The following is a 57,671-nucleotide window of genomic DNA, read 5'->3' as shown; positions in this document are numbered from 1 at the left end:
TCAAGGTCAACACATATCCCGCTGTATTTTGTTTTGCTTTTGTACCGTCAGCTATTTTCTTAAACTCAAAGGTATTTCCGCTTTTTACATCAATTTTAATTGGCTGTGTAAATCCTGCCCCACAGTTTCCTCCTCCGCTTAGAGTATAAGCTCCTGTCCAATTATTTGGGATTAATCTCCAATGGCTTCCTACAAAACATTGCGCATCAATTCCTTCGTCGAAAGGCTTAATTTTAAATTTCTTATCGTAATCAATGCTTACGACCTGCCAATCTCCTTTCATTTTCAGGAATTCTGATCTCTGGTTTTGAGCTGTTTTTGCATTATTAACTGTGGAACAAGACACCGCAAAAAGTGAAGTTCCCAACATTCCTGCAAGTAGTAACTTTTTCATATTGTTGTTTATTATTATAGATATATTAAAGTTACAAAAAAGTGTGCCAAAATTAAAAAATAGAAATAAAAAAGTCCGAAAAATTCGGACTTTCTATGCTTTCGCCTTAAATACAGACAGATATATTATTTTTTAACAGGCTTTTTTACGGATTTTGCACGTTTTGCAGAAGATACAGATTTTCCATTATAGAAATTTGTGTAGGCATACTCTGCTGCTCTTTTCACATCAATCACCCCTCCGGCCTGAGAAAAATCATTAAACTGATTTTCTGTATTCGGATTACTTGATTTTACTAAGGCTTCAATAATCTGATAAGGCTTCAAATTCGGCATATAAGCCAGTAAAACAGCCGCTGCTCCAGCTACTACCGGAGACGCCATAGAAGTGCCCTGTAAATATTCATACTCGTTATGAGGAACTGTAGAATAAATCTCTTCACCCGGGGCAAATACGTTTACCATATTCTTATTGAAGTTTGAAAAGCTGGCTCTTAATTCATTATTTTTATTGGTACTTGCTCCTACAACGAGTACGTTGTTCACAAATGGTTTTTCGTCCGTAATATTTTTAAAGTTTGTAGGATAAGCAAGATGCTCTGCAACGTCTTCGTTTTCATTTCCGGCCGCTTTTACTAAAAGTACTCCTTTATCTTCAGCATATTTAAATGCATCCCAAACAACGTCTTTACCAGGGGAAACCGGTTTACCAAAACTCATGTTTAAAACTTTAGCACCATTATCTACAGCATATCTGATAGCGTTTGCAACATCTTTATCTCTTTCATCTCCGTTCGGAACCGTTCTTACAGACATAATCTTAGCTACTTTAGAAGCTACACCATACTGAACTTCTTTTCCTTGCGGAAGCCCCGCAATAATACCGGCAACATGGGTTCCGTGTCTTGCATCAGGACCTTCATAGTGGTTATTTCCATAATCTTTCTGAGAATAATCATCATAATTGTCACCTACAATTTCAGCTCTCGGATCAAAATTCAAATCATATTGTTGAGCTTTAGGAGTATATTCTTCTAAAGCTTCTTTCATTTCTTTTGTAATTTGTTTTTCAAAATCTGCACTTGATTTTCCCTGAAATTCAGGATTTTGAGAAAGCTGATTTAAAACCTGTAGAGCAAAAGCATCCTTTTGATCTGTCACTGACTTTATTGCACTGACATTTTCAGGTGTTAATGACTTACCTCCCAATAATCTGATCATATTAGGAATAGATTCTTTTATCATTGTAAAAGTTTGCAAACCCTGTCTTCCTTCAATACTTTTTTTAGTAAACATTTCTTTAGACTTCATATACATTGCAAACTCTTCAGGCATTTTAGCTTGATTAGCTTTATTTTTTGTAGAATCGTCACCTTCAAAAACAGGCTTATATTTTTTCACAACACGAGTTACCTCCATGTTATCTACATCAATATCGCCGTTTTTCCCGCCAATGAAATTCCATCCATGAATATCATCGACATATCCGTTTCCATCATCATCTTTCCCATTATCTGGAACTTCATTTGGATTTGACCAAATGTTTTTAATCAAACCCGGGTGATCTACCTGAACACCGCTATCTAAAACACCTACAACAACCGTAGTTGGTTTAAGACCTTTGGATTCCAAATATTTATAGGCATTTACAGTGTTTACACCATATACTTTAGAAGTTGCAAAATCTTTGTGATACCACGTCATCAAATCTTTATCTTCTTTCGGGTCAACGGTTTTTCCTTTAGCATCCTGCGCAAAAGCCAGGTTTAAGCCTGTCAAAAAAACGGCAGCTAACAATACCTTTTTCATATGAGTATAATTATTTAATATTTTTAATATAAGTCAAAGATTCCGGTCCCTTGTTACAAATTAGATCCAAAACCGATAAATCTTTTAAAAATCCCAATTTATCTGTGAAAGTCTGATAGTAATCTTCCATTTGAAATTCTGAAGGTAACTTTGCGGAAAATTTTTCACGAAAGTTTATTTCGACAGGATCTTTGATGTATTCTATATTCAAAGAGTGTGCCTTTTCTGTTTTTAATATCTGCTGAATAATTTCTAATCCTTTAAGGTTAAAATCTAAAAGATTTTTTTCTTTCAAATCAAATATTTTTCTGAGTTTATCTTCATAATATTCAAAATACGGAGAACTTTGATAAGCTGTCTTGATTGATTTCCAATGAAGATTTCTCCAATCCTCCCTGTACGAAATTTCAATATCTTTCATTTCTCTTTTCCCATTATGATTGATTGGGATGATTAATGAAAGTTTTCCGTTTGCTCCATAAATATTAGCTCTGTTTCTGTATGTCTGCTTTGGAAAATTTTCAAATTGTTCGAAAAGCACTTCATTTTCAGTATCTAAAAACACTGAAAACCAAGAAATCGGTGGTAAATAAAACACCGGCAATAATACATTTTGCATAATTATTTTTAATTATTTGGATAAATAATTCTTCCCGTAATTTTATCTTCATCTACAAATCCTATGTATCGCGAATCCAAACTTGCATTACGATTGTCTCCCAAAAAGAATACTTTATTAATAGGAATAATTACAGGGCCAAAATTATCTGCGGTCCAATTTTTATTATAAATTCTAAAAATATCATTATCCACATTTGGATTTATGAATCTTTCGTAAAAAAAATTTTTATTTAATTCGTTTTTGCTTAGTTGAGTAATAAAATAATCTTTATCAATTTGAAAAAAATCATTTTCAGAAAAACCCTCCATCATTAAATAATTAACAAAAGCCCTGTCTATTTTATAAGAATGTTTCAGATTAAATTTAGAATCCACTAAAATATTATTAACAAATAGATCACCGTTTCTCATATAAATTTTATCCCCAGCCACTCCTACAAGGCGTTGTACAAAAACACCTTTACCAAATTCATTATCCTGATTATAAGTTAGTAATTTATTCTTGTCATAAGGTAAAATATTGGTAAGGACAACAAATGATTTTCTTTTAATTGTAGGTTCACCTCCGGCCTGTGGTACAAAAGCATATTGCAAAACCCCTGAGAGTTTTGCAATAATAAAAAGAGTTACAATAAAGCTTCCGGTAAGAAGAACTTTATTAAATATTTTATTTTTAAACACTATTCTTCAGTTTTTTTCTTTCTGAAAAGTTTTGCAAAATAATCCCATCCAAAGAATAAGATAAGAATCATTACAGCAATCCACCAATACGAAGCTTTATTGGCTTCACCCGTATTTGTTGCTTTAAACATTCTTTCCCAACGGATTTTTTTAGGAGCCTGATATGTTGAGCTCGCATCTGAGAAAACACCTTGTACGCTCATCCATGTAAACATTGGTTTTCCAACGATGTTCTCTTCAGGAACAAAACCAAAGAATCTTGCATCCAAAGAAGCGTCTCTGTTATCTCCCACCATCATATAGTAATCCTGTTTGATAGTATATTGATTTGTTTCTTTTCCGTTAATGAAAATTTTTCCGTTTTTATTTTCTAATTTATTGTTTTCGTATTTAGAAATAATCCATTGATATTCCGGTAATGTTTCCTGATTAATAGTAACAACATCCCCTTTTTTAGGTATTGTAAGCGGACCGTACCAATCCTGGTTCCAAGGTTTGTTGATTGGGAAAATAGATTGAGTAGTATCAATGCTTTTGGTATAAGCCGTTTTATCAGCATTTAATTTATAAGAAATTGTTGCAGAACCTTTTGGAAAGATATTTTCTTCCATACTGATAACACTAGGCAAAGCTTTAATTTCTTTAGCAGTCTTATCAGTAAGTCCTTGAAATATATAAACAAATCCCTTATCTTGTTGTTCTTCTCTAACAGGTAAGAAACCGTAAGTATCATATAAACTAGGTATATCAATTTGCTCACCGCTCAGTACCGTATATCCATGCTGAACCTCCTGATCTCCCAAAACAGTTTCTGGTTTTCCGTTTACGAAAAGTCTTCCTGCTCTCATTTCGAAAGTATCACCGGCAACTGCAACACATCTTTTTACGTAAGGATCTTTTCTGTCAATTGCTGTATGCACAGAATCCTGTGGATAGTTAAAAACTACAACATCATTCTTCTGTGGTTTATTGAATTGGAGAATTCTTTCGTAAGGAAGTTTTACTCCATCAACATAAGATTTTGGATCATCTTTAGGATTTCCCTTTTCACCTGAATCGAAAATCGTTCCCTGTAAGAAAGGAATTGCAAGAGGACGCATCGGCAATCTGTAACCATAGCTCCATTTATTTACAAAAAGGAAATCACCTACTAATAATGTTCTTTCCATTGAACCTGTAGGAATCCCGAAAGGCTGCGTTACAAAAACATGGATAATCGTTGCAAAAACTACTGCGAATGTGATAGAGCCTGCAAAAGTATCTTTCTTTTTTGTACTTTTTTCTTCGTCTGTTAAGAATAATTCATCAGCATTTTCATCTTCTAACTCTACATCTTTAGAATAATTTACCGTTGCCATATAAATAAACGGAAGAATTACCGTAAGAAGCTGATTCTGGAAAAGGGTTTTTCCGAATTTTTTCATTAAATAAATATGAAAAACAGACATCATGATAGGACCTACGATTGGTAAATACGATAAAATTGCCCACCATTTCGGATGTTTTGTTTCTTTTAAAATAATGAAATAGTTGTAAAAAGGGATAAATGCAAATAATGGGCTATACCCCATTTTTTTGAATAGCTTCCAAGTTGATATCCCCATCAATACAGATAAAATGAGAACGTATACTGTATAAGTTAAAAAATAATTCATAAATTTTTGTGCCTAATCTATAATTATGAGTAATTGGTAATGAGCAATGAGTAATTTTTACCTCCCATTATTTCTTACTATTAGTTTGCAATTTAAGAGATTTGTTACAAATTAAAGTCCCAAAACATCTTTCATAGCGAAATTTCCTTTTTTTCCTTTAATCCATTCTGCAGCGACTACTGCTCCCAGCGCAAAACCATTTCTATTAAAAGCAGTGTGCTTAATTTCAATTTCGTCAACCTCGCTTCTGTAGAAAACACTATGAGTACCAGGAACTTCATCTTCACGGATTGCAAAAATACCCAACTGATTCCCTTGTGTCTCTTCCAGCTTCCATGCTTCAAATTTTGGATTATGTTTAAAGATACCCTCTGCAATGGAAATTGCCGTCCCACTTGGGGCATCAAGCTTATGAATGTGGTGAATTTCTTCTAACTGACAAGAATATTCATCGACATTTTTCATTAAGTCTGCCAATTTTTCGTTTAAAGCAAAAAATAAATTCACTCCTAAACTAAAATTTGAACCATATAAAAATGCTGTTCCGTTATCAACTGCAATTTGTTCTATTTCAGGCTTCTTTTCAAGCCACCCTGTTGTCCCACAGATTACAGGAATTTTATTTTCCAGGCAGACTTTGATATTTTCAAATGCTACTTCCGGTAAAGAAAATTCAATCGCCACATCTGGATTATTAAGATTTTCAGCAGTAGGAGTCTCTTTCAGACGGGCCACTACTTCATGACCCCTTTTTGTGGCAATTTCATCAATGATTTTACCCATTTTCCCATATCCTACTAATGCTATTTTCATAAAATTTTATATTGATTAAAATCTATAACTTAAACTTAACCCTGTTTTCGGAGGAGCAATCCCAAAATCATCCTGAATAACAGCAGGACTGAATGATAAGTCCGGATCATGACGACCTTCGTAAAGATGGGCATCTACTACAGCATCCATAATATTTAAAATATAAATAAGGCCTGTGATGGCAATGGCATAATCTCTCTGCCTTTTAGCCCTGTCTTGTGCATTTCCTAGTGCAACTTTATCCAGCCACGGATGACTGTCAACAAATTCATCGGGAGTTCCGTTCAGTTTTGCAATATAGTATCCTCTGTATTTTTTATATTGATTGTCATTCCAGATAGCAATTCCGGCTCCCACACCTACAGCTCCCCAAACGATTGGGATTTTCCAGTATTTTTTGTTGTAATACTGCCCTAATCCCGGCAAAACTGCAGAATACAAACCTGCTTTTGTAGGATTAAGTTTTGTGATTTGAGCTTTTTTCAAGGTTTTTGCATTTACCTTTTCAATATCCTGAACTATAGAAGCCTCAGATTTTGCAGGTTTTGCCGCAGAAATACTGTCCTTCGGGTAGTGTTCTACCCGAATAGTATCATTTGGATTAACTTGTGAATATGCCAATGCAAAAAGACACAAGAAAAAAGTGAAAAGTAATTTTTTCATTTATTTAATATGAGATAAAATATATTCCAGCTCATCTTCATTTTTGAAGTCCAGAACAATTTTCCCTTTTTTACCGTTTGCAGAAGCTTTAATCTCAACTTTTACATCAAGAATATCGGCGATTGTCTTCTGTGCTCTTTTATAATTATTTGAAAGCTCCGCATTTACTTTTTTTGCAGTCGGTGACTTTGGATTTTTTAGTGCAGTAGCAGCCTGTTCAGACTGACGGACATTCAATTTTTCTTTAATAATTAAATCAAATAAAATCTGCTGATGCTCCTCACTTTCAAGGCTGATAATTGCCCTGCCATGTCCTGCAGAAATTTCGCCACTACGAATAGCATTCTGAATATCAGGGCTTAACCTCAACAACCTGATTGAGTTGGTAATTGTGCTTCTATCCTTTCCGACTCTTTGGCTAAGATTTTCCTGAGTAAGACCTACTTCATCCATCAACCTCTGATATGTTAATGCAATTTCGATCGCATCCAGATCTTCTCTTTGGATATTCTCAACAAGGGCCATTTCAAGAAGCTCCTGATCATTCACCAAACGGATATAAGCCGGAATAGAAGTTAAACCAGCAATTTTAGATGCTCTGAAACGTCTTTCTCCAGATATAATTTCGAACCTTTCACCATCTTTTCGTAAAGTAATAGGCTGAATTACCCCTAAGCTCCCGATAGATTTGGCAAGTTCGTTTAACGCTTTCTCGTCAAAATAAGTTCTTGGCTGAGTGGGATTCGGGTAAATATCTTCAAGTGCGACTTCTACGATATTTCCTACAAACTTGTCTGCACCTTCATCTGTTGCAGAATTGATTGTCGCTTTGGATTCGGCACTTAAAATAGCACCCAAACCACGTCCCATTGCTCTTTTCTTGTCCTTCATATTATGCTTTAAGCTTATGGCTTTACACTCTTTTTAATTTTTTACTAACTTTTCATTTTTCAACAGAACTTCTTCTGCCAGTTGGATATACTGAATGGCTCCTTTGCTTTCAGCATCATAATTTAAGATACTTTCCCCAAAACTCGGAGCTTCACTTAACCTTACGTTTCTGCTGATAATCGTTTCGAAAACCATTTCAGGAAAGTGAGCGTGCACTTCTTCAACTACCTGGTTAGATAATCTCAATCTGCTGTCATACATGGTAAGAAGCAGCCCTTCAATGTCCAAATCTTTATTGTGAATTTTCTGAACGTTTTTAATCGTGTTCAAAAGTTTTCCTAATCCTTCTAAGGCAAAATACTCACATTGAATAGGAATAATTACCGAATCAGCTGCTGTTAAAGCATTTACTGTAATCAATCCTAAGCTAGGCGCGCAGTCAATAATAATATAATCGTAGTCAGCTCTTACGCTTTGTAATGCTTTTTTTAGCATATACTCACGCTCTTCTTTGTCTACTAATTCTATTTCCGCTGCTACCAAGTCGATGTGAGAAGGAACAATATCCAAATTGGGCGTAGTTGTCTGTTTGATGCAGCTTCTCGTATCTGCACTGTGTTCTAGCAAATTATAAGTGGAATACTGAACATAATCAACCCCCAATCCGGACGTTGCATTTGCCTGTGGATCAGCATCGATGATTAATATTTTCTTCTCCAATACTCCTAACGCAGCTGCAAGGTTTACAGCCGTAGTAGTTTTACCTACCCCGCCTTTTTGATTAGCGATTCCTATGATTTTTGCCATTATTAGAACTTTAAGCCTCAAAAATACACATTTTTCCTTGCTCTCAATGAATCGATAAAACCAAAATTGAGTTAAAATATTGTTAATAAGCAATTTAGCAATAAAAAAAATTATCCACAAAAAAAATTCTTTGTGGATAACTATTCAATATTTATTTTTATCACTTATTCAAACTTCATTGATATAGGGAATTTGAAATAACTTCTGACAGATTCGCCTTGTTTATTTTTTCCTGGTTTCCATTTTCCTTTGTTGGAAATAGATTTGATTGTTCTAATCGCTTCGCTGTTAAAATCAGCATCCGACCCATTGGCTTTAATTCCCGAAATACTACCGTCAATTTCAACGATAAAAGTAACGGTAGTTTTCATCACATCTCCATTTGATTCAATTCCTGAACCATCAAAATTGCTCATTACTTTATTTCTGAATGAATTGATACCCCCTTCAAAAACCGCTTCTACAGCCAAATCACCGGCATCAACAATTTTGTTTTTATCAACCTTTGGAGTTTCCGGTAAAGTTGGAGGTGAATAATTAATTGCAGGGCCCGGAGCCGGAGCTATCGGTACATACTTATTCGGAGGCGCTACTTCACCTTCCGGATTATTCTTAACTCCTGCAATTGCACCTTCAATCTTCTCTACAACTTTTTCATTTGTTACATGAGCTTTAGGTTCCGGCAATCTTTCATCAACCGTTTTTACGTCAGGAGCTGTAGCAGGTTTTACAGGATTATCTTTTGGGGGTGCTACCAATTGCTCAGGAACTACAGGATCTCGCAATACAATCTCCACTCCTTCGGGTATTTTTGTTGGCACTTCAGATTCAAAAGCCGAAACCACAAACGGGCTTATAGAAATCGCGGCTAGCAAGCTCACACCTATAAAAAGCGCTTTTGTTAAAATTTTGTCAGATTCATTTCTAAGAACATACGCCCCATATTCTTTGTTTCTGTGTTCGAAAAGGATTTCATTAAAACGAAATTCCTGGTTTGATTGTAATTGTTTCATCACTATACATATTTAAATTGTTACAATTATCAATTTTCATCATTTTATTGATAACTGCTTTTATAAATTCAAAATTATTGCCAAAAAAACGATAAAACCTCAATTATTAGCAAGTACATTCCTGAATTTATAAATCCAACAGCAGCTAAAAACGGTCATATTAAAAAAAAAATACCTCGATTTATAAATTCATAGGTCTTTTGGGGTAATATCAGGGGTTTGGCAACATTTAATTATTCATGATTTACTACAATAACCTTCTTATTAATTAATAAAATACAACATAAAACGTAAAAACAGTAAAAACCCCATTATAAAATCGGAAAATTACTGAGAATTAATTTCTAAACCTGCCAGATATTTGTATCATAGAAAATCGGGGATGCTGAAAACCGAAAAGAGTAAGCAAGAAAAAATTTAAAACTTATAATTATGCCAACTTTAACTCAAGAAGCAAAATCAAATTCACTGATGAGCATGCTTTTAAAACAAGTTTATGACACTGTAACCAACGGAGGAAACCCTGATTCTTTAGGACCAAATGACTTCATTGCATTCGATCCGGTAGGCGTTACACTTTCCGAGGACACTTTTGATTATGCATTAAACGGACTTTTCGGAGACGCACCTTCTCCAAAGCCATTATTAGACGGAACAGGAAAACCAATTCTTGATGCCAACGGAAATCCGAAAATCGACATGGAAGCTTATCAAAATGCTTTATCAAACAGCAAATTCAGAAAATACCTTCAAATGGAACAGTTTGCAGCAATGGTAGACGTAATTCCTTCTCAAATGCCACCTCTTACAAAGACAGGAAATGGACGAGAAATGTCTATCATGAGTATTATGAATGATTCTCAAAAGAGAGTTTCTAAAGTTTACGAAGATCTTTTACAATGGTCTGTCGTAGTTGATACACAATTTGACGAAAAGGTAGAAAAGAAACTGAATACTTTAAGAGATAAATTATTCAAAATCAAAAAAGTAAAAAATTCCGATTTTGACGAAAGCGCACCGATTGATGATATGAACAAACCTGAAATTTTCCATACTTTCGTGTCACCTACTTACGCAAAATACATTGAATACCAGATGAAATACTACGATATTGTAGATGCAAACAACGAAATCAGAACCTCCGCTGACAACGGAGATGCTGAAGCTATGGCTAAACTTTCCATCGACGGAAAAAACATGAAAAAACGTGAAGATGCAGCTTTAAAAGCATGGCAATCCTTAGGTTACAAAGAAGCCGTTGAAAATATCCAGAACTATTTAAGTGAAGTGGAGCAGAAAAATATGCTAGTCATCAAAAAGAGAATGGAATCTGAATTCAGAAACAGCCAGAGAACGAGAGTTTTAGATTATACAAACTACTCACCTTCTATCCCAGTGGCTGCCAATGCCTTAAAAGAATCTAAAGGATGGCCGACTGTAACCATCGTGGAAGGAGAATCAAATTATGATTATTCTAAAACAGTCCACAACTGGGGCGCTGCAGCAGGATTCAGCCTTGGAATTTTCTCAATAGGGGCAAAAGGTGGTGGAAAACATGAAAAAACTAAAATCAACACCGACTATACTAATATGAAAATCTCTTTCAAATTAGGAAAAGTAAGAGTGGAAAGAGGCTGGTTTAATCAACAATTTATTGAATCCAAATACTGGAAACTTCACGAGCAATCTCCTCAAACATTAAACGGAGATATCATCAGCGACGGAAAAGGTAAAGGTCTGATGCCATCAATTATTACAGAATTAATCATTGCAAAAGACGTAAACCTGGATTTCTCAAACAACAGCACCGCATTTACTGATGTTAAAAATTCTGTAAGCTCAGGAGCTGCGGTAGGAATAGGGCCATTTGTATTTGGAGGAACATACAGCTATGATAATCAGGATGTAAAATCAAACGCAAAATGGAACGGTAAAAAATTAACTTCTGACGGAATTTATATCATAGGTTACAAATGCCACGTCGTTCCACAATCTCCAAACCCAAATCCTGAAATCAAAAAATGGACTGACGGGAAATCATAATATCCTTCTCATAAAGAATAACCGGCAGAATTTCTTTTTCTGTCGGTTATTTCCCAAACTAATAATCAAAACTAATAGCCATGAAATACTTTATTGCCGTTTACCAAAAGCTGAAAGACACTTATATGTCTCAAAGCTCGATGGAAAATGATTTACCAATGATTTGTCCGTCCCTGAGAGTCTATGAAAACGAAGAACTTGAGCTTTTAAAACCTCAAAGCCTATTAAATGATGATCAGAAAAAAGCGCTTTCTATCATCAAAAAGCAAAATGTGGCTTATGAGCTCAACTCTGTGCCGATTTCTCCAAACTTCTGGGATTTGAACCCCAATAATTCGTTATTTGATATTTACCGGGATATTTTAGATAAGAATAATTTAAAAAACCTTGAGGAAAATTTAGATAAAGTAGTCAACAACCAAAGTACAATTCTTTATGATTCAAAAAATGCAGAAACCAAAGAATTTAAAAATTATAAAAAATACAGAACAGCTTATGAAGAAACGATAAATAATATCGCCTCTCATCTTGAATTATTTGACGGATTAGACAATGACGAAGAAAAAAATAATTGGAACGACAAACTGGTAAGCCTTAATAATCTAAAAGAATTGGCATTTTCTGAATGGAAAATAAAAGGAAGTAAAGATTTGATCGAAAAAGAACTTGGAAGGATCAATAAAACTTCAGACGCAGATTTATATCTCGCGATGGCTCAAAATGCAAAAAATATCTTTGATGCTGCTGAAAAAACAGATGTAATTAACAATTCTTCCATTCATGATATTAATTTCATTCCATACGATTTTATGGAAAATGAATCCGGGTGGAACAGCATGAGAATTGAAAAAACTGAACTCGACAAATTATTTCAGGAAGCCAAAACCGCGAATGAAAATTTACCCGCAGAGATTCTTTCCATTGATTACGATGAGAGCATTATTGAAGCCGTAGAACTCGACTATTCATTTGTACATTTAAAAAGAAACTGGTTTAATAAGAACTTCATGATGTCTGATTGGTTTGAATGGAATGAAACTAAAAAAATATCTGACGGACAAACGATTTCAAACGATTTTAAGTTGCCTGCATTTCCTAAAACCATGATTTTAATTAAAAATTTAAAAATAGTTTTAAATTCTTCCATCACCAACGATACGGTAAACAATCCTAATCAACTGATATATTTCGGTCCGCTAATCATGAAACAACAGCTTTTTGTAAATAAAAATAACAATCAGAAATTCCTGAAAGCAGTCACGAACGTGAGAACCATAAAATCTGATCAATTAAATACCTTAACCCGAAAAACAGCTATTGCCGAGAATACAAAAAGTTCCGTACAAAATGATTTCATCGAAAAATCAGCTGTACAACCCGAAGCCGAATCTTTAAAAGCAACCCCGAATGTTGCTTTCAACAATACAATAAATATGAACGTCTTAAACAGTGCTCGAAATTTACGACCTGTTACTACCATTATCACACCTCAGCCTCAACCCATAAAACCGGTTCAGCCCAATCCAGTCGCTCCAATAAAAATCCCGGGAATCTTTATCCCTATCACCTATCCGGTTCAGCCAACAGGAGCAAATGTGCAATTTAAAGTTTTTGACAAAATAAATAATGACCCGGTTTATAAATGCTCGATTTCCATCAAAGGAACGAACAACAGCAGAATTTTTGAAATAGAAACCAATGAAATCGGAATTATCAGCCAGGTTATTCCTATCGGGGAATACAGCATAGAATTAAGAATTGATGATTATGCCGTTTTAAACCAAAATTTCAGCGTAGCAAATACAACCCCTCTGAATCTGGAGTACAGACTTCAAAGAGAGGAAGTGAAATTTAAGTCATTTTTTTTGATCGGAATGATTTGTGAGAGGATGCCGAAAATACCTATTTACTAATTCTTTGATTTTAAACAAAAGAATCAAAATTCAAGATCTGGAAACTTTCGGGAAGCGAATTAAAAATTTATAACTAAAAAATTAACAGTGATGAAGCTTTTAAAATATTATACAAAAGCACCGGAAGTTCTCACGCTTTGTGAGATACTTTACAAATTAGGATACAACATCAACATTTCAGATTCGTTTAATCTGAAAGTGGATGCAGCTGTAAAAGATTTCCAAAGAAAAAACTCTTTAGTCGTTGACGGAATTGTCGGAATAAAAACATGGACTGTTTTGCTTCAAAAAAATACAATTCCCGTAAATTCATCTGACAAATTTTTAAAAGAAAGTGATTTGGTAAATTTTGCTAATCAATACAAATTGGAACTTGCTTCGGTAAAAGCAGTGAATGAAATTGAAAGCAGCGGAAAAGGTTTTTTAATTAATAATAAACCTAAAATTTTGTTTGAGGGACACATCTTCTGGAGTGAATTACAGGAAAGAGGAATCAATCCTAATATTTATTATAATTCCAGCCACAAAGACATTCTTTATCCAAAATGGACAAAAATTTATTATCAAGGCGGTGTAAAAGAATATGACAGATTGAATAAAGCCATGACTTTAGGCACTGACCCCAAATTTAAAGATGCAGCGCTGTCTTCTGCTTCCTGGGGAAGTTTCCAGATTATGGGATTTCATGCAAAAGGGCTTGGTTATGCTGACATTACAGATTTCGTTTCAAAAATGGAGATTAATGAAGGTGAGCATTTAAAAGCTTTTGGAAAATTTCTTGAGAAAAATGGTCTTTTAACTCATTTGAGAACTAAAAACTGGGCAGCTTTCGCCAAAGGATATAATGGAGAAAGTTACAGACTCAATAAATACGATGAGAAGCTCGCAAAAGCGTATGCAAAATACTCAAGAAACTAATCAACAATTATTTTAACGTATTATTTTCTCAAAATTTTCTTTACGTCAACATATATTATCCTAAGTTATTATAAAAAAGAGACTATCAATTTGACAGTCTCTTTTAAATTATATTTAGAATAATTCTTTTCTGATAATGTTTTGGCTTCTTTCAGGGCCTACGGAAACCAAGTAAACGTTAATTCCTAAATACTTCTCGATAAATTCGATATATTTCTGAGCGTTATCAGGAAGTTCATCATAACTTCTGGCTTTTGTGATATCTTCTTTCCAACCCGGTAAATCCTGATAAATAGGTTCGTAATTGTATAATTTTTCTGTTGATGATGTGAAATAATCGATGATTTTTCCGTCTTCAGTTTTATAATGTGTTACGATTTTAAGGTTTTCAATTCCTGTAAGAACGTCTAATTTGGTAATTACCAAGTTATTGATACCGTTAATCATACAAGCATGTTTCAAAGAAACAAGATCTAACCATCCTGTTCTTCTCGGTCTTCCTGTGGTAGCTCCAAATTCACCACCGATTTGTCTGATTTTTTCACCCAATTCGTTATCCAGTTCAGAAGGGAAAGGTCCGTTTCCTACTCTTGTACAGTATGCTTTCGCAACACCAATAAGATTTTGAAGCGAAGTTGGCGGCACCCCTGCTCCTGTACAAACACCTCCTGTAGATGGAGAAGATGAAGTTACGTATGGATACGTACCAAAATCAATATCCAACATCAACGCCTGAGCTCCTTCGAATAAAACGTTTTTACCTTCCTGGATAGCCTCGTTTAATTCTAATTCTGTATCAACGATTCTGTACTGAAGCTGTTTTCCAATCTCTAAAAATTCGTTGTAAATTTCTTCTACGTCCAATGTTGGTTTTCCGAAATATTTTTCAAAAAGAGAATTCTTAATTTTTAGGTTTTTCTCGATTTTATCTCTTAAAATTTCAGGATTCAGAAGATCAATCATTCTGATACCTACTCTTGCAATTTTATCTTCATAGCAAGGACCAATACCTTTTTTAGTCGTTCCGATTTGAGTTCCTCCGTGTTCTTCTTCACGATAAGTGTCCAAAAGAATGTGATAAGGCATGATAACATGCGCTCTTCTGCTGATAAAAATGTGGTCAGTCCTCATTCCTTTGCTTTCAATTTGGTTTACTTCCTTGATGAAAGATTTAGGGTTTACCACTACCCCATTCGCAATGATACACTTCCCTTTGCACTGAAGAACTCCCGATGGAAGAAGGTGCAAAACGAATTTTTCATCCCCTACATAAACCGTGTGACCTGCGTTGTCCCCGCCTTGGAAACGTACAACGTAATCTGATTTTGCCGATAAAACATCCGTGATTTTTCCTTTACCTTCATCTCCATACTGAAGACCTACAACTACGTAAGTTGACATATTTTACTTTTATTTTAGATTCATGCAAAATTACTTTTAAAAAATTGGGTGAGCAAATTTGTGGTGGTTTTTATTTTTAAGCAGGATGGAAATCATACTTATATACTTATAATAGTATCTTATTACTTTATCATCGTTATATTTGATTTATTTACAAAGATGAGTCAATCTCAAAAACATCATTTCTTACCGGTCTTTTATCTATATGAAGGTGATTATATATTTCCTCTTCCCAAAAATAGAATTTTTGGGAAAAAATTTTAACTTAAAAATTCAATCATCAATTACATTAAATATCAAGAATCGGTATCTTTTGTTAAAATTGAAGTGATGGCAAAAAACACATTTATTATTAGGCAATTATTTTGATAATTTTATTAATCAACAAATTAAATCGGGTAAATATTCTTTTCTGCAAGTGAAGTCATAAGAACAGCTGTACGAATGTTTGAACATGAAGAATCTCACCTAGATTGGATAAAGAATATCTCTACTCCAGAACAATTTCATCACTCACCCCCATTTCCTCCAAAAACACCTCATCATGCGAAATCACCACCAAAGTTCCCTGATAATCTCTAATAGAATTCGTCAGAATTTCAACATTTTGAAGGTCTAAATTATTTGTCGGTTCATCGAGAATCATCATATCGGGAGCTTTATTGCTGATGGAAAGTCCGCACAGAAGAAGTCGCAGCCTTTCTCCGCCACTCAGGACATCACATTTTTTGTCCCAGGTTTCCTTTCCAAATAAAAATCTTGACAATAAGGTTTTTACTTCTGATTCCTGCAGTGCATTGTCATTGAATTGTTGGGCGAAATCATAGACCATTGCCTTTTTATTAATTAAAGAATATTCCTGATCAATGTAAATCGTCTGAAAATCCGACTTAGAAATTGTTCCCACACAAGGTTGTAAATCTCCTAACAAAAGCTTAATCAAAGTTGTTTTTCCTGAACCGTTCGAACCTTTAATCGAAATCCTGTCACCACTTCGAATTTCAAGATTAAGGTTTTCTTTCCAAAGATTTTCTTCATTATATTTAAAATTAATTCCCTCCGCCGAAATCAGAATTTTCCCCGAATGCAGATTCGAATCATTAAAATTCACTTTCATCTGATCCGAATTTCTCACTGACGAACGCAAATCCCGTAAATCACCGGAAATATCATTGATTTTTTCGGCATGAACAGATTTCAATTTCGATGAATTTTTCTCCGCGTTATTCCGCAGCGTATTCATCATAATTCTCGCTACACCCGATTTTTCCTGTTTTCCTTTTCCACGCGCATCGAGTTTTTGCTTTCGTTCCAATGTTTCTCTTTCCTTTTCTTTCGCCTTTTTTAGCGCCCGTTCTTTGGAATGAATATCGTTTTGCAACGCCTCATTTTCAATTTCTTTTTGTTCGGCATAAAAATCATAATTTCCGCCATACGTTGAAATTCCCTGATTGCTCAGTTCAAAAATAGTATCAACCAAATTCAGCAAAGTACGATCATGACTAACGATCACAACCGTAGAATTCGTTTTCTCAATAAAATCATACAATAGATTTCTTCCTTCCAAATCGAGATGATTCGTCGGTTCGTCCAATAAAATAATTTCAGGCTGATTGATTTGAATTCCGGCAAGAAAAGCCTTTGTTTTCTGTCCGCCACTCAGGTTTTCAAGTTTTTCGTTTAAGTCTAAATTTTCAAGCTTCCAATATTGTAAAGCACTTTGACAACGTTCTTCAATGTCCCAATCGTCATTCAAAGTTTCAAAATAGATTTCATCCACTTCCCCACTCGTAATTTTTTGAAGCGCCTCTAATTTTTCATTGATTTTCAAACATTCCGCAACCGTCAAATGGTTAAAATTTCCAAACATCTGCGGAACGTAAAAAATATCTCCCTGAACATTGACACTTCCACCTAAAGGTTCAGTTTCGTTGGCAATAATTTTCAGCAAGGTCGATTTTCCCATGCCGTTACTTCCGACCAAAGCAGATTTTGTATGAGTTTGTACTGTTAAATTAATAGAATTAAAAAGCAGATTTCCTGCAGGAAACCCAAAAGATATATTTTGTAGAAAAAGCATGATTTCTTTCTTAATTAAGGTTAAACTTCAATAACATTTTGTTATTGTTCAATTAAATCTGAAAGAAATTGTATCCTACATCCTGTTGTTTTTGGGTTTTGTGAACTGCAAAGATAATAATTTTTGAATATTTCAAAAACTTCGTTACATATGTGTCATTGCGAGGAGCGAAGCGACGAAGCAATCTCATATAGCATCTTGTGAGTATCGCATCAAAACAGATTCCTCATTCCATTCCGTTTCATTCAAAACGACAGAACTTCCGGTATTCTTTGCTGATTGAAACGCCCCAGCAAACGAAAAATGTATAAAATCACTTTAAACAAAAGCTTGCGAACATTTAGACCCTTTTACCCTAAAACTCTAAAACACTTCTTGCCATCAAACCTTAAAAAACTTTCATCAAAAATCCGTAACTTTGCCGCCTACTAAAAATTTTATGGAAAGTATTAAAGTTCACGACAAAACTTTTGTTCCTTATCTTAAGGATGCCGAAATTCAGGAAATTGTAAAAGCAACAGCACTGAAAATTTATGAAGATTACAAGGATGAAGTCCCTGTTTTCATTGGTGTTTTGAACGGAGTTATCATGTTCTTCTCAGATCTTTTAAAGCATTATCCGGGAAATTGTGAGATTGCTTTTATCCAAATGAGTTCTTATGCAGGAACTGAATCCACAGGAATTGTTTACCAGAAAATGGAACTGACGAAGGACGTAAAAGACCGTCACATCATTCTTGTAGAAGATATCGTTGACACAGGAAATACCGTTGAAAGTCTTTTCAAATATTTTAAAGAAACCCAACGTCCGAAATCTGTAAAGCTGGCTTCTTTCTTATTAAAACCTGAGGTTTATAAAAAAGATTTCAAGCTGGATTATATCGGAAAAGAAATTCCAAATAAATTTGTTCTTGGTTATGGTTTAGATTATGATGAATTAGGTAGAAATTTACCGAATTTGTACCAATTAGAAGAAGGACAAATCAACCATTAACAATTTTGCTATCGGCTTTTAGCAGTTAGCTATTAGCTTTTAACAGTACATCGAAATAAAAAGTAAATATTAACTAAAAAAAGCTAACGGCTTGCAACTTATTGTATATGCCAAAAGCAAATCAACATTATGATAAACATTGTTCTGTTCGGTCCTCCAGGAAGTGGAAAAGGAACTCAAGCCCAGAATCTAATCGAGAAATTTAATCTAAAACAAATCTCAACAGGCGATCTTTTCAGGTTTAACATGAAAAATAATACTGAACTTGGGAAATTAGCAAAATCTTACATCGATAAGGGAGAATTGGTTCCGGATCAGGTAACAATCGATATGCTGATTGACGAATTGAGAAAGCCGACTGATGCGGCAGGATTTATTTTTGACGGATATCCAAGAACTGCAGTTCAGACAGAAGCTTTGGAAAAAATCGTAAAAGATGAATTGAATGACAATATTGATATTTGCCTTTCATTAATCGTAGAAGATAAAGTATTGATTGAAAGATTGCTAAAAAGAGGTGAAACAAGCGGAAGAACCGATGACAGCAATGTGGAAATCATCGAAAACAGGATTAAAGAATATTACGCTAAAACAGCTGAAGTTGCCGAGCTTTATAAACAGCAAGGCAAATATGTAGAAGTAAACGGTGTAGGAGAAATCAACGAAATCTCCGAAAAACTTTTTGCTGAAGTAGAAAAAATAAAATAATTAATAGTTATGAGTAATGGGTCATAGGTTCATTTTAAATTCATAGCTCATAATTCATAACTCATAACATTTATTGAATGTCAAATTTTGTAGATTACGTAAAGATTCATTGTAAGAGCGGACATGGTGGTGCAGGTTCTGCGCATCTTCGCCGTGAAAAATATATTCCTAAAGGTGGCCCTGACGGCGGAGACGGTGGTCGAGGCGGTCACGTTATCATGAAAGGAAATGCCAATGAATGGACTTTACTACCTCTTCGTTATACACGTCACGTAAAAGCCGAACGTGGTGAAAACGGAGGAAAAAACCAGTTAACGGGAGCTTACGGAGCTGATGTTTATATTGAAGTTCCAATTGGGACTATTGCTAAAAATGAAGAAGGAGAAATCATCGGCGAAATCCTAGAAGATGGCCAGGAAATCATCCTGATGGAAGGAGGAATGGGAGGAAAAGGAAATGAACATTTCAAGTCTTCTACCAACCAGACTCCCAGATTTGCACAACCGGGAATGGATGGTCAGGAAGGTTATGTGGTTTTCGAGCTCAAAATTTTAGCGGATGTAGGCCTTGTCGGTTTCCCGAATGCAGGCAAATCTACTCTTTTAGCTTCGGTTTCTGCCGCCAAACCTAAAATTGCCAACTACGCATTTACTACTTTGACACCGAACTTAGGAATTGTTGATTACAGAAATTACAAATCTTTTGTAATGGCAGATATTCCGGGAATTATTGAAGGAGCTGCTGAAGGTAAAGGTTTAGGACATCGGTTTTTAAGGCATATTGAAAGAAATTCAATCTTATTATTCTTAATTCCGGCTGATTCTGAAGATCATTTCCAGGAATTTAAAATTCTGGAAAATGAATTAAAGGAATACAATCCTGAATTATTAGATAAAGATTTCATTATTTCCGTATCAAAATCTGACTTGCTGGATGATGAACTGAAAAAAGAAATAGCAGCCGAATTTCCTGAAAACAGACAGCCTATATTCTTCTCCGGTGTTACGGGAGAAAATCTTACGGAACTGAAAGATGCAATCTGGAAAAAACTTCACGGGTAAAACTATTTATGAATAAAATTTAAAGGAGAAACAATTTAGTTTCTCCTTTTTTATTGCTCTTTGGAACAATTCTTGAGAGAATCCCAATAGATTTAAAAATTATGAAATATTTACTTTCCCTCTTCACCTTTATCTTTTTATTTTCATGCAGTTCTCAGAATATAAACTCAAAATATTCTGAAATTGAATATGAAGCGACCCCTTGTTTCGGATTTTGTCCGGTTTTCAAAATAACTATTAACCCGGACAGGACAGCTGTTTTTGAAGCAGAACATTTTAATTTTAATGATAAGCCTTCAAAAGATGAATTTTCCAAACCCCGTGAAGGATCATTTAAAGGGACAATCAAGGAAGCTGATTATAATAGATTAATTACATTACTGAATGACTTAGATATAAGAAATGCAAAGGATAAATATGGTGAAAAAAACATCACAGATTTACCGACATCTTATTTAAGGGTAAAATTTGCTGACGGAAGTTCAAAAAATATAGAAGATTACGGTAAACGCGGAAGCGAAAAACTTTCTGAAATTTATAAATTTTTCGAAGATTTAAGACATAATCAACAATGGACAAAAGTAAATTAATCATTTAAAATATTTAGACTACCTTTGCAATATATAATTCCTTCATTTTGAAGGAATTTTCATTTTAATAAAAAAAACAATTCATTTGAATTTTACAGACTTAAACTTAATAGAACCTATTGCAAAAGCAATTCAGGAACAAGGATATACAAACCCCACTCCCATTCAGGAAAGATCAATTCCTGAAATTTTAGACGGAAGAGATTTTTTGGGTTGCGCACAGACAGGAACAGGAAAAACAGCAGCTTTTTCAATTCCCATTTTACAGAATCTTTCTAAAAATAAAACGCCAAACAGACATATTAAAGCTTTAATATTAACTCCTACAAGAGAATTGGCGATTCAAATTGAACAAAATATTAACGATTACGGTAAATATTTGCCATTAAAGCAATTGGTTATTTTTGGCGGAGTAAAGCAAGGAAACCAGGAAGCAGCTTTGAAAAAAGGAGTTGACATTTTGGTCGCCACTCCGGGAAGATTATTAGATTTTATCGCTCAGGGCATAATCAGCTTAAAAAATATCGAGATTTTTGTTCTTGATGAGGCAGACAGGATGCTTGATATGGGTTTTGTACATGATGTAAAAAGAGTTATCAAGCTTTTACCACAAAAAAGGCAGACTTTATTTTTCTCAGCAACTATGCCTGCGGAAATTCAGAAATTAGCTAATTCTATTTTAAACAATCCCGTAAAAGTAGAAGTTACCCCTGTTTCTTCCACAGCAGAAACTATCCAACAGTCAGTTTATTTTGTTGAAAAGGAAAATAAACTGAACCTTCTTACCCATATTCTGAAGAATGATATTTCTGATTCTGTTTTAGTATTTGCGAGAACAAAACACGGCGCTGATAAAATTGCCAGAAAGCTTCAATCTGATGGAGTTTCTACGGAAGCCATCCATGGTAATAAGTCCCAAAACGCAAGACAAAATGCTTTAACCAACTTCAAATCAGGTAGAACCAGAGTTTTGGTGGCTACCGATATTGCGGCCAGAGGAATTGATATTGATGAATTGAAATTTGTTATCAATTTTGAACTTTCCGACGTTTCAGAAACGTATGTTCACAGAATCGGAAGAACGGGAAGAGCCGGTGCGGAAGGAAATTCTATCTCATTTGTTGACGGTTTAGATTTATTAAACCTTAAAAACACTGAAAAACTTATCGGTATGAAAATTCCCGTGATAAAAAATCATCCTTTCCATACAGATGATTTGGTGGCCCAGAAAAGAGATTCTAATAACAAACCTTTTAATGCAGGAAGTGAAAGACCAAAACCATCTGGTAATAATTCTTCAAGACCTCAGAAAAACAAGAAGAAGCCCACTTCTGCAGTGGGATATAAAAAGCCAAACAATAAGAGCTTTACACGAAAAAAATAAAGAAAAAGCCTTCCAATATTTGGAAGGCTTTTTCTTTAGATTTGAACAAATAATTTCTTGGCATTCTCAGTTGTAATTCTGTCAATTTCCAAGAAATCTGTTTTATAAATATCAACTAATTTCCCAGCCACCAAATCAAGATAAGAACTTTCATTTCTTTTTCCTCTGTGCGGAACCGGTGCCAAATATGGGGAATCCGTTTCCAGAACAATTTTATCTAACGGGATTTCATTTAAAAACTGATCAATTTTTCCATTTTTAAAAGTTACTACCCCACCTATTCCCAAAATAAAATTTAAATCTATTGCATGTTTTGCCTGCTCAAGATTTCCGGAAAAACAGTGAAAAATACCGCGAAGCTTTAGATGTTTTTTTCTTTCCAGCACTTCGAAAGTTTCGTCAAAGCTTTCCCTTGTATGAATCACAATTGGCAAATCTTTTTCAATTGCCCAATCAATCTGCTGCTCAAAAGCTTTAATTTGAATATCTAAAGTCGTTTTATCCCAGTACAGATCAATCCCGATTTCACCTATCGCCGGAAAATCTCTTTGATCAAGGTATCCTTTTACAATTTTTAATTCTTTCTCCCATATTTCAGGTTTTACATAACACGGATGCAAACCCATCATTGCGAAAATCTGCTTTGGATATGCTGCTTCCAACTGAAGCATCTTTTCATGAGATTCAGAATCAATAGCGGGAAGATAAAATTCTGTAATACCTTTAGATAAAGCTCTTTGAATAGCTTCTGTTCTATCTTCGTCAAATTCTTCCGCGTATAAATGCGTATGTGTATCAATCATTTTTTTCTAAATTTTAATAGATCTTCATAAGGATTTTCCCATCCTAACAATACTCCAAATGCAGGTTCTGTTTTTATTCCCTCCTTTTTTAGTTCTATTATTTTTTGTTTAAAATCATCACCTTTTTCCCGTAATATTTTGTATTCTGCAATCATATGACGGTAGGCATTTTGCTCAAACGCAGGTTTATTTTGTCCGAAAATTTCGATTGAAAATTCGTCTAAAATACCATTTAAAATAACACATTCCTCACCATGAATATTATTTCTTGTAATTTGAAAATCAATATTTTCCGGCAAAATTTGTTTTAATTTTTTTTCAAACCCAGCCATATCCTTGACTTCACAAATAATATCCAAATCACTTTTGTCAGTATCAATCTCAATAGGAATTGTCCCTGCCAAAATTGGAAAATATTCTTTCAGTTTTTCGAAAATTTGGTATTTTATAAGAACATTATATGCTCTTTTTTGCTTTTCATTCCCCTCCTTCAAATAATCAATGGTTGTAAAATCAAGCATTTGAAAATATTTTATGTTTTACTTTTTGTTGTTGCTTTTCAATCCTTTGATTTAATTTTTCTTTAAATTCTATATACTTCGGATCTTTTTTGTCTTCCGTTCTATGCTCTAAAGCTTTATTAATATTAAAATTTTCTTTAATAAAATCTTTTGTTTCTTCCGAAAAATAAGCACTCCCGAATTTGTCAAAAATATAATTAACGGCCTGAGAATTAGGATGTATCATATCATCTTTATAAAAACGGTAATCGCGTAAATCATCCATTAAAATTTCATAAATGGGTAAATAATGGCAATTTTCAAATGGCAGAACTGCCTCGTGAACCGCAGTGATTAATTTGGCTTTGCTCAATTGATTTTCAATCATTCCATCCTTTGTATGACGAACAGGAGAAACCGTAAATAACAGTTGAACACTGTCCTGGCAGATATCTTTTAAGTTTAAAATCGTATTATAAATGGCATCCGTCAGCTCACAATGTGTTAATAATCTTTTTTGGAAAAATTTCTGTGGAATTTTATGACAATTTCCGACTAACTTCTGCTTCGGAATAAATTCATAAATAAATGAAGTGCCGTAGGTTATAATAACCCACTTAGTTTCCTGAAGAAATTGATTTCCTTCAACAATTTTAGAGTTAATTTTTTCTAAGGTTTTATGAATAAACCGTGTGTCAAAGCTCGTATGATGATCTAAGGAGATAAATTCATCATTAAATGTGATTAAATCATCCTCTTCATAAAATGCTGAATCATGAAGCCTTTTAATAGAATTATTGATAGAAAAGGGATTAAAAATCGTTCCAAAAGGGTTATTTACCGTTTGTAACTGCCCCTGTTGAAATAAATCTGACATTTCAGCAGCAAAGCATGACCCTATTGAAAATATTTTATCTTCAACATCAATCTTCTTCTGTGATTCTTTAATATCAACTTCTGTCCTGAATTTCATTTTGGGTAAAAATCAACCTAAAATCTGTTAGCTAACTTTTAACTTTCTCTTCTCAATAAATAATTTGCCAATTCAGTAAATGGCTTTTTCTTATCTTCCGGAATATTAATTTTCTTAAGATAACTCTGTCCTATTTCGTTGTGTTTTTCAATTAAACGTAAAGCTTTTTCGTCAACTTTTGTTCTTCTGAAAATCTTTTCAACATTATAAACTTTATCTATATTATCCGTTTTTTTAGAATACCAGTAATCCAGCTCTTTTCTTTCTTCTTCTGTTGCATGCTCTCTCGCCATCAGATAAAGAACTGTTTTTTTATTTTCATAGATATCTCCGGCATGTTTTTTACCAAACTGGGCCTGATCTCCGAATACATCCAGATAATCATCCATAATCTGGAAAGCGATTCCGATATGTTTTCCGAAATTAAAAATAGCCTTTGCATCCTTAAAGTTAGCTTTTGCAATCAAGGCCCCGATTTCAAATGAAGAAGCGCTTAAAACTCCTGTTTTATAGGTAATCATTCTGATATAATCATCAAAAGTTACATTTTCCTGAGTCTCAAAATTGATATCATATTGCTGTCCCTCGCATAAAAGCAAACCTGTATGAGTAAAAATTCTGATACAAGCTTTAAAAATTTCAGGCTCAAGATCTTCGAAAAATTTATAGGCTTTCAGCATTAATCCGTCACCTGAAAGAATACCGACATTAATTCCGTGTAAAGTATGGATAGTAGGTTTGTTTCTTCTCAACGGAGCTTCATCCATAATATCATCATGGATAAGGGTAAAGTTATGGAAAAATTCGATGGCTAATGCGGGTTTAATAGCCTCTTTCAAATCACCTCCAAATAAATCACAAGCCATTAAAACCATAATCGGACGAAGACGTTTCCCTCCGTGGGAGATGATATAATTCATCGGTTCGTATAACTCCGTAGGTTTATCTTTAAAAGTGTATTTAGTAATGGCATCAGCAACAATCTGTTGGTATCTGTCTAAAAATTCCATAAATTCTAATAGTTTAAGCAAAAATACGATTTTTTAAGGGGTTAATAAAAACATTTTTTGCTTAGACAATAATAAAAATAAAACACTTGGCTGCAGTTTTTCTAATCTAAAAATAAGTTATAATTTTTAAAATTATTGTTAACCACTTGTGGATCAATCTTTATTCTATCTCCCATGTAAACCTTAGTTACACCGGCGGGATTATTCAAAAACTCCTGTCTTTTACTTTTAAAATTTTCTATTGTTGTCGGGATAAAGTTTTTTGGCAATTCAGTTGAAAGGGTTTGTTTTTTAATTCCGTTTAAAATAAAGTAAAAAAATTTCTTATCATCGTATACTTCTACAATCAGGCCTGGCAGACCTTTAAATCGGTAAGGCCCCTCATTCACAGGAACCGATTTTGTAAACCATGCTTCAAATTTCCTTCCGTTCAATATACAATAAGCATTTTGGCAATCAAATTCACCAATTTTCTTATGTTCTTTTCCCAATGTCCACTCTAATTGAGATACAGGGAAACCGAATGTGACATTAATAACTTTATCATAAGTAATGATATTCTCCTTTTCTTTATTTACAAAAACTATTTGATTTACTTTGCTTTTTGGCAAAACACTATAATCAATAACCATGTTACCTTTTTGTATGTTACTTAAAATCGTTGAGTCATTCTTCATTTTTGTATAGCTGCAAAATAATGATTCCTTAGAATTTGTAAGCAATACAGTATCTTCTGTATTTATTTTATCAATGTTTGTAGAATCTGTATGATAACTATATTTATAAAAATAAGCTATTTCAGAATTAACCTTTTGGGCAATTAAAATATTATTAAATAAGGCTAAAATTAGAACTAATAAAATTTGTTTTTTCATACTTTGATATTATAAAAATTACCCATCAAAATGTGATGGGTAATGTATTTTCATTAAGGGGCACAAGTTAAATAATCAGCGGCAGCAGCATCACTCATTAAGCATTCAATTCCCCAATCGGTATCCCAAGTTATGTATGCAGGTAAGCCACACGATGTCATTACTTTGATATTACTGATTATTTTTTTTGTAGGTTTAATACAGAATTCTGTTTTTTTAAGATTTTCTGATTGTGCTTTTTTGCCAAATTCATTTTTTACAGCATCTTTAGCACTTACTATCCCAGCAACTCCAAAAGCTGCTGCTAATAAAATTTTTTTCATCTTGATTTGAAATTTAAAGTTAATAATAATTTTTTACACCAAAAGTATTTCGCGAAAACTTTACTCAAAAATGTAAAACATTTCCCTAGTTGACAATTCCAAAAAGAATAAAATACTATTCCGTTTGGAATAAAAAAATTCTTATAAAAAGATTATCTTTACCTTTCAATTTCAAAAATCATGAATAACAGTATAGGTTTCAAAATCAAAAAATTAAGAGAACAAAAAGATATCTCTCAAGAAAATTTGGCATATCAATTAGATATTTCTCAAAGCTATCTCAGCAAAATAGAAAATGGTGTAATAGAAAAACTGGATTTTCTCTTCATGCAAAAGATTGCAGATTTTTTTAAGGTAGAGCCTCAATATTTTTTGGATGATCAAATTATACAAAACAATGCAGATTCCTCTGTTGGAAACATTTATAGTACAGTCACAATACATAGCAACGTTTCTGAAAATATTTTAAAAAATTTACTTAATAATCAACAACAGATTACAAAACAACAAGAACAAATAAGTCAGCTTATGGAAATGCAAAATAAGCTCATGGAAAAGCTTTTAAGTAAATAGATAAAACTCACTTTATACATAAAAAAAAACTTTGCCCGTTGGACAAAGTTTTTTTTTATGATTTAAATTTTTTCTGCTTTTAAGAGAAAAATGTTACGACAAGATAAGTAATTCCTGCAACAATTGCTGAGATAGGAATTGTCAGTACCCAAGCCCATAGTAAGCTTACTGTAATACCCCATCTTACGGCAGAAACTCTTTTTGTCAAACCTACTCCAATGATAGAACCTGTAATCGTATGTGTTGTAGAAACAGGAATACCAAAGTGGTCTGTGATGAATAAAGTAATCGCACCTGCAGTTTCAGCACTCACCCCCTCCAATGAAGTTACTTTTGTAATTTTAGTACCCATTGTTTTGATGATTTTCCATCCACCGCTCATTGTTCCTAAACCGATTGCCAAGAACGAAACCAGAGGAACCCAAAGATAATGCTCAGCGAAATAATCGAAACGCCCAGCTGAAGGAATATTCAAATAAACAGGATCCTGTAGCATATTTACGTGATAATAAATCAATGCAGCTCCAATGATACCCATTACCTTTTGTGCATCATTCAGACCGTGTCCTAAACTGAACAACGCCGAAGAAACCAACTGCAGTCTCTTGAATGACTGATCCGCTTTGTGAGGGTTTGATCTTTTATAAAGATGAACAATAATTAAAGTGATGATAATTGAGATTACCATCCCGATTATCGGAGCCATAAAAATGAACAGGAAAATTGGGATTACTTTATCAAATTTCACAACACTCTGTGTCGTTACCTGATGAATCGCTTCCTTGAACGTTTCCCAAGTACCCAAAGCCGGCTGAGCGGCGGCTACATCATGATAATCCATCATAAAGGCATGCATCAAGGCGGCTCCTAAAAACCCTCCAATCAAGGTATGAGATGATGATGAAGGAATCCCAAACCACCATGTCAAAAGGTTCCAGGCAATGGCCGCAACCAGACCTGAAAGTATGACTTCCAGATTGATAAAATTCTCATTAACCGTTTTGGCAATTGTATTACCAATTTTAAATTCTCCAATAATATAAGCAGCGATAAAGAAAGCCGCAAAATTCCAAAGTGCCGCCCACAGTACAGCCTGGAAAGGAGTTAAAACTTTTGTAGAAACGATAGTCGCAATTGAATTGGCAGCATCATGGAAACCATTGATGTAATCAAAAATCAAAGCCAAAACAATAATAACTATCAGTAAAACCGGAAATTCCATTTTCGTTAATTATTGTTTAAGCGTATTTAATCATGATGTTCTCAATAGTATTGGCAACATCTTCTGCTTTGTCAGTTACTACTTCAAGATAATTAAGTACAGATGAAACTTTGATAATATTAATAGCGTCGTTTGTTTCAAATAATTCTACCATTGAGTTTGAAAGTAAGTCATCAGCAATGTTCTCAATAGAATTTACCTTAATACAAGCCTCTTTTACCTGCTCCATATTTTTGAAACCTTTAAGGTTTTTCATTGCATTCTGAATTTCAAGACATGCTTTGTGGATAAGTAAAGAGAAATCTGAATATGCTTTTAATTCAGGAGATTTATATAAGAAAATATATTTTGTAGAAGCGTAGATATAATCAGCAATATCGTCAAGACCAGTTGCCAAAGTGTGAATATCTTCTCTGTCAAAAGGAGTAATGAAATTTTTACCCAATTCTACAAAGATTTCATGAGTAAGCTCATCATTTTTATGTTCATAGTCGCTCATTTTCTTCAACATTGTGTCATCATTCAAATCAAAATCTTTGATTCCATGGTTGAATTCCTCAGACATTGCAACTAGATTTTCTGTTACTTTCTCGAAAAGCACGAAGAAGATTTTATCCTTTGGTTGAAAAGCGTGGAAAATATTACCAATCCCCATTTTTAAGTATTTATAATTTGAATGCAAATTTCTTAAAAAAGAGCCTTACCCGGAAGGATATAACATTAAGTTTTGTTAACATTACGTTATTCCCTGATTTTCAAATAAAAAAAACCGGCTTTACAGCCGGTTTATATAGTTTAGGATGAGTTTAGTTAGCTTCTTCAGCCCTCATATCTTTACCTCTGAATTTCATGGTGGAAATATTGCTCAAAAGATCACCTTTAAACGATTTTTCAACCTCAAAGAAAGAGAATTTCTCTAAAATTTCAATATCGCCGATTTCCGCTCTTTTTTTGCTCTTCCCAGATGTAGCTTTGTTGATAATATCCAAAACATCTAGTTTTTTCAATTGATCTTTTTTACCGAGATTAAAGAAGAATCTTACCATATCTTCATTCTTTCTTCTAGGTTTTCCGCTACGTTCTCTTCTTTCTCCACTTCTTTCGTTTCTGTCACGATCTCTGCCTCTATCGCGATCCCTGCCTCTGTCACGATCTCTTCTAGAGTAATCATCGTCACGGCTGCTTAGCTTCTGCTCAATAAGATCATGTCTGTCTTTGTAATAAAGGGCAAGATCTTTAAGCTGGAACTGAAGTAATTTGTGAACCAGTTCTTCTTTTGTAAATGCTGATAAATCAGGAATCAAAGAGTCATCAAATTCAAAGAAATCTTCGTGCACCTCAAAAAGACTTTCAAAAACACCACCTACCTGAGCTTTAATGATATCTTCTCCCGTAGGAATTGTACTTTCTACAATATCAATTTTGGTAGCTGATTTTATTTGTTTTAATTTCCGGCTTTCTTCAGGCTTAATCAACGCCATTGAAATACCGTCTTTTCCTGCCCTACCCGTTCTTCCGCTTCTGTGAACAAAAACTTCGGGATCATCAGGTAAAGAGTAATGGATAACGTGAGTCAAAGAATTTACATCCAGACCTCTTGCTGCCACGTCTGTCGCTACAAGGATATCGATGTTTTTTAATCTGAATTTCTTCATCACCGTATCTCTCTGGGCCTGAGACAAATCTCCGTGTAAAGCATCTGCCGCATATCCATTCTGCATCAAGAAATCAGCGATTTCCTGAGTCTCCATTCTTGTTCTACAGAAAATGATAGAATATTGATTAGGATTTGAGTCAATAAGACGCTTCAGCGCTTCTTTCTTCTGACGGTATCCTACCACATAATATTCATGTTTAATGTTCTTTTTAACCTCGTTAATAGAACCTACAGAAATTCTGTGTGGCTTTGTCAAATAATTTTTAGAAATTCTTTCCACTTCTTTGTTCATCGTTGCAGAGAACAAGAAAGTTTGTTTTGTTTCAGGAGTTTCGCTCAAAATTGTTTCCAATTCGTCTTTGAAACCCATTGAAAGCATTTCATCAGCTTCATCTAAAACCAGCCAATGAATAGCAGAAAAATCAAGTGCTTTTCTGTTGATAAGGTCGATTACTCTTCCCGGAGTACCTACAATGATTTGTGGTTTATCCTTCAGAGATCTCATTTGTTCCATAATACTGCTTCCACCGTAAACTGCTGTAGTTTTGATGTCTTTCATGTATTTAGAATAATTTTTTATGTCTTTTGTAATCTGAAGACATAATTCTCGTGTCGGACAAAGCACCAAAAATTGGATTTTGCGACTCGTATCGTCAATCATATCCAAAATCGGAAGCGAAAACGCTGCTGTTTTGCCTGTCCCTGTCTGCGCAAGAGCGATCAAATCGCGAATATCTGAAAGAATGAAAGGGATAGTCTGTTTTTGGATTTCTGTCGGGCTTTCGTAACCCAGTTCGCCAACTGCCTTAAGAATATCAGGACTTAAATTGGTCTCCGTAAATAAATTCATTAAATATTATAAAATTTTTGCAAAGATACAATAAATATTTGATTTTGAATAAAGTTTTAAATAACTAAACTTAAATTCAGAATCCTTTAATATTTTTTTATCTTTTTAAAAATTAATTACAAAAAAACAACGTTCACGTTAAAAACCTGTTAAACATTATTTTTTTTTATTAAATTGGATTGATTTTTTCAGTGGTATTTATGAATTTTCAAAAATAAACCTATGGAACGCAAATTTTTCTTTTTGATATTGCTTTTCAAATCGCTTCAGATACTCGCCCAAACAAAAAATTATCCATCCAATTGGACATTACAAAACTGTATCGAATATGCAAAAGAAAATAATATTTCTATAAATTCTTTAAGACTATCAAAAAATTCCGCAAACCAAGACCTTTTACAGGCAAAAGAAGCAAAATACCCTAATCTTAACGGAAATATTTCACAAGGACTATTTGCTGTAAACGGAAGCAACGGACTTCATGTAAATAGTGCACAGACACAGAGTATCGGAGCAAGCTCCTCTATGACACTGTATCATGCAGGTTATATTCAAAACAATGAAATTTCAAAAAATCTACAGGTTCAGATGGCAGATTTATCCGTTCAGGAAGCAGAAAACAACATCACGTTAAATATCACTCAAGCATACCTGAATATTTTAATGGCCCAAGAAAATATCATCTCTATGGAAGGTGTTTTAATGACTACCAAAACACAATTAAAACAAGGCGATCAGTTTTACAGAGCCGGAAATATTTCAAAATTAAATTATCTCCAGATTCAGGCGCAGGTCGCTCAGGATGAATACAATCTGGTGGCAGCACAAAATAATTTAAGAACCAATATTGTTAATCTTAAACAAATTTTACAATTACCCACCAATTACGATTTCCAGATTGAAAAACCTGACCGTATTATTGTTGATAACAATTTAAAAACTTTACAGGAGGTTCAGGATTTAGCACAACACCATCGTCCGGAAGTGAAATATGGTGAATTAAATGTAGAAAATTCCAATACCAGCTTAAAAATGGCTCAGGCCTCCATTCTGCCCACCTTGAGTGTGGTAGGAAATATTTCGACCAATTACGCTTATAATAACGGAAATTATTTTAATCAATTGGGAAACAGTTTTTATTTGCCTATTGGTTTAAGCTTAGGAATCCCTATTTATAACAACAGGATTTATAAAACGGAAGTAGAAAAATCAAAAATTGCCATTGAACAGGCAAATTTGGATTTACAAAACACGAAAATAATTCTTAATCAGCAAATTGAACAGTCATATATCAATCTTCAAAATTCACTTTCACAATACGATTCGGCTTCAAAACAAATGGATCTCAATAAACAAAGCTATGATATTGTAAATGCTCAGATGAAAATCGGAAGCATTGATTATGTACAGCTTCAGCAGCAGAGACTCTCTTATATTCAATCCATACAAAACTATCTGCAGGCAAAATATTCTGCAGTCCTCAATAAACAGATTTACGAATTCTACGCAGGCAACTCTATAAATCTAAAGTAAACTATGAAAGCAAAAAATAAAAAATGGCTGTATTGGATCGCCGGTGGCATTATTGCTTTAGGAGCGATTTGGTATTTTTTCATCAGACAGGAAGAAGTAAAAATCAAACTGGAAACGGTGAAGCCGGTAATGGGTGATATTTCAAACTCAATTACAGCAACAGGGACAGTTCAGCCTGTTGATACCGTTGCAGTCGGCACACAGGTTTCAGGGATTATTAAAAATCTGTATGTTGATTTTAACTCTACCGTAAAAAAAGGACAACTTTTAGCAACTTTGGATCCTGATTTATTACAATACCAATCAGAACAGATTAATGCCAATTTGCAAAATGCCAGAAGCAACCTGGCGTATAATGAAATTAATATCAACCGTCAAACCCAATTATATAAAGTCGGAGCTATCAGCAAAGCCGATTATGATGTTGCCCAAAACCAGTATAACGCAGCTAAAGCTCAGGTAAATTCTGTAAATGCACAGCTTTCTACGGCAAAGAAAAATTTATCTTTAACCAACATCTATTCTCCTATCGACGGAACTGTCCTTAACCGAAATGTAAGTGAAGGCCAGACTGTGGCATCAAGTTTCAGTACGCCTACCCTTTTCAGTATTGCAAAAGATTTAACGAAAATGCAGGTTCGTGCTTCTGTGGATGAAGCCGATATCGGAAATGTGAAAGTAGGTCAAAAAGCTACTTTTTCCGTTGATGCTTTTCCGGATGAAATTTTTAACGGAGAAGTTTCGGAAGTCCGCCTTCATCCGACTGTTTCCTCAAATGTTGTGAACTATACTACAATTATCAATGCAGATAATTCAAGTTTAAAATTAAAACCGGGGATGACCGCAAATATTAATATTTATACTGAAGTTTTAAACAATATTATGAAAATTCCTGTTGCTGCAACAAGTTTCAGACCGGATAGTATAGTTGTAAAAAAATATAAAATCAATTCACCTTTTTCCAATGGTAAAAAAGGAAAAGGATCGAAAAAAGAAAAATCAGCTATTGAAGGCAAAAACGAAGCAGGAGTTTGGATTATTGGAAAAGACAGCTTAATCACCCGTAAAAAAATAAAAACAGGAATGGATAATGACACGGAAATACAAGTGATTTCGGGTTTAAATAATAATGACAACATTATTACCGGTTACAAAAACCTTTCTAAAAAATCTTCCGGAGGTACAGCAAAAAGCCCATTTATGCCACAAAGAAGAGGTGGCGGAAATAGCGGAGGAAACAGAGGCGGTGGCGGCGGAGCCGGAGGTGGCGGTCCGAGATAATAAAACTTTAAAATCATATAAGAAAAACCATCAACTAATCAAATAGTCATGGCAGAAAAGATTCTTGAAATAAATGAGCTGAAAAGAGAGTTCAAAATGGGTGACGAAATCGTGCATGCTTTGAAAGGTGTTACATTTACTGTAGAAAAAGGTGAGTTTGTAACAATAATGGGAAGCAGCGGCTCAGGAAAATCTACTTTGCTGAATATTGTAGGATGTCTTGATAAACCAACAAGCGGAGATTACATTTTGGATGGAGTGAATATTAAAAATCTTGACAGAGATGAACTGGCAATTTTGAGAAATCAAAAAATAGGGTTTGTTTTTCAATCTTACAATCTCTTACCTAGAACAACTGCCAAAGAAAACGTGGAACTTCCGCTTCTATACAATTCGAAAATTTCTTCGGAAGAAAGAAATGAACGTTCCTTAAAAGCATTAGCTGCCGTAAAATTAGAAAGCAGAGTAGATCATCTACCGAATCAAATGTCGGGAGGTCAACAGCAAAGAGTTGCTATTGCAAGAGCTTTAGTGAATGAACCCGTAATGATTTTAGCCGACGAAGCAACAGGAAATCTTGATACAAGAACCTCATACGAAATCATGGCCTTGATGCAGGAATTAAACAAGCAGGGAAGCACCATTGTTTTCGTAACCCATGAACCGGATATTGCCACTTTCAGTAGCAGAACGGTAACTTTAAGGGACGGAAAAGTTATTAAAGACGTTCAAAATGAAGATATAAAATCAGCAAAGGAAGCTTTGGAAAACCTTCCCGTAAATGACGATTATAAATAAGTTCCAGAATAAAAACGGAAACGAATGAATCTTTCAAACCTATTCAGAATTGCCTGGAAAGCACTTTTACGAAATAAGCTTCGTGCATTTCTTACCATGCTCGGAATCATTATCGGCGTTGCCTCCGTTATTGCCATGACCGCTATCGGAGAAGGTTCCAAAAAAAGTATCAGCGATCAACTCTCTTCAATGGGTTCGAATATGATTACGATTCGTCCCTCAAGTAACGTGAATGTTTCCGGTGGAGCAAGAATCGGTGCCTCAGGATTACAAACTTTAAAACCCCAGGATGCAGATGCCATTGCAAAAAGCGCTCCTGATGTCTCCTATGTCTCACCGGCAGTTCAGACAAACGGACAAGCCATTAACGGCCCTAATAACTGGCCTACCCAGCTTCAGGGAGTGGGTGAAGATTATTTTAAAATCAGGGATTGGGGAATTTCTGATGGTACGGTTTTTACGAAAAAAGATGTAACTTCTTCCAATAAAGTCTGCCTGTTGGGTCAGACCGTTGTTGCTAATTTATTCCCCAATGGTGAAGATCCCGTTGGAAGCACCATTAGGTTTAATAAAGTTCCGATGAAAGTAATTGGTGTATTAGCTTCAAAAGGTTCCAATGCTTTCGGACAAGATCAGGATGATGTTATCATTGCGCCTTTTAACACGGTTCAAAGAAGATTTTTAGGGATTATTTATGCTCAGACCATTTACGCCTCGTCAACCGATGAAAATACTTCTCAACAAGCAACAGATCAGGTTTCCGAAATTTTGAGAAAACAACATAAACTTCCTGCAGATGGCAGCAATGATGATTTTTCGGTAAGAACTCAGGCAGAGCTTATTTCTACAATGAGCTCAACAAGCCAGCTTTTAACCGTACTCTTATCCGCAATTGCAGGAATTTCCCTGATTGTCGGAGGAATCGGAATTATGAACATTATGTACGTTTCCGTAACAGAAAGAACAAAAGAAATCGGGCTAAGAATGTCAATAGGGGCCAGAGGCAGAGATATCCTGTATCAGTTTCTTATTGAGGCAATTATGATAAGCATTACCGGCGGAATCATCGGGGTGATTTTAGGAATTTTGACCACAAAACTCGTTACCTATTTCCTTTCCTGGCCTACTTTTATTACAGAATCATCAATCGTTGTTTCCTTCATTGTCTGCGCCATCACAGGGGTGTTTTTCGGATATTACCCCGCTTTGAAAGCTTCAAAACTTGATCCGATTGAAGCATTGAGATATGAATAGTTTTAATTATTTTTGATCAAAATAAAAAACATGCCTGCCACTATTTCCAAAAATACTTTTGACTTCCTAAAGAAACTTGCTAAAAATAATAACCGCGAATGGTTTAATGAAAATAAAACCCTTTATACAGAATCTCAGGAAAATATAATTGGCTTTCTTGAAGACTTGATTAAAGAAATGTCCGAATTTGATGAAGATTTAGGAAAAATTGATGCTAAAAAATCATTGTTCAGAATTTATCGTGATACTAGATTTTCAAAAGATAAAATTCCTTACAAAACCAATTTCGGGGCTTCTTTAGGAATGGGAAAAGGCAGTCAGAAAGGTGGTTATTATTTACATCTGGAACCTGGAAAATCTTTCATTGCAGGAGGGGTTTACATGCCTGAATCCTCTGTTTTGAAAGAAGTAAGAAAAGAAATTTCCTTGTATGGAAAGGATTTTCTTAAAATTTTAAATAATAAGGATTTCAAAAAACATTTCCCTGAATTAGACCAAGATGACAAACTGAAAAAAATCCCTCAGGGTTTTGAAAAAGAAGATCCCATGGCAGAATATCTGAAATTAAAAAGCTTCATTGTTGTTTATTATTTAAAAGATGAAGAAATTTCAGATAAAAATGCAGCAAAAAACCTGACTGCAATCTTCAAGCTCATGAAGCCTTTTAACGATTTTCTAAACACTCCTTTTTTATAATCTTTTAACCGTAAGGCGGATTGTATATATTTTCAATTTTTACGAAAATCAGTAAGAAAAGTTACATTTTGTAAATCAATCACTTACAAATCGTCTCTTTTAACATTGGTTTAACATTTTTATGTATCTTTGTCGGTCGTCAAAAAAATCTAAGGATGTCTTTATACCAAAGAATTGCAGAAAAACTACAATATATCAGTCCGAGTTTTTATAAAAAAAGATATTTTAAGAATTTAAATAATCTTACACCAAATAATTTCTCAGAACGTAATGTAGAGCCAGAATTGGTATGGATAAAAGAATACCTGTCTAAAAATGCTGTGATTCTGGATATTGGCGCCAATGTAGGAACATTTTTATATCAACTTGAAAATAAGCTCATTAACGACAATATTTACGCTTTTGAGCCTAATAAAAAATTGTACCGCCGTCTAAAAAGACTGTTTCCTTTGATGAGAGTTTTGCCGCTTGCCCTTTCCGATGAAAATACGACAGCAGAATTCAAAGTTCCCGTTATCAATGGAAAACCGGTTGCTTCCAGAGGTACTTTGAATATATCTTACAAAGAAAAAGGGGAAGAGAAAAGCTATACTGAAAAAGTAAAAGTTTTAAAATTAGACGATTGGGCTGCAATTGAGCATTTTACAAGACTTGACTTTATAAAAATAGATGTTGAAGGTAATGAAATGAAAACGCTGAATGGCGCAAAAGAAATTATCCGGCAATTTCAGCCTACTTTAATGGTAGAAATGGAGCAAAGACATCACATCACACCAATATGGAACGAAATTTCCGAAGTTGAATCTTGGGGATATGACGCAAAATATTTAAACAGACATACTTTCGGGCTTGAAAAGCTGACGGAAGAAATTTTAATAAAAAACACAAACGACGAAAAAAATAAAACAGAATATATAAATAACATTATTTTCATACCTAAAACCTTTTAAAACAAAAATATGAGTGTAGTTGCAAGACAAGGATTTAAATATTCCATTATCGGCTATATTGGTTTTTTGTTGGGAACTGTTTCGGCGATTTTTATTTTCCCGAATGACTTCGAATTTTATGGTAAGCTACGCTACATTCTTCCAACAGCTGAAATGTTGGTTCCATTTGTAGTGTTAGGAATTTCATATTCGAATGTGAAATTTTTTCACACAGTAGACAAAGATGGTAAAAAGCAGAATATGCTTTCGCTTTCACTACTTGCTATTTTAGTTAATTTTGTTGTTTTTACATTAATATTTTTCATTATTCCTTTTTTCTATCCAAAATTTAAACAATTAGAAGCATGGAAAATTAAAGAACTGATTTTGCCGTTAATTCTAATCCTCTCATTTTGTGCAGTTTTCAATAAATACACTTCCAATTATAAAAGAATTGTAGTGTCTAATATTTTTGATAATCTTTTCCCTAAGATTGCAAATCTGGGAGCATTTTGCTTATTCTTTTATTTTGTTTCGTCTCAAAAAATTGCATTTGCTTTCTTTTTTGGAATGTTTTCGCTAATGCTTTTCGGATATATTTATTACACCAATAAGCTTGAAAAAATTCAATTGGATTTCAGTACAGATTATTTCAAAAAAGAAGGCTTTTGGAAAGAATTTTTTAATTACAGCTTCTTTGGATTTTTAGGAACTTTCGGAAATTATTTAGCGATTAACAGCTTTATGATTGGGGAATTTATGGGAATGGAAGAAAACGGGATTTATGCTGTTTTATATGCTTTAATTTCCCTTATTTCAATTCCACAATTAGGATTATTTAATATTTCTGCGCCTATTATCAGTAAAACTCTAGCTGACGGTGATATGGAAGAACTTGACAGATTCCATAAAAAAACGTCTTTAACTTTATATTTTTTAGGAGCTGTCCTTTTTTCATGTATCATGGTAGGGTTTCCTTACCTTACGCAATTCATGCCTAAAAACGGTGTCATGTTGAGAGAATATGAACCCGTGATATGGATTTGGGGCTCAGCAGTTTTGGTCGACTTGGCAACAGGATTTAACGGTAATATTATTTCGTTATCCAAATATTACAGATTCAACATTCTAGTAATGCTTTTATTGGCAGGATTAACGATCGGACTAAATTATTATTTCATCAAAAATACAGAACTTAAGTTAGTTGGAATTGCTTTATCCACGGCTATTTCTTTGACAACTTACAATGTTATTAAAATTATTTTTAATTATATTGTATTTAGAGTCTCCCCTCTTACGATTGAGATGATTTTTGTGTCGATTATTTGCACTTTAGCAATTACTGTAGCAATTGTTTTACCGAATTTCAATAACAATTTTATTAATTTAATCTACAAACCGGCAGTTGTTTTAGCATTAATTTATATCGGAAATTACTTCACAAAAATCTTCCCGATTGAAGATTATCTGAATGTAAGATTTATTAAAAGTATTTTAAAGTTTAAATAGAAATTAATTGATTGAGAACACTTTCCAGACTTCTTTGAACAGATTTTTTGTTATATTTTGTATGAAAGTCAAAGCTGATTTTTTTCAATTCATGAAATTGTTCAATAATATTTTCCTTTTCAGGAACGATAAAATCTAAATTTGAAGAATAGTTTTGAGGAAAAACAGCCAATTTTCCGTACTTAATAGCATCTCCCAAATTTCCTGTCATCTTTGTAATTCCGTAAGTTTCCTGTTGGCTGAAAAAAGCAGTGTTCTGCTGAATCGGACACCACAAGACATCTGCTTTCTGCATCCAGCTTTCAAATTCTTCAGAAGAGACCCTCTCAGAAAAATATTTAACTGTAATGTTTTCAGGTAAACCTGATGATATTTCTTCAAGCATTTTCAGCTCATTATCCAGAGCTTTTCCAAGAAAAATAAATGTAATATTTTCAGAAGTATTTAAGTCTTTAATAGTTTTGAAAATATGCCTGTAATCTCTCCTTTTTTGTGAAACACCTCCTGGAATAATAATGGTAAGTGATTTATTATCGGATGTAATAAAATCTTTGGTATAAAATATCGGCAAGAATTTATATGTATCCGAGCATAATTTTTCATCTAAAACTAAAAGATTTTTTGCCTTATCGTAAGTTTTTGAAGCATAAAAAAGCCCTTCCTTCCACCATAGTTTTAATCTGTAAATAAAATCTTCTTTAAAAATATTTTTTATTAAACTCAATTTTGAAACTTTGGTAAAATTGATATTATGAACAATAAAAGCAGTATTATATTTTTCTGCAATAGTCAGAAAAGTATTAAAATAGCGATGAACAGTTCCGACAATTATTAAGTCGTATTTTTTGAATTTAAGTTGCTCTAAAACCATTGAACTGTCCGAAAAAAAAACAGATTCACCATCATATTTTATCTGGTCTTTAATCTTTTTTGAAAAATAATAATCTACGACAAAATCTTCTAAATCCTGCATAACTTCAATAAAATTTTGTGCAATTTCAGCATGGGTATCAATTTCTATGTAGGCTATTTTTCTCAATTTATTTCTTTTAATACAAGGTTTTAAACTATTTAACTCCGCAATCAGCAATTTTATAATTCAACGATTTTACCATTTTACAAAATTACATCCTCAACCATTTTTTCTTTAAAGCATTCCAGCGTTGATTGTTGATTATTTTTCGCTCTGCTTCGGTTATTTTTAATTCCGGTTTATTTGACCTGCATTTCTCGTATGATTTGACAATCTGAAAGAAAAATGAAACCGACTTACTTTTGATTGCCTCTTTTGAAGACGCAACGTAAGCTAAGAACCTTTTTAAACCTAAAAAATAGAAATATCTTCCGTAATAATCGGAAGCTTTCACTGTATAATCTGTGCCTTTTACTTTAATTAATTTCACATGTAATTCAGGTAAAACAACTTCTTTCCAGCCTAAATTTTCAAGTAAAATCGAATCAATATTATCCCAGCCCAAAGTTTCTCTCAATCCTCCAATTGCCTGAAAACACTCTTTTCGATAAGCTTTCATTGGGCCTCTCACATGATTTTTGTTTGAATTACCTTCATAAACCCACTCTTCCCCTTTTTCTACATATAACAAACCTCCTACCAAACCATATTCCGGATTATCTTGAAAGGCATTCCCTACTGTTTGAAGATAATTCCCGGGAAGAATAATATCAGCATCAAATTTACAGATGATATCAAATTCATCCAGATTTTGAGTACGCAAACCATTTTTAAAAGCATTTACCACTTTTGAGCCCGGTTGATGCGCCGATTTATGAAGGTTAACGGTTTCGAAACGGAAATCTCTATCGGTAAAACCCTTGATAATTTCAGAGGTTTCATCTGTGGAACCGTCATTGACTACCACCACTTTAAAATCCTCAAAATTTTGATTTTCCAAAGACTCTAAAGTAAACAACAGGTTGTCTTCTTCGTTGTGAGCGGGAATAATTATTAAAAATCTCACTTTTTTATTTTCAAATTTACTTCAAATAAAAATTCAGGTTCGTTCAGGTTCTGAAATTTTTCTGTTTTAAAATCACCTTTCATGAAAACCGCACAAAGACTGTTTTGAATATGATAAAGATTTTTATGAAAATCCTCAGGCATTCCATCTAAAATCCCTTTAAAAACCTCATATCTCACTTTTTCCGGATTGTATGCATAATCATGCCATACCACCACCGAATTTTCGTGAACTAAATTTTGAAAAACTTTTTGTGTATCATTCCTTACCATTTCATAAGAGTGATCACCATCTATAAAAATAAGATCATACTTTTTCTTTAAGCCTCCAAAATCAAATGTTTTTGAATTTCCTTCCAAATGTAAGATAGAGGGATTTTTTTTAGAAATAATTCCATGCAGTTCCGCGTATTTTTTATCGATTCCTAAAGCTATTATTTCTTCTTTTGAAAGATTAAGTGTTGTACAGTCGTCTATAACTTTAGCCACATTCCAAACACTTTCCCCTCTCCATGTTCCGATTTCAAAATAACTCTTCTTTCCTTTTGCCAACGTTTTCAGCAGTCCCAAATCTGTCGGAAGCGAAGCCCCGTCCAGGAAACAAATATCAACTGTTTCATCGAAGCCTCCACTCAGATCAAGCAGGTTGATCTGAGGAAGAGTTTCTAAATGAGAATATTTTTTAAGGAAATCTTTTTTCCTTACATCTTTGTCATTCAGCACCAAATTAAGCAAACTCGGTTCCTGTACAATATTTTGAAGCGCCTGAAAAGTTTTTTTTATTTTACTCACAGAATATTATTTATTGTGTGGTTTCAACATGTTTTTCGGATCAAGGATTTCGTCTAATCTTTCCTGGGAAAGAATTCCTTTTTCCAATACTAAATTGTACACACTTTTCCCTGTTTCAAGGGCTTCTTTTGCAATCGCAGTTGATTGTTTGTAACCGATGTAAGGATTAAGCGCCGTAACAATTCCGATACTGTGTTTTACCATGTTTAAACAAACTTCTTTATTAGCCGTAATTCCAACTACACATTTATCGCGAAGCGTGTCTAAAGCATTGCAAAGGAAGTTAATATTTTCCATAATAGCATGGGAAAGTACCGGTTCCATTACGTTTAACTGTAATTGTCCTGCTTCTGCAGCAAAAGTTACTGTCAAATCATTTCCGATTACTTTAAAGCAAACCTGATTAACCACTTCCGGAATTACCGGGTTTACTTTTCCGGGCATAATGGATGAACCAGGCTGCATAGGAGGCAAATTAATTTCAAAAAGTCCGGCTCTTGGCCCTGATGAAAGTAATCTTAAATCGTTACAGATTTTAGATAATTTCAATGCAAGACGTTTCATTGCCGAAGAGTAAATTACATAAGAACCTGTATCAGGCGTTGCTTCCACCAGATTTGGTGCAGAGATCACAGGAAAACCTGTAAGCTGGGCTAAATTTTTAGCACAAAGACTCGCATAACCTACCGGAGCATTTAATCCTGTTCCGATAGCTGTTGCTCCCATATTTACTTCCACGAAAAGGTTTGCATTGTTATTCAACTTAGAAATATCTTCTTCCAAAGTAGCTGCAAAGGCCTCGAATTCCTGGCCTAAAGTCATTGGAACCGCATCCTGAAGCTGCGTCCTACCCATTTTGATAACATCCTGAAACTCTTCTCCTTTTGCACGGAAAACATCAACAATTTTTTCAAGTTTTTCAACCAAACCGACATTCATATGCAGTAAACCTATCTTAATAGCAGTAGGATAAGCATCGTTTGTTGATTGAGAAAGATTAATATGATCATTTGGCGAACAAAATTCATATTCACCCTTATTTTTACCTAATTTTTCTAAAACCCTGTTGGCAATTACCTCATTCGCATTCATATTGATTGAAGTTCCTGCTCCTCCCTGAATCATATCCACAGGAAATTGTTCGTGTAACTGGCCATCAATAATTTCATCACAGGTTTCAGCAATTTTGAAGTATAAATTCTCATTAAGCAGACCTAATTCATAGTTTGTCTTAGCCGCCGCTTTCTTTACAAAAGCCAAACCTTTGATAAAATCAGGATACGAAGACAAAAGCTGTCCCGAAATTTTAAAATTATTAATTGCTCTTTGAGTCTGCACTCCATAATAAGCATTTACGGGAACTTCCAGCTCACCAAGTAAATCGCTCTCTTTTCTGAAATTTTCCATTACAGATTTTTTAACGTGTTTGTATATTTAAAATATATTAAAAACGCATCCTTCCGAATGCGCTTTAAAATTACTTATTTTACAGGATATTTTTGAATTAAAGCTTGCAAAATTGACCATGTTTCGGCATCCATGATTCCATCATAGTTTTGAGGGCGGAAATGATACTGAAAAGCTTCAATTGTTTTCTTGGTTGCGTCATCCCATTTTCCGCTTACATCTATTCCGTATCCGAATTTTTGCAATTGGGTCTGAACACTGACAATAAATGTGGGATCATTGTATTTTGCTATAAAATCTGTCGAAACAGCCATATCATAATAACTTTGTTTCATAGCCGCATCGTACCACATTCCTATCTGATATTCGTCGTAAAGTTTTTTCCAAGGGAAAAATGGGCCGGGATCCTGTTTTCTGGTCGGTGCAATATCTGAATGCGCTAAAACATTGGTTGCTGGAATTTGATATCTTGTAATAATATCTTTTGCCAAAGCTGCCACTTTTTTAATTTGCTCATCACTAAAGGGTACAAATAATTTTTTCCCTGAAGGATCAGCCGTGTAGCCGGCGTTCACTATTTCAATCCCGATTGATGTATCATTTAGATTTTTGTCATTTCTCCAAGCACTTACTCCGGCGTGATAAGAACGTTTGTTTTCATCTACTAATTGATAAATCTCATTATCCCCTGTATTGTTTACAAGATAATGTGCACTCACAGTCTGTTGTGTAAGCACAGTGATAGATTTATCATCAGGCAATGCCGTATAATGTAATATCAGATATCTTTGTCTGAAGTTTTGGGCAATCGCAGGAAAATATGTTTTTACCACTTTGTATCCCGACGGTTTTGCAGAGACAATAGAACCGTAGCTTGCAGTATTATCATTCTTTGTAGGATCAGCAATATTAGTAGTAAAAAATTCTACTCCGTGATCATTTGTAATTTGTGGTTTTGGACTCTCCGGAGTTTGCTGTTTTACCGCAGTTTTTGGCTGTGCCACGGGAGTTTTCGGCTTATACGTATTTTTTTTCACGTTTTGCTGTGGAGTACATGAAAAAACAAAAGCGCTTAATCCGATGATATATAATGTTTTACGCATTAGTTCCGTTTTTTAATCATTTATTTAGCTCAAAAATACGCAAAATTTTCTTGAAAAATATTTGGTAAATAAAGAAATCTGCTCTATATTTGCACTCGCAATAACGGAACAAAGTTCATTAAAAAACAAAGATAAAAGGAGGGTTGCCAGAGTGGTTAATGGAGCAGTTTGCTAAACTGTCGACGCGAAAGTGTCGCAAGGGTTCGAATCCCTTACCCTCCGCTTAATATATCTTTCGGGGCGTAGCGTAGTCCGGTCATCGCGCCTGGTTTGGGACCAGGAGGTCGCAGGTTCGAATCCTGCCGCCCCGACACAAAAGCTTTTATAAATACGAAGCGAGAATCAAAACCTTAATGGGTGCGTAGCTCAGCTGGATAGAGCATCTGCCTTCTAAGCAGACGGTCAAAGGTTCGAATCCTTTCGCGCTCACTTAATTATCAAAGAGTTACAGATGAAAATTCTGCAACTCTTTTTTATTTGCACATAATTTGCAAGGAAAATTTTGGGTTACCACGGGCTTTAATAAGCTATCCTAGTTTCTTTGGAATTCTCTGAAAACTATTTTGGTAATGATATACTTGAATGTACCACAATTTTTTGTTTGTAATTATTTCAGAAATGTGGTCTGGTAAAATAAAATATTTGAAAGCTAAATTTATATATTTTTTATATTAGTGCTTTTAAGTATATCGTTAACAAAAAGAATTTTCGGCTATTGAGAATTTTATTTCAATTCTCAATGCAGAAAGTCAATCAGTCATTTGAAAAGCAACGAATAAGACGGTAAGTGAACAATTTTATAAAGCATTACATATAGATCTGTTGCGAAGGATTGATACTTTTATCAATGATATTCATTCATACCCGCATCACGCCAACATAAAAAAAGAGTTTATCCCCAATACTCTTGAGCAGTTTATGAGCCTGAAGAACAGCCTTCAACTTATAATCAATTCGGGAGGCAGCTTGATCAATTACCGTCCGCAGCATACGGCTTTTAAAAACATTCATTCTTATCGTCATCAAGCTATAAAAATTATAATGATCCTGAGATTTTTTCAACAAGATCATATCTCAGGTCTATTACGAACATCGCATTAACGCTTTACCTCCTGTGATATTTACTACAAGTAACCATCATTTATATTATTGGACAATTCCCCAATATGATATTATTTTTCTTCCTGTAGGAGAAGAACAAATTTTGCTGAATCTGCCCGATATGTATCATGAAATCGGGCATCTGCTCTATGCGATGTTTGGAGGTAAAAGCTGCGAAATTTCTGCGGTGGAAATTGACCGATATTTTATGGGAATCAAGCATAAAAATAAAGAGATTGAAATAAAAAAAATAAATTTTCTCTGGTGTAAAAAATGGATTGAAGAATTCACCTGTGATTTGACAGCCACTTATATGATAGGTCCCGCTTATGCATGGACTCATCTGAAACTACTTTCTAATGAGTTTGGAAAGACAGATATATATAAACCTTCGTCTTCTCACCCTTCCGATAAGGCAAGAATGAGGATCATTATTTTAATGATGGATAAATTAGGGTTAACGGAAGAAAAAAACAATTCGAATCAATATGGAATTCTTTTTTAGAAAACTCAGTAAAACCAAAGAACCATGATTTCATATATCCTCAATATATCTTTCAAATGATGGTTGATGAATTTTTTGAATTTTATCAAAATGCTGATCTAGCTTCATATTGTGAATTAAAAAATAGTTCAAACTCCATCAGCGAACTCTTAAATAATGCATGGAATACGGCCAGAAATAATTCAACTGAGTACCTGGATTTTGAAAAATCACGTATAAGTAATTTGAAGTTAAAATATAATTTATAAAAATAAGAGAGCCTGTAAAAAACAGCCTCTCTGGATTATTTGAATCACAATTGGTTTTGTGGGCTCATTATTATTTGAACATCTCCTTCCTGTAGAAGTGTTCCGTTACCTACCCGCATGGCATCTATCCTAAACGTGGTATAATAAGTGTCAGGTACTTTAAACCACAAATAAATATGTGAATCTGATCCTACATATTGTCCTGCAGTAATTGCTGTACTACTTAAAACACTTGTTTTTGTATTCATCAATGCGGAGCTGGGCTGATAACAATATCCTACCCAGGTAACGTCAATAATATCAGATCCTCCATAATTGTATCCTATAGCTTTAATATGAAACATTGCAGAGTTTGTATTTACTTTATAGGGTAATTTTACATGAAAAATATTAGAGGAACTGAAGTCAGGGGTGAAAAACTTAGCAATTCCTTCTCTGGCACTTCCCACATCTGTGGGACCCTGAAGGTTTAAAGTAACATTTCCTGTCTGCCCGTTAATACTCTGTACCAGATTCGCAGGAATGTTCATGTTATTACGGATATCCTGAAAAGAGATCTGGGCAATCAAGTTTCCATTTTGTGAGGTAAACTGCAGGTATCCATTATGAGAGTTTACGTTCTCTATAATTTTCTCTAACTCCGGACCATCCAGATGAGCAAAGCTGTCCATTAAATCCTCAAACTGCCCTTCAGTTGGGCGCTTTCCCACTTTGAAATATTCTTTTAATATTTGTATCGGTTTTTTAGACATTTTAATTGGTTGTTAATTGTTCTATTTCTTTTTTTAAAGAGATAACATATAATGTCAACTCTTCTATTTTTTGCAACAATTTTATTTGAAAATCTCCTACAGCTAATCCATTCTTTTCCATTTCTTTTGCAGAAGGTATTTCAGGAAGGTGCTTATTTTTTGCAATAAATTGTTCCAGATCATCGATAGTTTTAAGATTATATCCTGAATCAAATACAAAGTCAGCTGTCGGTGTTGGAGCTATGACAACATCTTTCGCTTCAAGTTTTCCATACAAAGCCATATTTCCGTTATCGCCTAACCAAAGCTTAGCTCCATAATTACCATCATTAGAATATCCCCAAAATTGCAACCCATTACCATAACCTCCTGTCATATTATAAATTCTCCATTTGCTAAATTGGGAGCCACCTTTGCCGGAGTTCTCTAATTCAATGTATCCACCTTCATTGCCATTCATTGATGATTTTATACCTCCGGTTACATCAAGCCTTTCTGTGGGATTGACAGTTCCAATTCCGACATTCCCCCCTCTGGGATTGAGAGATAGATTATATGTTTCATTCGGACTATTTAAATCTTGTGGTTGTACCCATGCATAAGAAGGCCCAATATTCATTCCAAAATCAAACACTTCTCCATATCCGGCATTACTTGATTGAAGTCTTAAAATTGCCGTTGAATCTTGTCCATTTGTAGGACCTCCTTGATTTAATTGTTGAGTAGCAGAAACAGTTAACTTTTGTTTTGAATTCTGAAGTCCTATCCCAACATTCCCCTCTTTATTTACTTTTAATGCAACTTTTGCAGACTCCGGTGAAAATGCGCTTCCTACTAATAACTCCCATTCATCTGTCATTGGTTGTAATGGGATACTTGAACTGTCATTTCCTCTGTTATCTAATCCATTCCATGAATCGTTTTTATTAATAGACCTTACTTTGATTACAACTGACATAGTACCGGTTGTAACTCCCAGTATTTTTGTTGCTCTTATACGAAACCTACATATAGCACCATTAACATCAATCGTAAAACAATTATTATTTTGTCCATCAGTATAGTTATTTCTGTTAATTTTACCACATTCTCTCCAAAGATTTGGATTTGCATGCGAGATGGCTGCAAGGTGTGTTGCTGCAGAAGCGATATTACCTCTTGTGTAAGCCACTGAAATTTCATAAAACCCACCCGAATGTGCCATTGCAGGAGAAAAATTTACAAATTCAATATAATCACCAACTTGGTAATCAGCAGGATATTCTAAAGTTGTAAAATATTCAGATGATTCATCCATATGAACGTAACTATCTATTAAATTCCCAAACTGACCTTCAGTAGGTCTTTTACCTGCCTGAAAATATTCTTTTAATTCTGATATTGATTTTTTTGCCATGATTTTTAATTTTAATAATTAAGGTCTAATGATGAATGTTCCCTGCAGTATCATTCCATCGATGCCGTCTGATGAAATCCCGGAAATATCTGCCCATGTATCTTTTTTATAGATCGTAAGGATATTTTCCTGAATACTGAACATATTAGATGTATTTTCTGCCACTACTTTGAAATGGTGATATAATACATTTTCGTTACTATCTTTTATTGGCATTGGATTCATGTTTATATCATCCAAAGGCAGAAATAATCTGTTATTTACTATATTGTATGTATTTACCATCTCCCAATAAGGATCTATAGGCGGAATAGTGACAGGTTCTGCAAATAAATACAAATGTGCTTTTTCAATATCTTTTTCGTCAATATTTATCCTCGCTATCTCTTTCCAGCTCCCTTCATTGCTTAATTTGTACAAATGGTACTTTCCTTTGTAACAAGTCTGTTCCCAGTTCAGGATTACCGAAGTAATAGTATCACCTGTCACAGGTTCAGAGTTATAATTCAATTCCGGAGCTTCAGGATTATAATTTTCTACCAGAACCGTAACGATTGTTTTAGAAGATAAGGAAGGCGCCTGTTCTACAATAACCTGAGAGGTAGGAGTTCCTGTATCATAATCAGTCATAGTATATTCAACCGTTCTGGATACTACAACTTTATAGAAAAGGGCATCGCCATAAGGTTTGTAATCCAAATCTTCAAAATCATCATAAACAACCCATGCTCCTGAAACCTGCTCAGTTTCTACGTCCGCTATATTAGCCATTTTTATCAGTTTCATGCTCAATACAGATTCTGCATCCAGCTTATTGGTTGCTCTATAAACAGAAATCTGACTAATTTTCTGTACATTCGGATATGGATTGATTTCTATCTTTATTTTTGAAGATATTCCCAGAGTTTTATTTTCTACTATAGGAAGTAAGCTTTTGATTTTTGGGGGTTCCGCCGGATTAGAATTGACCAGACGGATAGGGCCTAAAAATGGACTGAATCCGCTCAGCTTCATTTGTGTTCCCATTTCCCTGACTCCATAAAAATAAAAATTATCTGAAGAACCGTCAAGGGTGAAATCTGTAAACAGGGTTTCATGTTGAGGTGTTTCTTTATAAATAGCAGCCATTGGAGCCATATCGAAAGTCGGATCTATTGGGTTTAATAAGTACCCGTTAGAATCTCTAAGGTTTTGCTTCAGATTCTTAGGGCGATATCCCGAGTTTAGTTTCTTTATATATTTGTAAATAACCGGAACTTCAGTAAGCGGAATAAAACAGTTCTGAATAGCCTCCATCACAAAATCAACAAACAACAGTTCTTCAGATTGATTAGGAATTGCTTTAATAATTACTTTTTTAAAGTTCGTAAATCCAAATTGAGTGTTTGGAATCTGCTCGCAATAATAAGTACTTCCTACCTGCAAATCAAAATAATCATTATGCTCTGTAATAAATTGATTAATCGCTTTAAAAAATGTAATACTATCCGGTAAAGGAAACTTATAAGGAATACTGGATGTAAGTGGATAACCTGTATAATCTCCAAGTGCTTCTAAATTTTCAAAATCTAAGAAGTTTTTCCACCGGTCATTAAAATATTCTTCATTCTGCCCGCCTAAACTCTCCAAAGCTGCTTTAATCTCCCCTATCGTATTAAATTCATAAAGAGCATTTAAAAAAGCCGTTTCATCACTTCTGAAAAATTGAACAGAATGAGGCTTATGTGTGTATTTTGTCAGGAAGCTGTAGGTAGCTTTTCCATATTTATCCGGACGGGTAGCAAAAACCGAACCTGTAGGTAGCTCAGGTTGCATAGGTTCTATAATTGCACTGCCAAACATCAGACTTGGGGTACTGAATTTTGATTTATACAGATTACCTTGCATATCTGTCGTGTTATTATCCACACTCCTGAAGCCGAAAACCGAATAGTGAGTGTCTTCATCTCCTTGTGGCAGCACAGAATCTGAAATAAGATTATTAGTTGTGTTTTTATACAGATAAACTTTATACGACGGGTAATAATTTACTTTAACCGAATTTCCTGTAACCGGATCAGTTGGCTTAGAAATATAATTTCCTGCCTGATTTTGGTGCAGCAGTATAGGAGTGTTCGCACCTGTGTCTTCTTCAATAGCAAAGTTTTCATCATAAATATATAGCACCAAATCATTGTTCGTTCCTATATTTTCAGTTCTTACTACTTTGAATATGCTTCGGCTGTCTTTTGGCCATCCTCCCGGATTAAAGTTTTCCACATTGAACAGTCTTATATATCCTTTGTTCCACTCTACTGAATGAGAATTTTGAGAATATTGGCTATGCTGCGCAAGAGAAAAGCCTGTAAAGGTAATTTTGTAAACTCCCTGATGTACTTTAGGAAGATTATTTGGATCATAAGTAATTACCGGAAGATTTGAATTTAACGGCTGATAGCTGTGCAAATCTTCAAAAAGCATTTCTACTTTTGCATCTTTCCATATTCCTCTGGACTTTTCCAAATATTTTTGTGGAGTACCATTTGCCTGTTGGTTTTCTATAATTTCCCGATGGAGTGTCCAGTTACTATCTCCTATTTTTACTTTCAGTGAATTCGGATTCTGGAATCCCCAGCTTGCAGCATTCTGCATGTTTTCAGTTGCATTGAAAATACCTTCTGTAGAAGAATCATAAGACGGAAGAACTGCTAATTGAGTTGCTGTAAATGTTGAATTGGTATTTCCGGACATCATGGCATCACTTACTACTTTCTTGAATACTGTGAATTGAAGTCCTGTACCTGTTAGTGTAATTTCATGGATTACATAGCTTTCATTATCCAACAAGAATATTCCGCCTAAAAAATCATTAGCGGTAGATCCTGCAGGTATTTCAGATCTCCAGATTTCATTGTAAATCAAATTATTCGGATTGTTCGGGTCAACCGTAAAACCTGAACTTGCCACAGGATAATCAACAGTTTCAATGATCGCTAACAATTGATTGCCTGAATGATGCATAATTACCGGAAGCTGATTCTGCTCCTTTACTCTAGCCGTAATCGTTCTCGGTACAAATTTTCTGAAATAAATTTCTATATCATCGGCAAAAATTTCTTCATTATCCGGAAACAAACTGTTTGGGTCCGAAAGATACACCGAATCTTGTATCACACTATCAAATGGAATAGGATAGGTTACCCCCTCCTGATAAATATGATAATCAAACGTATGACGTACCAAAGTTTTGTCTGTCAGAGCAGGAATTGCTATTAAACGGTTTTGTTCTTCCTGCGAAGTAAACATCAACGGAAATTCTTTCTGAATCAGAAAGCTGCTGCACAATGAAGGAGGAAGCAAACCGTTAAACGGTTTAATGTCGGTAACAATCGAAAGTTCCGGCTGACCGTACTGAGCTCTTGAAAACCAGTTGATTCCGTAACTCATGTAAAAATAGGTTCCATTCTTCTTCTGCTTATGAAGATAAAGAGGCGTATTCGCATCAGGAATCTGAATAGGTATAACCTCAAAGGAGTCCGAAGCACTGTCAATATTAAGATATGCGGTATCATGTGACAGCTCTGGTTTTGCCCAAATATGGAAATCAGTTTCGCCTGGTTTTACCATACGATATTCTAATCCTGCATATACTGGGTTGGTAAATTTAGAGGCATCGTAAAGATTGTCTGTTGAAAAAAATACTGGATTTATCTGGTCAGTATCCAAAGATTCATTGTAAAGACTGATGTATCTTGTCTTACCGTCCGGAGAATAGCCGTTACTATCGTATAAATTTGAGTTGGGTGTACCCATTCCCGTAACAATCTGTGAAAGCTTTACTGGTAGAGATAAACGCTCACTAAAAATATTGGTTGGTAACGACATAGATAATAGCTGCATATTTTTTTCTGTAGCCTTAATATCCAAATTGGCATTGGTGTAATATTCTGCCAGATAAATAAACCCTTCATTGATTCCAATTACGCCTAAAGCATCACTGCCTATATCCAAATGCCCCAATCCCAACATTCTGGCAGTATGGTAATCCAAAGCGGCAACATTCAAAATATCCAGATTAGATATTTGTGTATCTCCCTGACCAGGATCACCATTTGAAATAGTTGCAGAAGTATTAATGCTGCTGTTTGCAAGGTTAATATTAAGTGTTTCAAAAGCTTTAGGATTAGGTTGCAGATCACTTAATTTAATATACTGCTCCACTACCGTTTTAATATCCCTGTCTAATGGGTTTTGAGATGGGTGTTCCCATTTTGTCTTGTAATTATTCGTATTTACATACGCAGCATCATTATAACGAAGCCAAGCTCCATTAACAGGATTGGATTGTGGTATTGGATCTAGTCTGCTAAAAGCTTCATTCCCATCTGTGGTCAAGGAAAATTGTCCCAGAAGTGTCCATCCTTGTCCATTGTTGGTGCTGACAATGAAATCGGAATAAAATTCAAACTGTAGGGCTTTTACAATACAGCCATCAGGACGATAACGTATCGTTTTCCCGTGTTCAGCGTTAAAATAGTTGGAATTAAGGTCCCAGAAACTGAGTCTTTTTCTGTAACTGAGATATTGCGAAAGTGTATTATTATTCTCCGGTAGAGAAAGTGTCTCTAATTGTAATGAACTTGTCGGACTCTGATTGTTAATAACCAAACTACAGGCAAAAAACAAATCTGATCTGCATTGTATTTCAATAAGTTCATTACCATATTGGATGATAAATCCTAAAGGATTGGTAAGTGGGTTAATCCCAGCCCTAACCTGAGCGTATTTATTTTGATTCTTAAAATAGATGTAAAAAATACGGGTATTGTTATTGAATTTGTACACCCAAAGTTTTTGGCTGTCGTCTATCAACTGAGGAGCTACAGATAAGTCTAATGTAAATATAGATTTTACATAGGGTGCCCGGTAGATTTTCACAAAATCTTCGGGTTTATTAAAGTTTACATTGGTGGAAGCAAGATTACCTTTTGGTAAATGGTTTTCTCCCAGTTCTCCACCAAAACTCCAGCGAAGATGCATTCCCTGGGTACTATCACTACCGGTAGAACCTACAGCCTGCAAATAAAAATTAGGAGTCTGAAGTGAGGAAAATTGATTAAATGTTACCGTTATTCCGCCTCCGTCACAGACCTCACTAAATCCGTTTTCCAGATCCTGTTTCTCAATACCTTCACCATAATAATTCTCTACGCGGGTCTCCTTAATGTTGATTTCTGTTCTTTCAGTTACAAATTCAATAAAGCTGAAAGAAATAAGCTCAATAGGGGTGGTTTTACAGGACTCAAAATCAGGATTAAGGATTCCTGCAAAATCTATATTTTTATCTTCTCCATGTAAAAGCATGAGGTCTTCGGAAACATCATTAATATTAAAGTCTTCCATTTGAAAAACACCACTCCACTCTGTCCCTGCACCATATTGAATCCTGGATATTTCATCACTTTCCGTATATATAACAAAATAATCATCTCCAAAAACAAAATTTGTTTTTACCCCAGCATAATTATCAAATAGATATCCTAATCCATGATTATATTCAAAAACCAGAGGTATTTGTGGTGTATCCCAAGTTAATCCTGTTAAAATAATTTCTCTTTCAGTGTATTGAATTGACGTAAGAATGATAAAATCCTCTTTATAAATTATATATTCGGCATTGATATCCTTAAAACCCAGATCGGCAATAATACGGATTCCCTTAGGAAGCTTCTTCTCATTTTTAGGATCACTTTCATTTCCGCATATCAATATCTCTTCATTATGAAAGTTCAGACCGGATATTATGAAAGTATATCTTTCATCAATACTGTTAATATCATTCTGAAGAAAAATTTCTCCTCTTTCATCAAAAAGAAACACTTTGCTTTTTTGTTCTCCAAGATCGAAAAAACCAAGTCCAAATTGGAAATTATTAATTTCTTCGAGAAAAATTTCTTCATTATTTACAATAATTTCAGGAAACTTTTTGTACCAAATAATATCTCCTTCAAAATTGACCTTTAATAAGAACGGAATGTTCTCTTCTTTTCCTGTTTTTTCTAGCCCTAAGAGGATCAGCCCTTCTGTATTTCGAATGATTTTCCTAAAAGAAACTTGCGAGATCGTATCTGAAAAATTATATGCTTTCTGAAAGATAGGATTTCCGGTAAAATCAAGACGGGTGAATACTCCCGAAGATCCTTTGAAATATCCAGCTAAAAAGATATCCTCTTTTATTCTTTTGGAATGGTATATCTTAGCTTCTTCTGATTCGTAAGGATAATATCTTAAAAAATTCATTTTGTGTATTCTTAGTCGTTTATATTTATTATTTTTGTAATCAGTTCCTGCATAATTTGATAAGCAGTACCATTCCAAGTTTTATATCTAAATTTGAAACTCAGCTCCTTGTTCTCTATCTTTTTATCTTTATGCATAATCAGGATTTGTGATGCATCTTTCGAGAATAGCACCTTGAATTCCAGATTCTCCTGACCTGAAAGGCTTAACACTTTTAAAGTATCTTTCAGTTCATCCGTTGGGATTTTTGGATCATTGAAAGGCTCAGGATTTCTTACAATAAGGGCTATAACGTTCTCTGTCTCATCAATGATTTTTACAAATTCTGTGGTTTTTGCAACATCTAAAGGTTGTATTCCCATAATTCCTTCGATTACCCTGTCAAAAGGATCGGAATAGATATCACTCATTTGTTCAAGTAATGCGTTGCTTCCATTCCCTGATACCTGTAGATACATATCATCTATCTGCTGCGGTTTAAGATTCACTTTGACATTATACACTGCATCTTTTTCATCCACAAGAACGTTCTGATCATCATATTCTTTCAGCATGAAACTTTCTACCTGCTCTTTAAAATCAGCATATCTTGATGTCTGGAATACAAAATCGTGTACTTTTTGATTTTCTTCATAAAGAATTTTATTATTGCTGTCTTTCTGTGCTTCATACATACCGTTTTCATCTTCATCAAATGCATTATACATAATTGCTGTGTAGAGTTTCTCAGGTTTTAGATTGGTCAACGTTACCGTGTAACTGTAGGCTAAAGGCTTGATAGGATCTCCCAAATCTATGCTGCAATGAATAGAACTGTTATTGGCATTAACCTGTTGAATATAGCTATTCAAAATCTGGATGTTAACCGGTAAATTAGGACCATTATCATCTACCCAGGTGCTTCCATTAGCATCCGGAGTCGGAACAGTTTCATTTTGTGCCCAGTTTGAAGGTAGCGGATAAGGGATAATAACATCGGTAACAGGATCTTTAATGGCTATATTGATTGCTCCCAATAATTTCGGTGCTCCCTGATAGGGTTTCCATTCCTTAAACATATTAAAGATATATGGGGTGATAAAGAAAATGTTGATATTACACTGATTATGTCCATAAAATAATGGTTTTGCCCTGTTCAGATTCCCATCAGCATTCGGATAAGATCTCCTCATATCAATATAGGATTTCAGTGTGGTGATAGGATACTGCTCAGATGTTGTATCAGGCTTAATATAATCCAGTCTTCTTTTCTCAAAATGTCCTAAAGGTCCTGCTGTTCTGAAACCATAGTAATAGTCAAAGATCCCGTCGTTGGCATCATTCACCTGATCTTTGAGCTTCATGTGCAGACAGAATACAGTATTCGGTCTCCAGATAGGTTGCACCACATGAGTTATTGCATCTGTCATCAACTGAACATCCTGCTGCACTGCCGGCTGACTTGGGATAGTTTGTTGATATTCATAATCTATTGCTGTTAACCAAGATACCTGCTGCAAAGAGGTAACACACTCTTTGATACCATTATCGTCTCCTTTACAGTCACAATCCCCTATTTGAGAAATATGGTTAAATATAATCTGAGCTTCCTGGAGTGCACCGCCCAACACAGGAGGTCTTACCCTTTCAGGATAGGTTAAAAGACTCTGAATTTCTGTCTCTAACTGATGATAAAGATTGTATTGAGGGTAAGCCTGGTCGAATTCTATGATCATATCTACCATGCCCAAAAAACATTTCCAGTTATCCTGGAAAGATGCCTGATAATTGATACAGTTATTCAATGTGGATATTAAGTTTTCCAAAAATTCACACAGTATGGGATCTTTCTGACAGTCTGACCCGCTACAGGAATTCATCGTCAGTTCATTCAATTGTGCTAAAAGATAATCATAGGTTTGCTGTTGTTGGGGAGTCAAAATAATGATGCTAACCTCGCCATTATTCTGCGCAGCTGCATCGGCCCAAAGTTGTGCGATCTGTATATTAACTGCATCAATTGCGGACTGGTTCACCTGGTTCGGAATGATCTCTATTTTGGATACATACTGATCCGAAAAATCACTCGCCAGATACTCTACTACACCAGCCAACTCAATCTTGGTCTTATATATTTCGGTGATTAGCTGGTAATTCTGCATAATCGAATTACTGTACACATTTTTGTACAACCTGATTGTTACTCCGCTACCTAATGTAGTAAGCCACAGTCTCACTTTTCCTGACTCTTCAGGCAAGGTAATAACCAATGTATTGCTATTGGAAAATTTCAATGACTGAGAATATCCATGAGGATTAGCAGCATTGCTTACCTCCATTGTACCAGTTCCCGGAATAAAAATAAGCGTTCCATTTGGCCCCGGAATATAAGATCCTGCTCCCCCTCCCATAAGAAGATAATAAGCTCCGTCAATTAATTGACTTGGATATTGCGTTGGAGGATAGAATAATGTGCCCAAAGCCTCGTTTTCCACATTGGAAGTATGCCATGTTTCTATATGTTCGGTACAGAACATTTCAGACGGGGTGATACCATACTGTTCCGGGATAAACCAGCCCGGCAGTCCCTGTTCCAAAAATGAAAACGGAGACATCCCTAAAATACGGATGGTGTCATACTGGTCGTTATTCTTTTGCCAAAACCCGATTTTAAACTGTCCTGCATTTTGTAGTGGGCTGTTAGGTGGTAATACTTCCGGAATTATGGCCTCAAAAGGATGGTAATCTTTCCATTGCCCATTTTTATAAAACTTAATAGTAACGTCTTCTATAGAATATTTATGTTTTACCTGTCTTAATACATGACCTCCCGGCTGTACTTTCTGAGGCGGGATAAGATCCAGATAATTGCTTGCTCCGCTACTGTGTCCACCAATTTTCAAATCC

The 57,671-nt window shown here is 34.5% G+C and carries 47 protein-coding genes and 3 tRNA genes (2 of these 50 running past the window's edge); 20 read left to right on the top strand and 30 right to left on the bottom strand.

Features of this window, described 5'->3' with window-relative positions:
* From ACM39_RS03870 to ACM39_RS03825, 10 genes are all read right to left on the bottom strand, one after another.
* Positions 1 to 394 carry the 5' portion of a hypothetical protein gene (locus tag ACM39_RS03870; RefSeq protein ID WP_048509711.1) on the bottom strand. It extends 101 nt beyond the left edge of the window, so the window shows 394 of its 495 coding nt (coding positions 1-394); its start codon is at positions 392 to 394; its stop codon lies beyond the left edge, outside the window.
* A gap of 125 nt (positions 395 to 519) precedes the next feature.
* Positions 520 to 2,202 carry a S8 family serine peptidase gene (locus ACM39_RS03865; protein ID WP_048509710.1) on the bottom strand — a complete coding sequence of 561 codons (1,683 nt, stop codon included), beginning with the start codon at positions 2,200 to 2,202 and terminating at the stop codon, positions 520 to 522.
* 10 nt (positions 2,203 to 2,212) lie between these two features.
* Positions 2,213 to 2,821: a WbqC family protein gene (locus tag ACM39_RS03860; RefSeq protein WP_048509709.1), complete on the bottom strand. Its 609-nt coding sequence runs from the start codon at positions 2,819 to 2,821 to the stop codon at positions 2,213 to 2,215.
* Between the two features lie 8 nt (positions 2,822 to 2,829).
* Complete coding sequence (gene lepB / locus ACM39_RS03855; protein WP_048509708.1) at positions 2,830 to 3,504, bottom strand: signal peptidase I; 675 nt, start codon at positions 3,502 to 3,504, stop codon at positions 2,830 to 2,832.
* Entirely contained in the window at positions 3,504 to 5,159 is a 1,656-nt protein-coding gene (lepB, locus tag ACM39_RS03850; RefSeq protein ID WP_048509707.1) for a signal peptidase I, read from the bottom strand. Before lepB (ACM39_RS03850) ends, lepB (ACM39_RS03855) begins: the two co-directional genes overlap by 1 nt.
* 111 nt (positions 5,160 to 5,270) lie before the next feature.
* Positions 5,271 to 5,972 (bottom strand): 4-hydroxy-tetrahydrodipicolinate reductase, encoded by a 702-nt coding sequence (dapB, locus tag ACM39_RS03845; protein WP_048509706.1) that lies wholly within the window; start codon positions 5,970 to 5,972, stop codon positions 5,271 to 5,273.
* Between the two features lie 15 nt (positions 5,973 to 5,987).
* Complete coding sequence (locus ACM39_RS03840) at positions 5,988 to 6,635, bottom strand: DUF5683 domain-containing protein (RefSeq protein WP_048509705.1); 648 nt, start codon at positions 6,633 to 6,635, stop codon at positions 5,988 to 5,990.
* The gene (locus ACM39_RS03835; protein ID WP_048509704.1) at positions 6,636 to 7,526 is read right to left on the bottom strand and encodes a ParB/RepB/Spo0J family partition protein; all 891 of its coding nucleotides are present in this window, start codon (positions 7,524 to 7,526) and stop codon (positions 6,636 to 6,638) included.
* 33 nt (positions 7,527 to 7,559) lie between these two features.
* Positions 7,560 to 8,333: a ParA family protein gene (locus tag ACM39_RS03830; RefSeq protein ID WP_048509703.1), complete on the bottom strand. Its 774-nt coding sequence runs from the start codon at positions 8,331 to 8,333 to the stop codon at positions 7,560 to 7,562.
* A gap of 164 nt (positions 8,334 to 8,497) precedes the next feature.
* The gene (locus tag ACM39_RS03825) at positions 8,498 to 9,346 is read right to left on the bottom strand and encodes a hypothetical protein (RefSeq protein ID WP_048509702.1); all 849 of its coding nucleotides are present in this window, start codon (positions 9,344 to 9,346) and stop codon (positions 8,498 to 8,500) included.
* A gap of 432 nt (positions 9,347 to 9,778) precedes the next feature.
* Between ACM39_RS03825 and ACM39_RS03820 the strand changes: the two genes are divergently transcribed.
* The 3 genes from ACM39_RS03820 to ACM39_RS03810 all read left to right on the top strand — a co-directional run bounded on the left by ACM39_RS03820 (position 9,779) and on the right by ACM39_RS03810 (position 14,220).
* The gene (locus ACM39_RS03820; RefSeq protein WP_048509701.1) at positions 9,779 to 11,389 is read left to right on the top strand and encodes a hypothetical protein; all 1,611 of its coding nucleotides are present in this window, start codon (positions 9,779 to 9,781) and stop codon (positions 11,387 to 11,389) included.
* Positions 11,390 to 11,469: 80 nt separating this feature from the next.
* The gene (locus ACM39_RS03815; protein ID WP_131701400.1) at positions 11,470 to 13,302 is read left to right on the top strand and encodes a hypothetical protein; all 1,833 of its coding nucleotides are present in this window, start codon (positions 11,470 to 11,472) and stop codon (positions 13,300 to 13,302) included.
* 90 nt (positions 13,303 to 13,392) lie between these two features.
* Entirely contained in the window at positions 13,393 to 14,220 is an 828-nt protein-coding gene (locus ACM39_RS03810) for an N-acetylmuramidase family protein (RefSeq protein WP_048509699.1), read from the top strand.
* A gap of 114 nt (positions 14,221 to 14,334) precedes the next feature.
* On the opposite strand, the gene ACM39_RS03805 is transcribed toward ACM39_RS03810, so the two are convergent.
* Positions 14,335 to 15,621, bottom strand: a complete 1,287-nt coding sequence (locus ACM39_RS03805; RefSeq protein WP_048509698.1) for an adenylosuccinate synthase — start codon at positions 15,619 to 15,621, stop codon at positions 14,335 to 14,337.
* 490 nt (positions 15,622 to 16,111) lie between these two features.
* Entirely contained in the window at positions 16,112 to 17,701 is a 1,590-nt protein-coding gene (locus tag ACM39_RS03800) for an ABC-F family ATP-binding cassette domain-containing protein (protein WP_048509697.1), read from the bottom strand.
* Positions 17,702 to 18,140: 439 nt separating this feature from the next.
* Here ACM39_RS03800 and ACM39_RS03795 point away from each other — a divergent pair, with 439 nt between their 5' ends.
* The 5 genes from ACM39_RS03795 (at position 18,141) to ACM39_RS03775 (ending at position 22,438) form a co-directional block, all read left to right on the top strand.
* Entirely contained in the window at positions 18,141 to 18,695 is a 555-nt protein-coding gene (locus ACM39_RS03795; protein WP_048509696.1) for a phosphoribosyltransferase, read from the top strand.
* Positions 18,696 to 18,824: 129 nt separating this feature from the next.
* On the top strand, positions 18,825 to 19,403 hold the full coding sequence (locus ACM39_RS03790; RefSeq protein WP_048509695.1) for an adenylate kinase: 579 nt from the start codon (positions 18,825 to 18,827) through the stop codon (positions 19,401 to 19,403).
* Between the two features lie 77 nt (positions 19,404 to 19,480).
* A complete protein-coding gene (obgE, locus tag ACM39_RS03785) occupies positions 19,481 to 20,464 on the top strand; it encodes a GTPase ObgE (protein WP_048509694.1) in 984 nt (327 codons plus the stop codon).
* A 101-nt stretch (positions 20,465 to 20,565) separates the two neighbouring features.
* Positions 20,566 to 21,054, top strand: a complete 489-nt coding sequence (locus ACM39_RS03780; RefSeq protein ID WP_048509693.1) for a DUF6438 domain-containing protein — start codon at positions 20,566 to 20,568, stop codon at positions 21,052 to 21,054.
* Positions 21,055 to 21,139: 85 nt separating this feature from the next.
* Positions 21,140 to 22,438 (top strand): DEAD/DEAH box helicase, encoded by a 1,299-nt coding sequence (locus ACM39_RS03775; protein WP_048509692.1) that lies wholly within the window; start codon positions 21,140 to 21,142, stop codon positions 22,436 to 22,438.
* 35 nt (positions 22,439 to 22,473) lie between these two features.
* On the opposite strand, the gene ACM39_RS03770 is transcribed toward ACM39_RS03775, so the two are convergent.
* The 6 genes from ACM39_RS03770 to ACM39_RS03745 all read right to left on the bottom strand — a co-directional run bounded on the left by ACM39_RS03770 (position 22,474) and on the right by ACM39_RS03745 (position 26,922).
* On the bottom strand, positions 22,474 to 23,241 hold the full coding sequence (locus ACM39_RS03770) for a TatD family hydrolase (protein ID WP_048509691.1): 768 nt from the start codon (positions 23,239 to 23,241) through the stop codon (positions 22,474 to 22,476).
* Positions 23,238 to 23,762 carry a DUF4269 domain-containing protein gene (locus tag ACM39_RS03765; protein ID WP_048509690.1) on the bottom strand — a complete coding sequence of 175 codons (525 nt, stop codon included), beginning with the start codon at positions 23,760 to 23,762 and terminating at the stop codon, positions 23,238 to 23,240. The genes ACM39_RS03770 and ACM39_RS03765 overlap by 4 nt, the downstream gene beginning before the upstream one ends.
* Complete coding sequence (locus tag ACM39_RS03760) at positions 23,755 to 24,714, bottom strand: GSCFA domain-containing protein (RefSeq protein ID WP_048509689.1); 960 nt, start codon at positions 24,712 to 24,714, stop codon at positions 23,755 to 23,757. Before ACM39_RS03760 ends, ACM39_RS03765 begins: the two co-directional genes overlap by 8 nt.
* Before the next feature lie 38 nt (positions 24,715 to 24,752).
* The gene (locus ACM39_RS03755) at positions 24,753 to 25,724 is read right to left on the bottom strand and encodes a polyprenyl synthetase family protein (protein ID WP_048509688.1); all 972 of its coding nucleotides are present in this window, start codon (positions 25,722 to 25,724) and stop codon (positions 24,753 to 24,755) included.
* A 101-nt stretch (positions 25,725 to 25,825) separates the two neighbouring features.
* Positions 25,826 to 26,599 carry a GLPGLI family protein gene (locus ACM39_RS03750; protein ID WP_048509687.1) on the bottom strand — a complete coding sequence of 258 codons (774 nt, stop codon included), beginning with the start codon at positions 26,597 to 26,599 and terminating at the stop codon, positions 25,826 to 25,828.
* Between the two features lie 53 nt (positions 26,600 to 26,652).
* A complete protein-coding gene (locus ACM39_RS03745) occupies positions 26,653 to 26,922 on the bottom strand; it encodes a hypothetical protein (RefSeq protein ID WP_048509686.1) in 270 nt (89 codons plus the stop codon).
* 180 nt (positions 26,923 to 27,102) lie between these two features.
* Here ACM39_RS03745 and ACM39_RS03740 point away from each other — a divergent pair, with 180 nt between their 5' ends.
* Positions 27,103 to 27,495: a helix-turn-helix domain-containing protein gene (locus tag ACM39_RS03740; protein ID WP_048509685.1), complete on the top strand. Its 393-nt coding sequence runs from the start codon at positions 27,103 to 27,105 to the stop codon at positions 27,493 to 27,495.
* A 79-nt stretch (positions 27,496 to 27,574) separates the two neighbouring features.
* Here the strand turns inward: ACM39_RS03740 and ACM39_RS03735 are convergent, their stop codons facing one another.
* From ACM39_RS03735 to ACM39_RS03725, 3 genes are all read right to left on the bottom strand, one after another.
* Positions 27,575 to 28,717, bottom strand: a complete 1,143-nt coding sequence (locus ACM39_RS03735; RefSeq protein WP_048509684.1) for an inorganic phosphate transporter — start codon at positions 28,715 to 28,717, stop codon at positions 27,575 to 27,577.
* A 16-nt stretch (positions 28,718 to 28,733) separates the two neighbouring features.
* Positions 28,734 to 29,372: a DUF47 domain-containing protein gene (locus ACM39_RS03730; RefSeq protein ID WP_048509683.1), complete on the bottom strand. Its 639-nt coding sequence runs from the start codon at positions 29,370 to 29,372 to the stop codon at positions 28,734 to 28,736.
* Between the two features lie 151 nt (positions 29,373 to 29,523).
* Positions 29,524 to 31,224: a DEAD/DEAH box helicase gene (locus ACM39_RS03725; RefSeq protein ID WP_048509682.1), complete on the bottom strand. Its 1,701-nt coding sequence runs from the start codon at positions 31,222 to 31,224 to the stop codon at positions 29,524 to 29,526.
* 222 nt (positions 31,225 to 31,446) lie between these two features.
* Between ACM39_RS03725 and ACM39_RS03720 the strand changes: the two genes are divergently transcribed.
* From ACM39_RS03720 to ACM39_RS03690, 7 genes are all read left to right on the top strand, one after another.
* Complete coding sequence (locus ACM39_RS03720; protein ID WP_048509681.1) at positions 31,447 to 32,757, top strand: TolC family protein; 1,311 nt, start codon at positions 31,447 to 31,449, stop codon at positions 32,755 to 32,757.
* Positions 32,758 to 32,760: 3 nt separating this feature from the next.
* Positions 32,761 to 34,038 (top strand): efflux RND transporter periplasmic adaptor subunit, encoded by a 1,278-nt coding sequence (locus ACM39_RS03715; RefSeq protein WP_048509680.1) that lies wholly within the window; start codon positions 32,761 to 32,763, stop codon positions 34,036 to 34,038.
* Positions 34,039 to 34,086: 48 nt separating this feature from the next.
* Positions 34,087 to 34,836, top strand: coding sequence for an ABC transporter ATP-binding protein (locus ACM39_RS03710; RefSeq protein ID WP_048509679.1), 750 nt, complete (start codon positions 34,087 to 34,089; stop codon positions 34,834 to 34,836).
* 24 nt (positions 34,837 to 34,860) lie between these two features.
* The gene (locus tag ACM39_RS03705) at positions 34,861 to 36,090 is read left to right on the top strand and encodes an ABC transporter permease (RefSeq protein WP_048509678.1); all 1,230 of its coding nucleotides are present in this window, start codon (positions 34,861 to 34,863) and stop codon (positions 36,088 to 36,090) included.
* Positions 36,091 to 36,120: 30 nt separating this feature from the next.
* Positions 36,121 to 36,786, top strand: a complete 666-nt coding sequence (locus ACM39_RS03700) for a DUF2461 domain-containing protein (protein WP_048509677.1) — start codon at positions 36,121 to 36,123, stop codon at positions 36,784 to 36,786.
* A 155-nt stretch (positions 36,787 to 36,941) separates the two neighbouring features.
* Positions 36,942 to 37,736, top strand: coding sequence for an FkbM family methyltransferase (locus tag ACM39_RS03695; RefSeq protein WP_048509676.1), 795 nt, complete (start codon positions 36,942 to 36,944; stop codon positions 37,734 to 37,736).
* Between the two features lie 9 nt (positions 37,737 to 37,745).
* Positions 37,746 to 39,224 carry a lipopolysaccharide biosynthesis protein gene (locus ACM39_RS03690; protein WP_048509675.1) on the top strand — a complete coding sequence of 493 codons (1,479 nt, stop codon included), beginning with the start codon at positions 37,746 to 37,748 and terminating at the stop codon, positions 39,222 to 39,224.
* Here the strand turns inward: ACM39_RS03690 and ACM39_RS03685 are convergent.
* The 5 genes from ACM39_RS03685 to ACM39_RS03665 all read right to left on the bottom strand — a co-directional run bounded on the left by ACM39_RS03685 (position 39,217) and on the right by ACM39_RS03665 (position 44,504).
* Positions 39,217 to 40,263: a hypothetical protein gene (locus ACM39_RS03685; RefSeq protein ID WP_048509936.1), complete on the bottom strand. Its 1,047-nt coding sequence runs from the start codon at positions 40,261 to 40,263 to the stop codon at positions 39,217 to 39,219. The two genes, ACM39_RS03690 and ACM39_RS03685, sit on opposite strands and share 8 nt — an antisense overlap.
* Before the next feature lie 85 nt (positions 40,264 to 40,348).
* A complete protein-coding gene (locus ACM39_RS03680) occupies positions 40,349 to 41,203 on the bottom strand; it encodes a glycosyltransferase (RefSeq protein WP_048509674.1) in 855 nt (284 codons plus the stop codon).
* On the bottom strand, positions 41,200 to 41,994 hold the full coding sequence (locus tag ACM39_RS03675) for a class I SAM-dependent methyltransferase (protein WP_048509673.1): 795 nt from the start codon (positions 41,992 to 41,994) through the stop codon (positions 41,200 to 41,202). Before ACM39_RS03675 ends, ACM39_RS03680 begins: the two co-directional genes overlap by 4 nt.
* Positions 41,995 to 42,000: 6 nt before the next feature.
* The gene (gene aspA / locus ACM39_RS03670) at positions 42,001 to 43,401 is read right to left on the bottom strand and encodes an aspartate ammonia-lyase (protein WP_048509672.1); all 1,401 of its coding nucleotides are present in this window, start codon (positions 43,399 to 43,401) and stop codon (positions 42,001 to 42,003) included.
* 74 nt (positions 43,402 to 43,475) lie between these two features.
* Entirely contained in the window at positions 43,476 to 44,504 is a 1,029-nt protein-coding gene (locus ACM39_RS03665; RefSeq protein ID WP_048509671.1) for an N-acetylmuramoyl-L-alanine amidase, read from the bottom strand.
* Positions 44,505 to 44,641: 137 nt separating this feature from the next.
* Here ACM39_RS03665 and ACM39_RS03660 point away from each other — a divergent pair.
* The 4 genes from ACM39_RS03660 to ACM39_RS03645 all read left to right on the top strand — a co-directional run bounded on the left by ACM39_RS03660 (position 44,642) and on the right by ACM39_RS03645 (position 46,110).
* Positions 44,642 to 44,726 (top strand) — tRNA-Ser (locus ACM39_RS03660).
* Between the two features lie 14 nt (positions 44,727 to 44,740).
* Positions 44,741 to 44,815, top strand: a tRNA-Pro gene (locus tag ACM39_RS03655).
* A 44-nt stretch (positions 44,816 to 44,859) separates the two neighbouring features.
* A tRNA-Arg gene (locus ACM39_RS03650) sits at positions 44,860 to 44,933 on the top strand.
* A 685-nt stretch (positions 44,934 to 45,618) separates the two neighbouring features.
* Positions 45,619 to 46,110 carry a hypothetical protein gene (locus ACM39_RS03645; protein WP_048509670.1) on the top strand — a complete coding sequence of 164 codons (492 nt, stop codon included), beginning with the start codon at positions 45,619 to 45,621 and terminating at the stop codon, positions 46,108 to 46,110.
* Positions 46,111 to 46,402: 292 nt separating this feature from the next.
* Here ACM39_RS03645 and ACM39_RS03635 read toward each other — a convergent pair whose 3' ends face one another.
* The 4 genes in view from ACM39_RS03635 to ACM39_RS03620 are tightly spaced (at most 18 nt apart) and all read right to left on the bottom strand, a layout consistent with a single transcriptional unit that may run on beyond the window.
* Positions 46,403 to 47,110 carry a hypothetical protein gene (locus tag ACM39_RS03635; protein ID WP_048509668.1) on the bottom strand — a complete coding sequence of 236 codons (708 nt, stop codon included), beginning with the start codon at positions 47,108 to 47,110 and terminating at the stop codon, positions 46,403 to 46,405.
* 1 nt (position 47,111) lies between these two features.
* Positions 47,112 to 48,506 (bottom strand): hypothetical protein, encoded by a 1,395-nt coding sequence (locus tag ACM39_RS18680; RefSeq protein ID WP_053073290.1) that lies wholly within the window; start codon positions 48,504 to 48,506, stop codon positions 47,112 to 47,114.
* An 18-nt stretch (positions 48,507 to 48,524) separates the two neighbouring features.
* On the bottom strand, positions 48,525 to 54,785 hold the full coding sequence (locus ACM39_RS03625; protein WP_131701399.1) for a hypothetical protein: 6,261 nt from the start codon (positions 54,783 to 54,785) through the stop codon (positions 48,525 to 48,527).
* Positions 54,786 to 54,796: 11 nt separating this feature from the next.
* Positions 54,797 to 57,671 carry the final stretch of a hypothetical protein gene (locus ACM39_RS03620; protein ID WP_048509666.1) on the bottom strand. Its footprint extends 3,578 nt past the window's final position, so the window shows 2,875 of its 6,453 coding nt (coding positions 3,579-6,453); the start codon falls outside the window, past its right edge — the gene reads right to left on this strand; the stop codon is at positions 54,797 to 54,799.

The organism is Chryseobacterium sp. FH2 (assembly GCF_001045455.1).
Lineage (GTDB): Bacteria > Bacteroidota > Bacteroidia > Flavobacteriales > Weeksellaceae > Chryseobacterium.
Note: the sequence above shows the minus strand (reverse complement) of the source record. Positions and strands in the feature narration are given on the sequence as shown.

Excerpts from the sequence above, each read along its gene's own strand:
- ACM39_RS03625 (WP_131701399.1), bottom strand. The coding sequence starts at position 54,785 with ATGAATTTTTTAAGATATTATCCTTACGAATCAGAAGAAGCTAAGATA.
- ACM39_RS03730 (WP_048509683.1), bottom strand. The coding sequence starts at position 29,372 with ATGGGGATTGGTAATATTTTCCACGCTTTTCAACCAAAGGATAAAATC.
- ACM39_RS03750 (WP_048509687.1), bottom strand. The coding sequence starts at position 26,599 with ATGAAAAAACAAATTTTATTAGTTCTAATTTTAGCCTTATTTAATAAT.
- ACM39_RS03705 (WP_048509678.1), top strand. The coding sequence starts at position 34,861 with ATGAATCTTTCAAACCTATTCAGAATTGCCTGGAAAGCACTTTTACGA.
- ACM39_RS03860 (WP_048509709.1), bottom strand. The coding sequence starts at position 2,821 with ATGCAAAATGTATTATTGCCGGTGTTTTATTTACCACCGATTTCTTGG.
- ACM39_RS03825 (WP_048509702.1), bottom strand. The coding sequence starts at position 9,346 with ATGAAACAATTACAATCAAACCAGGAATTTCGTTTTAATGAAATCCTT.
- ACM39_RS03840 (WP_048509705.1), bottom strand. The coding sequence starts at position 6,635 with ATGAAAAAATTACTTTTCACTTTTTTCTTGTGTCTTTTTGCATTGGCA.
- ACM39_RS03695 (WP_048509676.1), top strand. The coding sequence starts at position 36,942 with ATGTCTTTATACCAAAGAATTGCAGAAAAACTACAATATATCAGTCCG.
- obgE (WP_048509694.1), top strand. The coding sequence starts at position 19,481 with ATGTCAAATTTTGTAGATTACGTAAAGATTCATTGTAAGAGCGGACAT.
- ACM39_RS03835 (WP_048509704.1), bottom strand. The coding sequence starts at position 7,526 with ATGAAGGACAAGAAAAGAGCAATGGGACGTGGTTTGGGTGCTATTTTA.
- ACM39_RS03755 (WP_048509688.1), bottom strand. The coding sequence starts at position 25,724 with ATGGAATTTTTAGACAGATACCAACAGATTGTTGCTGATGCCATTACT.
- ACM39_RS03725 (WP_048509682.1), bottom strand. The coding sequence starts at position 31,224 with ATGAATTTATTTACGGAGACCAATTTAAGTCCTGATATTCTTAAGGCA.
- lepB (WP_048509707.1), bottom strand. The coding sequence starts at position 5,159 with ATGAATTATTTTTTAACTTATACAGTATACGTTCTCATTTTATCTGTA.
- ACM39_RS03780 (WP_048509693.1), top strand. The coding sequence starts at position 20,566 with ATGAAATATTTACTTTCCCTCTTCACCTTTATCTTTTTATTTTCATGC.
- ACM39_RS03665 (WP_048509671.1), bottom strand. The coding sequence starts at position 44,504 with ATGCGTAAAACATTATATATCATCGGATTAAGCGCTTTTGTTTTTTCA.
- ACM39_RS03800 (WP_048509697.1), bottom strand. The coding sequence starts at position 17,701 with ATGCTTTTTCTACAAAATATATCTTTTGGGTTTCCTGCAGGAAATCTG.
- ACM39_RS03735 (WP_048509684.1), bottom strand. The coding sequence starts at position 28,717 with ATGGAATTTCCGGTTTTACTGATAGTTATTATTGTTTTGGCTTTGATT.
- ACM39_RS03810 (WP_048509699.1), top strand. The coding sequence starts at position 13,393 with ATGAAGCTTTTAAAATATTATACAAAAGCACCGGAAGTTCTCACGCTT.
- ACM39_RS03710 (WP_048509679.1), top strand. The coding sequence starts at position 34,087 with ATGGCAGAAAAGATTCTTGAAATAAATGAGCTGAAAAGAGAGTTCAAA.
- ACM39_RS03820 (WP_048509701.1), top strand. The coding sequence starts at position 9,779 with ATGCCAACTTTAACTCAAGAAGCAAAATCAAATTCACTGATGAGCATG.
- ACM39_RS03700 (WP_048509677.1), top strand. The coding sequence starts at position 36,121 with ATGCCTGCCACTATTTCCAAAAATACTTTTGACTTCCTAAAGAAACTT.
- ACM39_RS03815 (WP_131701400.1), top strand. The coding sequence starts at position 11,470 with ATGAAATACTTTATTGCCGTTTACCAAAAGCTGAAAGACACTTATATG.
- ACM39_RS03790 (WP_048509695.1), top strand. The coding sequence starts at position 18,825 with ATGATAAACATTGTTCTGTTCGGTCCTCCAGGAAGTGGAAAAGGAACT.
- aspA (WP_048509672.1), bottom strand. The coding sequence starts at position 43,401 with ATGGAAAATTTCAGAAAAGAGAGCGATTTACTTGGTGAGCTGGAAGTT.
- ACM39_RS03830 (WP_048509703.1), bottom strand. The coding sequence starts at position 8,333 with ATGGCAAAAATCATAGGAATCGCTAATCAAAAAGGCGGGGTAGGTAAA.
- ACM39_RS03720 (WP_048509681.1), top strand. The coding sequence starts at position 31,447 with ATGGAACGCAAATTTTTCTTTTTGATATTGCTTTTCAAATCGCTTCAG.
- ACM39_RS03740 (WP_048509685.1), top strand. The coding sequence starts at position 27,103 with ATGAATAACAGTATAGGTTTCAAAATCAAAAAATTAAGAGAACAAAAA.
- dapB (WP_048509706.1), bottom strand. The coding sequence starts at position 5,972 with ATGAAAATAGCATTAGTAGGATATGGGAAAATGGGTAAAATCATTGAT.
- ACM39_RS03690 (WP_048509675.1), top strand. The coding sequence starts at position 37,746 with ATGAGTGTAGTTGCAAGACAAGGATTTAAATATTCCATTATCGGCTAT.
- ACM39_RS03765 (WP_048509690.1), bottom strand. The coding sequence starts at position 23,762 with ATGCTTGATTTTACAACCATTGATTATTTGAAGGAGGGGAATGAAAAG.
- ACM39_RS03770 (WP_048509691.1), bottom strand. The coding sequence starts at position 23,241 with ATGATTGATACACATACGCATTTATACGCGGAAGAATTTGACGAAGAT.
- ACM39_RS03635 (WP_048509668.1), bottom strand. The coding sequence starts at position 47,110 with ATGTCTAAAAAACCGATACAAATATTAAAAGAATATTTCAAAGTGGGA.
- ACM39_RS03715 (WP_048509680.1), top strand. The coding sequence starts at position 32,761 with ATGAAAGCAAAAAATAAAAAATGGCTGTATTGGATCGCCGGTGGCATT.
- ACM39_RS03795 (WP_048509696.1), top strand. The coding sequence starts at position 18,141 with ATGGAAAGTATTAAAGTTCACGACAAAACTTTTGTTCCTTATCTTAAG.
- ACM39_RS03760 (WP_048509689.1), bottom strand. The coding sequence starts at position 24,714 with ATGAAATTCAGGACAGAAGTTGATATTAAAGAATCACAGAAGAAGATT.
- ACM39_RS18680 (WP_053073290.1), bottom strand. The coding sequence starts at position 48,506 with ATGGCAAAAAAATCAATATCAGAATTAAAAGAATATTTTCAGGCAGGT.
- ACM39_RS03865 (WP_048509710.1), bottom strand. The coding sequence starts at position 2,202 with ATGAAAAAGGTATTGTTAGCTGCCGTTTTTTTGACAGGCTTAAACCTG.
- ACM39_RS03805 (WP_048509698.1), bottom strand. The coding sequence starts at position 15,621 with ATGTCAACTTACGTAGTTGTAGGTCTTCAGTATGGAGATGAAGGTAAA.
- ACM39_RS03745 (WP_048509686.1), bottom strand. The coding sequence starts at position 26,922 with ATGAAAAAAATTTTATTAGCAGCAGCTTTTGGAGTTGCTGGGATAGTA.